The organism is Pseudomonas sp. IT-P253, from assembly GCF_949768125.1.
Lineage (GTDB): Bacteria > Pseudomonadota > Gammaproteobacteria > Pseudomonadales > Pseudomonadaceae > Aquipseudomonas.
Genome location: NZ_CATKPT010000033.1, coordinates 115,343 through 173,013, shown reverse-complemented (window position 1 = coordinate 173,013; position 57,671 = coordinate 115,343). Strand labels below are relative to the sequence as shown.

At 59.6% G+C, this 57,671-nt stretch carries 47 protein-coding genes and 2 tRNA genes; 36 read left to right on the top strand and 13 right to left on the bottom strand.

Annotation, left to right across the window (positions count from 1 at the left end):
• Positions 1 to 50 precede the first annotated feature (50 nt).
• From asd to ACM6IR_RS18035, 3 genes are all read right to left on the bottom strand, one after another.
• Positions 51 to 911, bottom strand: coding sequence for an archaetidylserine decarboxylase (gene asd / locus ACM6IR_RS18045; protein ID WP_414908951.1), 861 nt, complete (start codon positions 909 to 911; stop codon positions 51 to 53).
• Positions 912 to 929: 18 nt separating this feature from the next.
• Positions 930 to 1,745 carry a thiosulfate sulfurtransferase gene (gene rhdA / locus ACM6IR_RS18040; protein ID WP_414908950.1) on the bottom strand — a complete coding sequence of 272 codons (816 nt, stop codon included), beginning with the start codon at positions 1,743 to 1,745 and terminating at the stop codon, positions 930 to 932.
• 96 nt (positions 1,746 to 1,841) lie between these two features.
• A complete protein-coding gene (locus tag ACM6IR_RS18035) occupies positions 1,842 to 3,374 on the bottom strand; it encodes an HDOD domain-containing protein (RefSeq protein ID WP_414908949.1) in 1,533 nt (510 codons plus the stop codon).
• 166 nt (positions 3,375 to 3,540) lie between these two features.
• Here ACM6IR_RS18035 and motA point away from each other — a divergent pair, with 166 nt between their 5' ends.
• From motA to ACM6IR_RS18020, 3 genes are all read left to right on the top strand, one after another.
• Positions 3,541 to 4,392 carry a flagellar motor stator protein MotA gene (gene motA / locus ACM6IR_RS18030; RefSeq protein WP_414908948.1) on the top strand — a complete coding sequence of 284 codons (852 nt, stop codon included), beginning with the start codon at positions 3,541 to 3,543 and terminating at the stop codon, positions 4,390 to 4,392.
• A gap of 3 nt (positions 4,393 to 4,395) precedes the next feature.
• Positions 4,396 to 5,424: a flagellar motor protein MotB gene (gene motB / locus ACM6IR_RS18025; protein WP_414908947.1), complete on the top strand. Its 1,029-nt coding sequence runs from the start codon at positions 4,396 to 4,398 to the stop codon at positions 5,422 to 5,424.
• Positions 5,425 to 5,834: 410 nt separating this feature from the next.
• The gene (locus ACM6IR_RS18020; RefSeq protein WP_414908946.1) at positions 5,835 to 6,104 is read left to right on the top strand and encodes a hypothetical protein; all 270 of its coding nucleotides are present in this window, start codon (positions 5,835 to 5,837) and stop codon (positions 6,102 to 6,104) included.
• A 302-nt stretch (positions 6,105 to 6,406) separates the two neighbouring features.
• Here ACM6IR_RS18020 and ACM6IR_RS18015 read toward each other — a convergent pair whose 3' ends face one another.
• Together ACM6IR_RS18015 and rsgA are read right to left on the bottom strand one after the other, a co-directional pair.
• The gene (locus ACM6IR_RS18015) at positions 6,407 to 6,610 is read right to left on the bottom strand and encodes a hypothetical protein (RefSeq protein WP_414909124.1); all 204 of its coding nucleotides are present in this window, start codon (positions 6,608 to 6,610) and stop codon (positions 6,407 to 6,409) included.
• 32 nt (positions 6,611 to 6,642) lie between these two features.
• Positions 6,643 to 7,674, bottom strand: a complete 1,032-nt coding sequence (gene rsgA, locus ACM6IR_RS18010) for a small ribosomal subunit biogenesis GTPase RsgA (protein WP_414908945.1) — start codon at positions 7,672 to 7,674, stop codon at positions 6,643 to 6,645.
• A 108-nt stretch (positions 7,675 to 7,782) separates the two neighbouring features.
• Between rsgA and orn the strand changes: the two genes are divergently transcribed.
• Complete coding sequence (orn, locus tag ACM6IR_RS18005) at positions 7,783 to 8,325, top strand: oligoribonuclease (protein WP_414908944.1); 543 nt, start codon at positions 7,783 to 7,785, stop codon at positions 8,323 to 8,325.
• 194 nt (positions 8,326 to 8,519) lie between these two features.
• Positions 8,520 to 9,131, top strand: a complete 612-nt coding sequence (locus tag ACM6IR_RS18000) for a trimeric intracellular cation channel family protein (RefSeq protein WP_414908943.1) — start codon at positions 8,520 to 8,522, stop codon at positions 9,129 to 9,131.
• A 106-nt stretch (positions 9,132 to 9,237) separates the two neighbouring features.
• Here the strand turns inward: ACM6IR_RS18000 and queG are convergent, their stop codons facing one another.
• Positions 9,238 to 10,299 (bottom strand): tRNA epoxyqueuosine(34) reductase QueG, encoded by a 1,062-nt coding sequence (queG, locus tag ACM6IR_RS17995; protein ID WP_414908942.1) that lies wholly within the window; start codon positions 10,297 to 10,299, stop codon positions 9,238 to 9,240.
• 63 nt (positions 10,300 to 10,362) lie between these two features.
• Between queG and ACM6IR_RS17990 the strand changes: the two genes are divergently transcribed.
• The 12 genes from ACM6IR_RS17990 (at position 10,363) to ACM6IR_RS17935 (ending at position 25,373) form a co-directional block, all read left to right on the top strand.
• Positions 10,363 to 11,862: an NAD(P)H-hydrate dehydratase gene (locus ACM6IR_RS17990; protein ID WP_414908941.1), complete on the top strand. Its 1,500-nt coding sequence runs from the start codon at positions 10,363 to 10,365 to the stop codon at positions 11,860 to 11,862.
• Positions 11,850 to 12,320, top strand: coding sequence for a tRNA (adenosine(37)-N6)-threonylcarbamoyltransferase complex ATPase subunit type 1 TsaE (tsaE, locus tag ACM6IR_RS17985; RefSeq protein WP_414908940.1), 471 nt, complete (start codon positions 11,850 to 11,852; stop codon positions 12,318 to 12,320). Before ACM6IR_RS17990 ends, tsaE begins: the two co-directional genes overlap by 13 nt.
• On the top strand, positions 12,321 to 13,748 hold the full coding sequence (locus ACM6IR_RS17980) for an N-acetylmuramoyl-L-alanine amidase (protein ID WP_414908939.1): 1,428 nt from the start codon (positions 12,321 to 12,323) through the stop codon (positions 13,746 to 13,748).
• Positions 13,745 to 15,655 carry a DNA mismatch repair endonuclease MutL gene (gene mutL / locus ACM6IR_RS17975; RefSeq protein ID WP_414908938.1) on the top strand — a complete coding sequence of 637 codons (1,911 nt, stop codon included), beginning with the start codon at positions 13,745 to 13,747 and terminating at the stop codon, positions 15,653 to 15,655. The genes ACM6IR_RS17980 and mutL overlap by 4 nt, the downstream gene beginning before the upstream one ends.
• Positions 15,655 to 16,626: a tRNA (adenosine(37)-N6)-dimethylallyltransferase MiaA gene (gene miaA / locus ACM6IR_RS17970; protein WP_414908937.1), complete on the top strand. Its 972-nt coding sequence runs from the start codon at positions 15,655 to 15,657 to the stop codon at positions 16,624 to 16,626. The genes mutL and miaA overlap by 1 nt, the downstream gene beginning before the upstream one ends.
• 96 nt (positions 16,627 to 16,722) lie before the next feature.
• Positions 16,723 to 16,983 (top strand): RNA chaperone Hfq, encoded by a 261-nt coding sequence (hfq, locus tag ACM6IR_RS17965; protein WP_007902656.1) that lies wholly within the window; start codon positions 16,723 to 16,725, stop codon positions 16,981 to 16,983.
• A 12-nt stretch (positions 16,984 to 16,995) separates the two neighbouring features.
• Positions 16,996 to 18,297, top strand: coding sequence for a ribosome rescue GTPase HflX (gene hflX, locus ACM6IR_RS17960; RefSeq protein WP_414908936.1), 1,302 nt, complete (start codon positions 16,996 to 16,998; stop codon positions 18,295 to 18,297).
• A gap of 96 nt (positions 18,298 to 18,393) precedes the next feature.
• A complete protein-coding gene (gene hflK / locus ACM6IR_RS17955) occupies positions 18,394 to 19,566 on the top strand; it encodes an FtsH protease activity modulator HflK (RefSeq protein ID WP_414908935.1) in 1,173 nt (390 codons plus the stop codon).
• Positions 19,566 to 20,435, top strand: coding sequence for a protease modulator HflC (gene hflC / locus ACM6IR_RS17950; RefSeq protein WP_414908934.1), 870 nt, complete (start codon positions 19,566 to 19,568; stop codon positions 20,433 to 20,435). Before hflK ends, hflC begins: the two co-directional genes overlap by 1 nt.
• 318 nt (positions 20,436 to 20,753) lie before the next feature.
• Positions 20,754 to 21,941, top strand: coding sequence for an ATP phosphoribosyltransferase regulatory subunit (locus ACM6IR_RS17945; RefSeq protein WP_414908933.1), 1,188 nt, complete (start codon positions 20,754 to 20,756; stop codon positions 21,939 to 21,941).
• A 54-nt stretch (positions 21,942 to 21,995) separates the two neighbouring features.
• A complete protein-coding gene (locus ACM6IR_RS17940) occupies positions 21,996 to 23,288 on the top strand; it encodes an adenylosuccinate synthase (RefSeq protein WP_010464193.1) in 1,293 nt (430 codons plus the stop codon).
• Positions 23,289 to 23,438: 150 nt separating this feature from the next.
• Positions 23,439 to 25,373, top strand: coding sequence for a methyl-accepting chemotaxis protein (locus tag ACM6IR_RS17935; RefSeq protein WP_414908932.1), 1,935 nt, complete (start codon positions 23,439 to 23,441; stop codon positions 25,371 to 25,373).
• 244 nt (positions 25,374 to 25,617) lie between these two features.
• On the opposite strand, the gene ACM6IR_RS17930 is transcribed toward ACM6IR_RS17935, so the two are convergent.
• Positions 25,618 to 25,704, bottom strand: a tRNA-Leu gene (locus ACM6IR_RS17930).
• Positions 25,705 to 25,870: 166 nt separating this feature from the next.
• Positions 25,871 to 25,957 (bottom strand) — tRNA-Leu (locus ACM6IR_RS17925).
• Positions 25,958 to 26,182: 225 nt separating this feature from the next.
• Here ACM6IR_RS17925 and rnr point away from each other — a divergent pair.
• The 11 genes from rnr (at position 26,183) to ACM6IR_RS17870 (ending at position 43,074) form a co-directional block, all read left to right on the top strand.
• Positions 26,183 to 28,819 (top strand): ribonuclease R, encoded by a 2,637-nt coding sequence (gene rnr, locus ACM6IR_RS17920; protein WP_414908931.1) that lies wholly within the window; start codon positions 26,183 to 26,185, stop codon positions 28,817 to 28,819.
• A complete protein-coding gene (gene rlmB, locus ACM6IR_RS17915) occupies positions 28,816 to 29,583 on the top strand; it encodes a 23S rRNA (guanosine(2251)-2'-O)-methyltransferase RlmB (protein WP_414908930.1) in 768 nt (255 codons plus the stop codon). Before rnr ends, rlmB begins: the two co-directional genes overlap by 4 nt.
• Positions 29,584 to 29,888: 305 nt before the next feature.
• A complete protein-coding gene (gene rpsF / locus ACM6IR_RS17910; RefSeq protein ID WP_003217491.1) occupies positions 29,889 to 30,311 on the top strand; it encodes a 30S ribosomal protein S6 in 423 nt (140 codons plus the stop codon).
• Positions 30,312 to 30,339: 28 nt separating this feature from the next.
• Positions 30,340 to 30,570, top strand: coding sequence for a 30S ribosomal protein S18 (gene rpsR, locus ACM6IR_RS17905; RefSeq protein WP_002551829.1), 231 nt, complete (start codon positions 30,340 to 30,342; stop codon positions 30,568 to 30,570).
• A 36-nt stretch (positions 30,571 to 30,606) separates the two neighbouring features.
• The gene (locus ACM6IR_RS17900) at positions 30,607 to 31,500 is read left to right on the top strand and encodes a hypothetical protein (RefSeq protein WP_414908929.1); all 894 of its coding nucleotides are present in this window, start codon (positions 30,607 to 30,609) and stop codon (positions 31,498 to 31,500) included.
• Between the two features lie 19 nt (positions 31,501 to 31,519).
• Entirely contained in the window at positions 31,520 to 31,966 is a 447-nt protein-coding gene (gene rplI / locus ACM6IR_RS17895; RefSeq protein ID WP_033055552.1) for a 50S ribosomal protein L9, read from the top strand.
• Between the two features lie 122 nt (positions 31,967 to 32,088).
• On the top strand, positions 32,089 to 33,483 hold the full coding sequence (dnaB, locus tag ACM6IR_RS17890; RefSeq protein ID WP_201115130.1) for a replicative DNA helicase: 1,395 nt from the start codon (positions 32,089 to 32,091) through the stop codon (positions 33,481 to 33,483).
• Positions 33,484 to 33,673: 190 nt separating this feature from the next.
• The gene (locus ACM6IR_RS17885; protein WP_201115129.1) at positions 33,674 to 35,977 is read left to right on the top strand and encodes a YgiQ family radical SAM protein; all 2,304 of its coding nucleotides are present in this window, start codon (positions 33,674 to 33,676) and stop codon (positions 35,975 to 35,977) included.
• A gap of 356 nt (positions 35,978 to 36,333) precedes the next feature.
• A complete protein-coding gene (locus ACM6IR_RS17880; protein ID WP_414908928.1) occupies positions 36,334 to 39,609 on the top strand; it encodes a DUF2126 domain-containing protein in 3,276 nt (1,091 codons plus the stop codon).
• Positions 39,610 to 39,697: 88 nt separating this feature from the next.
• The gene (locus ACM6IR_RS17875; RefSeq protein ID WP_414908927.1) at positions 39,698 to 42,184 is read left to right on the top strand and encodes a circularly permuted type 2 ATP-grasp protein; all 2,487 of its coding nucleotides are present in this window, start codon (positions 39,698 to 39,700) and stop codon (positions 42,182 to 42,184) included.
• A complete protein-coding gene (locus tag ACM6IR_RS17870) occupies positions 42,184 to 43,074 on the top strand; it encodes a transglutaminase family protein (protein WP_414908926.1) in 891 nt (296 codons plus the stop codon). Before ACM6IR_RS17875 ends, ACM6IR_RS17870 begins: the two co-directional genes overlap by 1 nt.
• 209 nt (positions 43,075 to 43,283) lie before the next feature.
• On the opposite strand, the gene ACM6IR_RS17865 is transcribed toward ACM6IR_RS17870, so the two are convergent.
• Positions 43,284 to 43,475, bottom strand: coding sequence for a hypothetical protein (locus ACM6IR_RS17865; protein WP_201115125.1), 192 nt, complete (start codon positions 43,473 to 43,475; stop codon positions 43,284 to 43,286).
• Between the two features lie 68 nt (positions 43,476 to 43,543).
• The gene (locus ACM6IR_RS17860; RefSeq protein ID WP_414908925.1) at positions 43,544 to 44,131 is read right to left on the bottom strand and encodes a TIGR00730 family Rossman fold protein; all 588 of its coding nucleotides are present in this window, start codon (positions 44,129 to 44,131) and stop codon (positions 43,544 to 43,546) included.
• Between the two features lie 342 nt (positions 44,132 to 44,473).
• Here ACM6IR_RS17860 and azu point away from each other — a divergent pair, with 342 nt between their 5' ends.
• Complete coding sequence (gene azu, locus ACM6IR_RS17855) at positions 44,474 to 44,920, top strand: azurin (RefSeq protein ID WP_414908924.1); 447 nt, start codon at positions 44,474 to 44,476, stop codon at positions 44,918 to 44,920.
• Between the two features lie 114 nt (positions 44,921 to 45,034).
• On the opposite strand, the gene nadE is transcribed toward azu, so the two are convergent.
• From nadE to ACM6IR_RS17840, 3 genes are all read right to left on the bottom strand, one after another.
• Entirely contained in the window at positions 45,035 to 45,862 is an 828-nt protein-coding gene (gene nadE / locus ACM6IR_RS17850; RefSeq protein ID WP_414908923.1) for an ammonia-dependent NAD(+) synthetase, read from the bottom strand.
• Between the two features lie 4 nt (positions 45,863 to 45,866).
• Positions 45,867 to 47,093, bottom strand: coding sequence for a nicotinate phosphoribosyltransferase (pncB, locus tag ACM6IR_RS17845; RefSeq protein ID WP_414908922.1), 1,227 nt, complete (start codon positions 47,091 to 47,093; stop codon positions 45,867 to 45,869).
• A gap of 236 nt (positions 47,094 to 47,329) precedes the next feature.
• Positions 47,330 to 48,235, bottom strand: a complete 906-nt coding sequence (locus ACM6IR_RS17840; RefSeq protein WP_414908921.1) for a LysR family transcriptional regulator — start codon at positions 48,233 to 48,235, stop codon at positions 47,330 to 47,332.
• A gap of 174 nt (positions 48,236 to 48,409) precedes the next feature.
• On the opposite strand from ACM6IR_RS17840, the gene ACM6IR_RS17835 reads away from it, so the two are divergent.
• The 7 genes from ACM6IR_RS17835 to ACM6IR_RS17805 all read left to right on the top strand — a co-directional run bounded on the left by ACM6IR_RS17835 (position 48,410) and on the right by ACM6IR_RS17805 (position 56,850).
• Positions 48,410 to 49,900, top strand: coding sequence for an aldehyde dehydrogenase family protein (locus ACM6IR_RS17835; protein ID WP_414908920.1), 1,491 nt, complete (start codon positions 48,410 to 48,412; stop codon positions 49,898 to 49,900).
• Positions 49,901 to 50,058: 158 nt separating this feature from the next.
• Positions 50,059 to 51,342, top strand: a complete 1,284-nt coding sequence (locus ACM6IR_RS17830; protein ID WP_414908919.1) for an NAD(P)/FAD-dependent oxidoreductase — start codon at positions 50,059 to 50,061, stop codon at positions 51,340 to 51,342.
• Positions 51,343 to 51,724: 382 nt separating this feature from the next.
• Complete coding sequence (locus ACM6IR_RS17825; RefSeq protein WP_414908918.1) at positions 51,725 to 52,858, top strand: branched-chain amino acid ABC transporter substrate-binding protein; 1,134 nt, start codon at positions 51,725 to 51,727, stop codon at positions 52,856 to 52,858.
• A gap of 191 nt (positions 52,859 to 53,049) precedes the next feature.
• Positions 53,050 to 53,964, top strand: a complete 915-nt coding sequence (locus ACM6IR_RS17820; RefSeq protein WP_201116463.1) for an ABC transporter permease subunit — start codon at positions 53,050 to 53,052, stop codon at positions 53,962 to 53,964.
• A gap of 2 nt (positions 53,965 to 53,966) precedes the next feature.
• Positions 53,967 to 55,265 (top strand): high-affinity branched-chain amino acid ABC transporter permease LivM, encoded by a 1,299-nt coding sequence (gene livM, locus ACM6IR_RS17815; protein ID WP_414908917.1) that lies wholly within the window; start codon positions 53,967 to 53,969, stop codon positions 55,263 to 55,265.
• Complete coding sequence (locus tag ACM6IR_RS17810) at positions 55,262 to 56,137, top strand: ABC transporter ATP-binding protein (protein WP_414908916.1); 876 nt, start codon at positions 55,262 to 55,264, stop codon at positions 56,135 to 56,137. Before livM ends, ACM6IR_RS17810 begins: the two co-directional genes overlap by 4 nt.
• On the top strand, positions 56,134 to 56,850 hold the full coding sequence (locus ACM6IR_RS17805; RefSeq protein ID WP_414908915.1) for an ABC transporter ATP-binding protein: 717 nt from the start codon (positions 56,134 to 56,136) through the stop codon (positions 56,848 to 56,850). The genes ACM6IR_RS17810 and ACM6IR_RS17805 overlap by 4 nt, the downstream gene beginning before the upstream one ends.
• Positions 56,851 to 57,671 lie beyond the last annotated feature (821 nt).

Here is a 57,671-nt window from a genome sequence, read left to right as displayed (position 1 = left end):
CCGCGCTATCGTTGACGACCATCGCGGGCGAGCTCGCTCCTACAGGGGTATCAGGCTTTCGGGAGGCCCATGCCCTGGCCCATCTGCACCGGCGAACCCGCCGCCAGTTCTTCAGCCCACTTCACTTGATCCGGCCCGAACAGCACGACAGCGGTCGAACCCAGCTTGAAGCGACCCAGTTCCGCACCTTTTTCCAGATGAATCGGCGCGCGGGCAGTTTCGTCGTAACGGAAGGTTTTCAGCTCGCGTTTAGGTGGCGTGACCAGCCCGGCCCAGACGGTTTCGATCGACGCCACGATCATCGCGCCCACCAGCACAACGGCCATCGGTCCGCGCTCGGTGTCGAAAATGCACGCCACACGCTCGTTGCGGGCGAACAGCTCCGGGACGTTTTCAGCCGTGGTCTGGTTGACCGAGAAAATCCGGCCCGGGATGTAGACCATCTCACGCAGGGTACCGGCCAGTGGCATGTGCACGCGGTGGTAGTCCTTGGGCGACAGGTAAATAGTCGCGAAGTCACCGCCCATGAACGGTGCAGCGTTGGCTGCGTCGCCGCCCAGCAATTCCAGCACGCTGAAGCTGTGGCCTTTGGCCTGGAACACGCGACCGTGCTCGATCGGGCCGAGTTGACTGACGGCGCCGTCGGCCGGGCTGAGGATCGCGCCCGGGGTTTGGTCCAGCGGACGTGCGCCGTCTTTCAACGCGCGAGTGAAGAACGCATTGAAGTGCTCGTAGGCGGTCAGGTCTTCGACCAGCGCCTGGGACATGTCCACCTGATACCGCTTGGCGAACCAGGCAGTGAAGGCGTTCTTGAACCAACGCACGCGGCATTCGGCGATGCAGCCGGCCAGTCGCGAGAGCAAGTGATGGGGCAGCAGGTATTGGCTGAGGATGAACAAACGCTTATTCATTAACTGTCCTTAAAAACCTTAAATCTCTACGGGGGTGTCGGGATGATTGCCCCATTCGCCCCAGGAGCCGGCGTAACCTTTGACCCGCGGATAACCGAGGGACTTGGCCACCAGGTAGGTGAAGCCAGAGCGATGGTGAGTCTGGCAGTGGGTAATCACTTCTTTGTCTTTGCTGATCCCGAGTTGTTCGAGGATCTGCGGCATGTCCGTGCGGATGCGCAGATTGCGTGCTTTATCCATGCCGGCCGTCCATTCGAAATTGACTGCGCCAGGAATGTGCCCGGCCTTGGCCGCCAGGACTTTCTCGCCAGCGTATTCCAGCGGCCCGCGCGCGTCCCAGATCGCCAGGTCGGGGGCGCCGAGACGGCTTTGCAGGTACTCGCGGGTGGCGGTGGGTTCGTCGTGCAGGGTCAGGGCGACCGGGCCGCCGACCGCTGCCGGGACCTGGATCGACATGGGCAAGCCTTCTGCCAGCCAGGCCGTCAGGCCACCGTCAACGTAGTGGTACTGGGTGTGGCCGATGACATCCAGCAACCAGATGAATCGCCCGGCCCAACCGCCGCCCTCGTCGTCATAGACCACGTAGACCGCATCGGGGTTGTGTCCCAGTTCGCCGAACAATGCTTCAAGCGCGGCGTGGGTCGGCAGCAGGCCTGGCGCAGGCGCCTGACCCAGCTGTGTGCGTTTGGGATCGACAAAACGTGCGCCGGGAATATGCCCTTCGGTATAGCGGGCGGCGCTGGTCAGGTCCACCAGAATCAGTTCGCGGGCGTCGAGACGGGCGAGCAGATCGCTCGGTTCGATCACCAGCGCCAAGCCAGAGAAGTCAGACATGTGAGGTCTCCAAGCACAAAAGGGAGGATTGTAGCGCAGCGTCATGGGGGCCTGTTATCCGTTATTTCAGGTGCCGGAAATAACGGATAACAGGCCCTAGCGCTGGCTGAAGTTGTGCAGTGCCTTTTCGATGCACTGTGCGGTTTTGCCGAAGGCTTGTACGGTGATTTCCGAGAACGGCCCGCCACCCTGATCCGCCACAACGATCATGATCACCCGGCCATTATTGACCAGTGAGCGCAGCAGCAAGTGTTCGCCGCTGAACCGGGAGCGCAGGCTGGCCGGCAGCAGCGCTGAAAACTGCGCATTATTGGCCGGTGTCAGGCGCACTTGGGCCTGCTGCGAGAGCAGGCGTTGCAGCACGGCGCTTTGGCTCACCAGGAAGTTTTGCCCGGCCGCTTCTTTTGGCAGTCCGGCGGTTTGATGCACGCGCAGATTAGCGTGAGTGCGGTCGGCCATCAGGATCATCACGCGACGCATGCCGCATGCGACCAGCGCGTCCCGGGCCGAAATGGTCAAGTGCATGGCGTTGGTGAAGCGGCTCGGCTCGACCAGCAACTCGGCACATTGTTTGCGCCACTTCGCCAGGTCTTCGGTGGTGGGGGCGGGGGCCGGCAGCAAAGCGGCGTGTTTACGGTTCATGCCCCACGGCCAGATCAACGATTCGGCCGGGTGCCAGAGGTCCGGCATGCCGTGATGGCGGGCGCTGTTCGTCGCCTGTTGGTGCAACTGCTGCTGCACTTCGTTCATCGGCATTTGCAGGTAAAGGCTGGTCAGGTACTGCCAGCGTTCACTGTGTGGGCTGTCCCAGGCGTGCTGGGCCGACAACGCCAAACCGTTAGCCAGCAGCACTGTATTAGCGGGTTGATTGAGCCAACGGCGCAGGGTCGGGTCGTCGTCGAGGCGGTTCTGCTGACGCAGCGGATGATCGCTGTCGCGAGCGATGCGCAGGACTTTCACCAGTTCGCGCTGCTCAGTGAGCAACAGCCGATAGCCCTGCTGCACCCAGATCGGCAGTCGCCAGATGTCCGCCAGCGCCTGACCGATTTCCAACAGGCGAACGCCGAACAGTTGCTTCTCGACTTTGCGCGCCGACTCGCCCTTGTGAATCACCCGCAACTCCCATTCCTCAAGCAGTTGCGGGTGGGCCAGAGCCAAGGGCCAGAACGGCGAAAGAAACAGCAGGCTGCCCCAATGGATGTCCTGCCACAGTCGCGCCAGGCGATTGGCGAAAAAGCCGTTGGCTTGTTGGGTGGCGTGCTGGCTGATCAGCTGAAGCTGACGCAGGGCGACGGGGATTTGCGAAGAAGGTTCGACTGACAGCCGGGCGAGCAGCTCTTCGGTGCGTTTCAACCCCAGGCGATTGATCGCTATTTCAAGGTTTTCCGCAGGTTCGGTCATGCTGCCATGGGTGTAGCGGTTAGCTTCGCGAATCACGCTCAGGGCCAGGGCCGGGCTGTCCTGCATCAGTTCGGCGATGTCGCGCAGGGAGCTGCGGTTATCGGCAATGGCCCTGCAGACTCGGTCGTGGCTGTCTTGCGGAACCGGTAGGTGCACACCATCCAGAAGCTTGACCCAGCCTTCAAGTGTGGTCGGTTTTTGAGTTGCAGTGCTTGTTTCATTAGCCATGGCTGGACGGGATCATCAAAGGCTGTAAACACGCCCGGCGCGGGCTAGATTGGCTTTTCGCCTGAACTGGCTATAGTCTGGCGCAGTTTTGCCGATAAGTAGAAGAAGAGATTTTTTAACTTCCGAATATGACCTTGAACCCGACTCAGTAAGTGCTCCCCTACCTATGGCTAAAATTATCGGCATCATCGTCGTATTCGCGAGCGTGCTTGGCGGATACGTGCTCTCCCACGGCAAGATTGCCGCCTTGATCCAGCCCTTCGAGGTGATGATCATCGGTGGTGCGGCCCTTGGTGCATTCCTCCAGGCCAACCCTGGTTACATGACGATGCACGTGCTCAAGAAATCCCTGGGCATGTTCAGTTCGCGCTTCACCCACACCTTCTATCTTGAAGTGCTGGGCCTGATCTACGAGATCCTTAACAAGAGCCGCCGCGAAGGCATGATGGCCATCGAGGGCGACATCGAAGATGCCGCTGCGAGCCCGATTTTCGCCAAATACCCTGCGGTGCTCAAAGACGAACGCATGACCGCGTTCGTCTGCGACTACCTGCGCATCATGTCCTCTGGCAACATGGCTCCCCATGAGCTGGAAGGCCTGTTCGACATGGAGCTATTCAGCCTCAAGGAAGACCTTGAGCACCCGTCCCACGCGGTGAACGGCATCGCCGACGCCATGCCCGGTTTCGGTATCGTCGCCGCGGTACTGGGTATCGTGGTGACCATGGCGTCCCTGGGTGAGGGCGATCAAAAATCCATCGGCCTGCACGTCGGCGCGGCACTGGTCGGTACGTTCTTCGGTATTCTCGCCGCGTACGGCTTCTTCGGCCCGCTGGCCCATTCCCTGGCCCACGATGCCAAAGAAGAGCTGAACGTTTACGAAGCCATCAAGGCCTCGCTGGTGGCTTCGGCTTCCGGCATGCCGCCGTCGCTGGCCGTGGAATTCGGGCGCAAGGTTCTTTACCCGGCGCACCGTCCGAGCTTCGCCGAGCTGGAACAAGCGGTTCGCGGTCGCTAAGCCATGGAAAATAATCAGCCGATAATCATCAAGCGCGTCAAGCGCATCGCCGGCGGGCATCACGGGGGCGCCTGGAAAATCGCCTTTGCTGACTTCGCCACGGCGATGATGGCGTTCTTCCTGGTGCTATGGCTGTTGTCTACGGCGACGCCGGAACAGAAGATCGCCATCGCCGGTTACTTCAAAGATCCGGTCGGCTTCTCCGAAAGCGGCACGCCGTTCATCATCGACCTGGGCGGCACGCCCACCCTGGCGCCCGAGAAAACCCTCAACCCTGAGGTGAAATCCCAGCCACAGCCCGACAAGGTGACTGTCGACACCGATCAAGTCGAAGGCATGGCTGAACAGGTCGAGAAGGAACGTCTGGAACTGTTGCTGCAAGAACTGCAGAACAAGGTTGAGCAAAGCCCACAGTTGCAAAAGTTTAAAGACCAGATTCTGTTCGATATCACCCCGGATGGCTTGCGCATCCAGATCATGGACGCCGAAAACCGCCCGATGTTCGACTCCGGCAGCTCCCGTCTGAAACCGTATTTCGAAGACATCCTGCTGGCCATGGCCGACACCATCAAAGCGGTGCCGAACAAGATCAGCATCAGCGGCCACACCGATGCCAAGCCGTACGCTGGTACCGGCGATTTCGGTAACTGGGAACTGTCGGCCAACCGTGCCAACGCGGCCCGCCGTGCGCTGATTGCCGGCAGCTACCCGGAATCGCAAGTGGCGCGAGTCGTCGGTTATGCCTCGTCGGCATTGTTCGATCGCGAAAACCCGCTCAATCCGATTAATCGCCGTATCGATATCGTGGTGCTGACCAGGAAAGCCCAGCGCGCCATCGAAGGTTCGCAAGGTGCCGAGCCTGCGCCAGAGCCGGGGCAAGGGCAGGGTGGTCCGGGCGAAGTGCCCGCCAAACCAGTCGACCCGAATGCACTTCCGGCGGATAAGGAGCCATTGCCTGCGCATGAACTTCGGCAGCGTCTGAATCTTTTCGATAGCCCAGCTGTGAAGCCGGCGGAGCCACCGAAGCAGTGACCCACGAAAAAGCCGACAGCGATGTCGGCTTTTTTGTGCGTGTAAGATTGAATTTAGATCTGTCGGACTGCAGTAAAAGTCAAGGAATTAGGCTTGGTCCGAGAATCGCGTAGGACGGTTCTGAGGCGCATAAACCGGGTTTTACTTCGCCGGAACCTCGCCTATAGTTCGCCCGTCACCGACGAATCGGTGATCGACTTTAGCCGGTCGTATCAGATGATGCACAAGCGCCCGTATAATCGCGGCGCTTTTCGCTACCTAGCATTTGCATGTCTATGGTGGCTGTGCGTGGGACACCTCAGGGTGTGCCGGGTTCATCTGTCCGGTCGGCTAACCCGCGTACAGCTACCACCCCAATTCGTTTAGCCGCGAAAGGGTGGGAGCTTCACCTATCAGATGAGATTCAAACCATGTCCAAATACCACCCGCTCCAAGGCAACTTCAGCGTCGGCCCGACGCTGTACATAGACACAGAAGCCCGCGCTTCCGATCTTCTTGAGACCGCCGTTCACCGAATCAAGGCCGCGCGCAATCTGCTCAATAGCGTCACCTGCCTGTGCATTAAAGACGCCGAAGGTCATGACCTGGAGCATTTCGCCAATGTTGCACACCTGTTGATTCAGGACGGCTGTGACGCCTTGGATGCGCTGGGCTGGAAGCTGGAAAAGACCGCACCCTGAAGACCAGAAAGTCGAGATCGTCGCGCCAAGCAGTTTACTTAATCGCAGCGTTCTGACACCCGGCAGCGTAACGGGCTCAAAATCTGGTCACGGTAGGGGAAGGCAGGTAACTGCCATCCCTACCGTGAATGTCAATCTGGCGCCCGCTTGATCAAGACCATTCAAGAAGCCTTCAGTCTCAATTAATTCATTTTTTTTGCACGGAATCACTAGTGCTGATAGCGTGCGTAAATTCTGATATGTCGCCGTTATGAGTGCTCTGCACGCAGGTTTTAAAACATAAGGGTGTGTTGGCTGGGCGATTACTGCTCGAGAGCAACGCCTTCCTGTGCGTCAAAGACGCCGAAGGTCACGACTTGGAGCATTTCGCCAATGCTGCACATATGTTGTTCAGGATGGCTGTGTCGCCTTGGATGCATTGGGCTGGAAGCTGGAAAAAGCAGCACCCTGAAACCAGAAAGCCGCGAGATGATCGCGGCTTTTTTCTCTGCTTGTCTGTTGATCATTTTCGCGGCATCACGAAAATGATCCAGGCTACTTAATAGCTGGTTTCCGGCAGGCTGGCGATGATCGAGCGGTAGCTGTTCATCCGTTGCTGCTGCACGCGGCCTTCTTCGAGGGCCTTGAGCAGTGCGCAACCGGGCTCGCGGTCGTGCTTGCAGTCGCGGAAGCGGCAGGTGCCGATCAAGTCGTTGAACTCGATGAAACCGGCTTCGACGTCGGCACGGCTGACGTGGCCCAGGCCGAATTCACGGATCCCTGGGGAGTCGATCAACTCACCGCCACCCGGGAAGTGGAACAACCGCGCGGTGGTGGTGGTGTGAGTGCCCTGGCCGGACAGCTCGGACAACGGGCCGACACGGGCTTCGACTTCCGGCAGCAGGCTGTTGACCAGCGACGACTTGCCGACGCCGGACTGGCCGACGAACACACTGATGCGTCCGTCCAGCTGCGCCTGCAGTTGTTCCATGCCATTACCGTGGTGCGCCGACACTTCCAGCACCGGATAACCCAACGTGCGATAGACCGCGAGCAAGGCATTCAGCGCCGGGGCGTTTTGCTCGTCGATCAGGTCGAACTTGTTGAGCAGCAGCAACGGACGAATCCCTGCGTGCTCGGCGGCGACCAGATAGCGGTCAATCAGGTTGGCATGCGGCTCGGGCAGCGGCGCGAAGACGATAACGATCATGTCGACGTTGGCCGCCACCGGCTTGAGCTGGCCACGGCTGTCCGGTCGGCAGAGTTCGGTTTTACGCGGCAGTTGCGCCACGATCACGCCAATACCCTGGTTACCGGCACGCCAGACCACTTGATCGCCAGTTACCAGCGCAGGCAGGTTGGCGCGCAAATGGCAGCGGAACACCTGGCCGGCCAATTCGCCATCGAGGGCTTCGACCTCGACCTGCACACCGAAGTGCGCGATCACCAGCCCCGTCTGTTCCGGACCCAGATCGCCGCCTTCGAGTGCCTCGACAGCCGAGGACTCGCGTTTGGCGGCGCGGGCAGCGCGTTCGCCCTGAATCTTTTCGATGCGCCAGTTTTGACGACGATTGAGTTGGCGTTTGGCCATGGGTGTTCCGTATCAAGAATGCAGCGATTAGGTAAAACGGCCGCGAGTTTAGCACGCCCGGCCACCTCTCTAAGCTAAACTGCGCAGCATTGCCTAGGAGCCGACACAATGCAAAATCCACAGAATCTGATCTGGATCGACCTGGAAATGACCGGTCTGAACCCTGATACCGACGTCATCATCGAGATGGCGACCATTGTCACCGACAGTGATCTGAACACCTTGGCCGAAGGTCCGGTCATCGCCATTCATCACAGCGACGAAATCCTCGCTGGCATGGACGAGTGGAATACCCGTCAACACGGCGGCTCGGGCCTGACCCAGCGGGTTCGTGACAGTCACATCAGCATGGCCGAAGCCGAGGCTCAAACCATCGCTTTCCTGGAGCAATGGGTGCCGAAGGGCAAGTCGCCGATCTGCGGCAACAGCATCTGCCAGGACCGTCGCTTCCTTTATACCCACATGAAATCCCTGGAAAGCTACTTCCACTACCGCAACCTCGACGTCTCGACCCTTAAAGAGTTGGCCGCACGTTGGGCGCCGGATGTGCGTGACAGCTTCAAGAAGGGCAGCACCCACCTGGCCCTGGACGACATCCGCGAATCCATCGCAGAGCTGCAGCACTACCGCAAGCATTTCATCAAGTTCTGATTCGGGGTGTCCGCTCCGCCCTCATCGCGAGCAAGCTCGCTCCCACATGGGACTGAGTTGTCCTTGTGGGAGCGAGCTTGCTCGCGATGGGGGCCGCCCAGTCACCTTTGAAGGCTGGGTCGATTCGCTGGCGCCCTCTTTTGGTGCCGCGACTAAATGGCTAGACTGCGCGCCCTTCTGCAAGGACCGCCACCATGTTGCTGATGCTTTACCTGATCGCCATTACTGCCGAAGCCATGACGGGGGCCTTGTCTGCCGGTCGCCGCGGCATGGATTGGTTTGGGGTGGTGCTGATCGCATGCGTCACGGCCCTGGGTGGCGGTTCGGTGCGTGACGTGCTGTTGGGTCACTACCCGCTGACGTGGGTCAAGCACCCGGAATACCTGGTACTGACCTCGATTGCGGCGATGTTCACGGTCTTCACTGCTCGTTGGATGCGTCACCTGCGTTCGCTGTTTCTGGTGCTCGACGCCCTGGGCCTGGTGGCGTTCACGCTGATTGGCTGCATGACTGCCCTGGAAATGGGTCAAGGCATGCTGGTGGCGTCGGTCAGCGGCGTGATCACCGGGGTTTTCGGCGGCATTCTGCGCGACATCTTCTGCAACGACATCCCGCTGATCTTCCGTCGCGAGCTCTACGCCAGCGTCTCGTTCGCTGCCGCGTGGTGCTATATGTTCTGCATCTACCTGCAATTACCCGGCGAACAGGCGATTCTGATCACCCTGTTTGGCGGCTTCCTCCTGCGTTTGCTGGCGATTCGTTTCCACTGGGAAATGCCCAAGTTCGTCTACAACGACGAAGCCTGAGTTGCACGCGGACCTGTAGCAGCTGCCGCAGGCTGCGTCCGGCTGCGGAGCAGTCGTGATCCTGCAAAGCGAGTCCTTCGGCCTCGAACGCAGCCTGCGGCAGCTGCTACAGTCCGTGTTGTTTCAGGGCCCATTCCACGTGTTCGCGAACAAGCTCTGACGGATAGTCGCGCCGTGCCTTGAGCGCTTCCAGCACCGGAATGCTCGACGGTGCGTTACCCAGGCCTACCGCGAGATTGCGCAGCCAGCGCTCGTAGCCGGCGCGGCGTAATGGCGAGCCTTCGGTGCTGCTGAGAAACCGCTCTTCGTCCCACATGAACAGCTCGGCCAGTTCGGCGTTGTCCAGGTTGTGCCGGGGCGTGAAGTCGCCTTCCCCGGACGGACGGGCGAAGCGGTTCCACGGGCAGACAATCTGACAGTCGTCGCAGCCGAACACCCGATTGCCGATCAATGGCCGCAAATCCTCCGGGATCGCGCTTTTCAGTTCGATGGTCAGGTAAGAGATGCAGCGTCGGGCATCCAGAACATAGGGGCCGACGAACGCGTTGGTCGGGCAGATGTCCAGGCACGCCGTGCAGCGGCCGCAGTGTTCGGTGGCGTGGGGCGGGTCGATCGGCAGCGGCAAATCGACGAACAGTTCGCTGAGAAAGAAGTAACTGCCGGCTTTACGATTCAAGACCAGGGTGTTTTTGCCGATCCAGCCTAAACCGGCCTTTTCAGCGATGGCCTTTTCCAGCACCGGCGCGCTGTCGACGAAGGCGCGGTAGCCGAACGGGCCGATGACGGCCTGAATTTTCTCTGCCAGTTGTTGCACGCGTTTACGAATCAGCTTGTGGTAGTCGCGGCCCAAGGCATAACGCGAGACGTAGGCTTTTGAAGGTTGCCCCAGGCGTTTGGCCATTTCGGTATCGCCCGGCAGGTAGTCCATGCGCAGGGAAACCACCCGGAGGGTGCCCGGCACCAGTTCTTCGGGGTGCGAGCGTTTACTGCCGTGGGCGCCCATGTATTCCATTTCGCCGTGGTAACCGGCCGCGAGCCAGCGCTCCAGGTGCTGCTCATGCTCGGCGAGGTCGAGGCCGCTGATGCCGACTTGCTGAAAGCCCAGCTCGCGGCCCCAGTCCTTGATGGATTGGGCGAGGGCGGGCAGGTCTGTAGTAATAGCGGGCATGAGACGAGAGAAACCGGAGCTGAGGTGCGTATAATTCTGCCAGACATCGGAGCTCGAAGACGCATGCCGCACACTAAAGATGATTTACCCGACGCGCTGTACAGTGCTGCGCAAGTCCGAGGACTCGATGCGAGCCTGATCGCGGCTGGCACGCCGGGCTTCGAATTGATGCAGCGTGCAGCACGAGCGACCTGGCGTGCGTTGGTCCGTCAGTGGCCGACGGCGCACGAATTGAGTGTGCTGGCCGGCCACGGCAACAATGCCGGTGACGGTTATCTGGTAGCGGTGCTGGCCCAACGGGCCGGCTGGACGGTGCGGGTGCTGGCGGTTGGGGAGCCCCAGCGTTTGCAGGGCGACGCGGCGTTGGCGCATGCCGAGGCCGTGGCCGAAAAAGTGCCCGTCGAGGCCTGGACTGCTGAATCCGAGTTGCGTGGCGTTGTACTGGATGCCTTGCTCGGCACGGGTTTGACGGGAGCGGTGCGAGCACCCTACGCCAGCGCCATTGCCGGGATTAACGGCTGTGGGCTGCCGGTTGTGGCGGTGGATATCCCGTCCGGGCTGTGTGCCGATACCGGTCGTATCCTCGGCGTTGCGGTGCGCGCGGACCTGAGTGTCACCTTCATTGGTTTGAAGCTGGGGCTGTTCACCGGTGATGCGGCAGACGTGGTCGGTGAACTGGTTTTCAACGATCTGCACGCTGATCCTCAGGTGCTTGAAGGCGCGCCCATCAGCGCTCGCCGTTTGACGCTTGGCAATCTGGCGCGACTGGCCCCTCGGGCGCCCTCGTCACACAAAGGCAAGTTTGGTCATGTGCTGCTGATCGGCGGTGATCGCGGTTTCGGCGGCGCGATCTTGCTGAGTGCGCAAAGTGCACTGCGCAGCGGTGCGGGCATGGTGTCCGTGGCCACTCGCAGCGAGCATGTTCCTGCCGCGCTGGCCAGAATTCCCGAGGCCATGGTGTTGGGAACGTCGTCGGCCAATCAACTGATGGGACTGCTTCAAAAGGTTTCCGTGCTGGTAGTCGGTCCAGGCTTGGGTCAGGCCCCCTGGGGGCGCAGTCTGTTGTCGGCGGCGGCCAATGCGCCGCTGCCGCAAGTCTGGGACGCCGATGCGCTGAATCTGCTGGCCGAACAACAGGTGGGCTTGCCCAAGAATTGCGTGATGACCCCGCATCCGGGCGAAGCGGCGCGGCTGCTGGGTATCAGCACCGCCGAGGTTCAGGCTGATCGTCCTGCGGCAGCGCATGCATTGAGCAAAAAATATACAGCTGTAGTGATATTGAAGGGGGCCGGCAGCCTGATCGCCAGCCCGGATGGGCGCCTGGCGCTGTGTCATCAGGGGCATCCGGCCATGGCCGCCGCAGGATTAGGCGATGTGCTGGCCGGTCTGGTCGGCGCGTTGCTGGCCCAGGGCATGGATGCGTTCGACGCGGCGTGCCTGGCGGTCTGGCTGCATGCCAATGCGGGCGCGCAAGAAGGTAAATCGGGCCGTGGGCTGGCGGCCAGTGATCTGATCCCAGCCATTCGTCAGTTGTTGGAGGAGCAAGCACCGTGTCTGAAGTAACCCTGTACCTGGCTGATGAAGAGGCGATGACCGCGTTTGGCGCCCGCATCGCACAAACAACCGAGGGGCACGGGCTGATTTTTCTCGTAGGGGACCTGGGGGCGGGGAAAACCACGCTTTCCAGGGGCATCATCCGCGGCCTGGGGCATGTGGGCGCGGTTAAAAGCCCGACCTTCACGCTGGTCGAGCCTTACGAGATCGGCAACATCCGGGCCTTCCATTTCGACCTTTATCGGTTGGTCGATCCTGAAGAACTGGAGTACCTCGGTATCCGCGACTACTTCGACGACGACGCGCTGTGCCTGATCGAATGGCCTCGCAAGGGTGCAGGCTTTTTGCCAAAGCCCGACCTGACCATTACCATTACCCCGCATGACAGCGGGCGTTCGCTGAAAATTTTGCCCCAAGGCTCGCGTGGCGAGTCGTGGTGTGCCGCTTTGGCATTGGAATCCAAATAAATGATGGGGTTAGGTATGCGCTTTCGCGCGTTGGTGGCTGCCGTAGGGGTGTTGTTTCTGGCGGTGACCGTCGACGCTGTGGCCGAGACGAAGGTCAACAGTGTTCGCCTGTGGCGGGCGCCGGACAACACACGGTTGGTGTTTGACCTGACCGGGCCTGTCCAGCACAGCGTCTTCACCCTGTCCGCCCCGGATCGGTTGGTTATCGACATCAATGGCGCGACCCTGGGTGCGCCGTTGAACGTCAACACCTCGAATACCCCGATCACGGCGATGCGCTCGGCTCAGCGCACGCCGACCGACCTGCGAGTGGTCATCGACCTGAAAAAAGCCGTCACACCGAAGAGTTTTACCTTGGCGCCGAACGCCCAGTACGGCAATCGCTTGGTGGTCGATCTGTTCGACAGCGCCGAGGCCGCCGCGCCTGCCCCGCCGCCGACCAACGTCGCGACGGTGGCCCCGGTACCCGTCACCCCGGTAGAACCGGCAGTCAAGCTGCCACCTGCGCCAGCCGGCAAGCGCGACATCATTGTGGTGATCGATGCCGGTCATGGCGGCGAAGATCCGGGCGCCTCGGGCTCTAGCGGCCAGCATGAGAAAGACGTGGTTTTGGCCATCGCCCGTGAGTTGCAGCGCCAGGTCAGCGGCATGAAAGGCTACCGCGCCGAACTGACCCGCACCGGCGACTACTTTATTCCGCTGCGTGGCCGTACTGAAATCGCCCGCAAGAAAGGCGCCGACCTGTTCGTCTCGATCCATGCCGACGCCGCGCCGTCTGCCGCAGCCTTCGGTGCCTCGGTGTTCGCCTTGTCCGATCGCGGCGCCACCTCGGAAACCGCCCGTTGGCTGGCCGACAGCGAAAACCGTTCCGACTTGATCGGTGGTGCTGGCAGCGTCAGCCTCGACGACAAGGACCGCATGCTGGCCGGCGTGCTGCTCGACCTGTCGATGACCGCTTCCCTGACGTCGAGCCTGGACGTTGGCCAGAAGGTCTTGAGCAACATCAGCCGGGTCACGCCGTTGCACAAACAACGGGTGGAGCAGGCCGGGTTCATGGTGCTGAAATCGCCGGACATTCCGTCGATCCTGGTGGAAACCGGCTTCATCTCCAACTCCAACGAAGCCTCGAAACTGTCGGCGGCGAGCCATCAGCAAGCGCTGGCGCGTTCGATCAGTGCCGGTGTTCGCCAGTTCTTCCAGCAGAATCCGCCACCGGGCACTTACATTGCCTGGCTGCGTGATTCCGGCAAGATCGCCCAGGGCCCGCGTGACCATCGCGTGAGCCCGGGCGAGACCCTGGCGATGATTGCCGTGCGTTACCAGGTGTCCCCGGCGACCCTGCGCAGCGCCAACAACCTGAAAAGCGATGAGCTGAAAATCGGTCAGACCTTGACCATTCCCGGCGCTGAGCTGGCGGCCAAAGAATGAACCAGGTGCTGACCAACACGTCTCGTATCGAGCTGCTCAGCCCGCGACTGGCGAACCAGATTGCCGCCGGCGAAGTGGTTGAGCGCCCGGCTTCGGTGATCAAGGAACTGTTGGAAAACAGCCTGGACTCCGGCGCCAGGCGCATCGATGTCGACGTGGAGCAGGGCGGTGTCAAGCTGCTGCGGGTGCGCGACGACGGCAGTGGCATTTCCGCCGATGACCTGCCGCTGGCCCTGGCGCGTCACGCCACCAGCAAGATTCGCAACCTGGAAGACCTCGAACAGGTCATGAGCCTGGGGTTTCGCGGTGAAGCACTGGCGTCGATCAGTTCGGTTGCTCGCCTGACCCTGACGTCCCGGACCCGGGATGCCGATCAGGCCTGGCAGGTCGAGACCGAAGGCCGGGACATGGCGCCACGCGTGCAGCCGGCGGCCCATCCGGTGGGCACTTCGGTGGAAGTGCGTGACCTGTTCTTCAACACCCCGGCGCGGCGCAAATTCCTCAAGACCGAAAAAACCGAATTCGATCACCTGCAAGAAGTGATCAAGCGCCTGGCGCTGGCCCGTTTCGACGTGGCATTCCATCTGCGCCACAACGGCAAAACCATCCTCAGCCTGCACGAGGCTCACGATGATGCCGCCCGTGCCCGGCGAGTGGCAGCAATTTGCGGTTCGGGGTTCCTTGAGCAGGCGCTGCCGATCGAAATTGAGCGCAATGGCCTGCATCTGTGGGGTTGGGTTGGCTTGCCGACGTTTAACCGCAGCCAGGCGGACTTGCAGTATTTCTTTGTGAATGGTCGAGCGGTACGCGACAAACTGGTGGCCCATGCGGTGCGCCAGGCTTATCGCGACGTGCTGTTCAATGGTCGGCATCCGACGTTCGTGTTGTTCTTCGAAGTCGACCCGGCCGGGGTCGACGTCAACGTGCACCCCACCAAGCACGAAGTTCGCTTCCGTGACGGTCGCATGGTTCACGATTTTCTCTACGGCACCTTGCACCGCGCCTTGGGCGATGTACGGCCGGAAGACCACTTGGCGGCACCCGTCGCGACGGCCATTGTTCGGCCGAGCGGCATCGATGCCGGGGAGTTCGGTCCTCAGGGCGAAATGCGTCTGGCGGCCAATGCGTTGCTGGAGCAGCCGCAGGCACAACCGTCGCTCAATACGATTGCGGGTTCGGGTGCTGGCGCCGGTTATCAGTACCAATACACGCCGCGACCTCAGTCAGGCGTGCCGGTGGCTGAAGCCCAGGCGGCCTATCGTGAATTTTTTGCGCCGTTGCCCGAAGCCAACGCCGTTGCACTGCCGGCCGGACAGGACGACATTCCGCCGCTGGGTTATGCGCTGGCACAACTGAAGGGTATCTACATTCTTTCGGAAAACGCCCAGGGTCTGGTGTTGGTGGACATGCACGCTGCTCACGAGCGGATCATGTACGAACGCCTGAAGGTCGCCATGGCCAGTGAAGGGCTGAGCGGTCAGCCGTTGCTGGTTCCGGAGTCCTTGGCGGTCAGTCAGCGTGAAGCCGATTGCGCCGAGGAGCACGTTGCCTGGTTCCAGCGTCTGGGCTTTGAATTGCAGCGCCTGGGCCCGGAAACCCTGGCCATCCGGCAAATTCCGGCATTGCTCAAGCAGGCTGAAGCCAATCGCCTGGTCGGCGACGTACTCTCGGACCTGATGGAATACGGCACCAGCGACCGGATTCAGGCCCACCTGAACGAACTGCTCGGTACGATGGCCTGTCACGGTGCGATTCGGGCGAATCGACGTCTGGCGCTACCGGAAATGAACGGCCTGTTGCGCGACATGGAAAACACCGAGCGCAGCGGACAATGCAACCATGGCCGGCCGACCTGGACCCAACTGGGCCTGGACGATCTGGACAAACTGTTCCTGCGCGGTCGTTGATGAGCCAGCTCCCACCTGCGATTTTCCTGATGGGCCCGACCGCAGCGGGCAAGACCGACTTAGCCATCGAGCTCACCAAAGTCCTGCCTTGCGAGTTGATCAGCGTCGATTCGGCGCTGGTTTACCGTGGCATGGACATCGGGACCGCCAAACCTTCGAAAGACATTCTGGCCGAGTTTCCGCACCGTCTGATCGATATCCTCGACCCGGCAGAGAGCTATTCGGCCGCGGATTTCCGCCGTGACGCGCTCCAGGCCATGGCGGAGATCACCGTGCGGGGGAAAATTCCGCTGCTGGTGGGCGGCACAATGCTCTATTACAAGGCTTTGGTCGAAGGTCTGGCGGACATGCCGGCCGCCGATCCAGAGGTGCGTGCGCAGATTGAAGAAGAGGCTGCACGCCTTGGCTGGCAAGCCCTGCATGAGCAATTGGCGGTAATCGATCCGGTATCGGCGGCACGCATTCATCCGAACGATCCCCAGCGACTTAGTCGTGCACTGGAAGTTTATCGCGTCAGCGGTCAGAGCATGACCGCACTACGCTTGCAACAATCTGCGCAAAGTACTGAAGCAGCCGCTTCGGGACTGCAACAATTGCCCTATACTGTCGCGAACTTGGCCATTGCTCCGGCAAATCGTCAGGTATTGCATGACCGAATTAAACAAAGATTCACATTAATGTTGGAACAGGGATTCATCGACGAGGTCGTAGCCCTGCGTAAGCGAAGTGACCTGCATTCCGGGTTGCCGTCGATACGTGCGGTAGGCTACCGACAAGTCTGGGATTACCTGGATGGCAAGCTGACGTCAGCCGAGATGCAGGAGCGTGGAATCATTGCCACGCGCCAATTGGCAAAGCGCCAGTTCACCTGGCTGCGCAGTTGGGCTGATTTACACTGGCTGGACAGCCTGGATTGCGACAATCTGCCACGCGCCTTGAAATACCTGGGGGCCATCTCCATATTGAGGTGAGTCCTTGCAATTGCCGTCTATCCTTGGGGGTGTGACGGCCACAGAGCCATCTGTTTACCTATTTTTTTATATTGAATCCTTAAAGGAGTGCGGCACATGTCAAAAGGGCATTCGCTACAAGACCCTTACTTGAATACTTTACGTAAAGAGAAAGTTGGGGTGTCCATCTACCTGGTCAACGGGATCAAACTGCAAGGTACGATCGAATCTTTCGACCAGTTCGTTATCCTGTTGAAGAACACCGTCAGCCAGATGGTTTACAAACACGCTATCTCTACAGTGGTGCCGGTTCGTCCAATTCGTCTGCCTAGCGCAACCGAATCCGAAGCTGGTGACGCTGAGCCAGGTAACGCCTGATAGGAGTCTCCTTTGTTCTTTGAGCGCCACGGTGGTGGTGAGCGAGTAATCCTCGTTCACTTGGATGGACAGGACCCTGAGGCGCGCGAAGATCCGCAGGAGTTTCAGGAGTTGGCTAATTCGGCCGGCGCCGAGACCGTTGCGTTTTTTAACGTGCCGCGTCATCGGCCAACCGCCAAATTCCTGATTGGCAGCGGCAAGGTCGAGGAGCTGCGCGACCTGGTCAAAGCCGAACAGGCCGATCTGGTGATTTTCAATCACATCCTCACGCCCAGTCAGGAACGTAACCTCGAACGTGTTTTCGAGTGTCGCGTGATCGATCGCACCGGTCTGATTCTCGATATTTTCGCCCAACGCGCCCGTACCCATGAAGGCAAGCTCCAGGTAGAACTGGCCCAGCTTGACCACATGAGCACCCGGCTGGTTCGTGGCTGGACCCACCTTGAACGCCAAGGTGGCGGTATCGGCATGCGTGGCCCCGGTGAAACCCAACTGGAAACCGACCGCCGTTTGCTGCGGGTTCGCCTGCGACAGATCAAGGGCCGGCTGGAGAAAGTGCGCAGCCAGCGCGAACAGTCGCGACGTGGCCGTATGCGTGCGGATATCCCTACCGTGTCGCTGGTGGGGTATACCAACGCCGGTAAATCCACGCTCTTCAATAACGTGACGAAATCCGACGTCTACGCGGCTGACCAATTGTTTGCCACGCTGGACCCGACCCTGCGCCGTCTGGATTTAGACGATCTGGGGCCAATTGTCCTGGCGGACACTGTAGGTTTCATTCGCCACTTGCCCCACAAGCTGGTCGAGGCATTTCGGTCTACCCTCGAAGAGTCGAGCAACTCCGACCTGTTGTTGCACGTGATCGATGCGGCCGAACCAGATCGCATGTTGCAGATCGAGCAGGTGATGGTGGTGCTGGGCGAGATTGGTGCCCAGGACTTGCCGATCCTCGAGGTCTATAACAAACTCGATTTGCTTGAAGGCGTTGAGCCACAAATCCAGCGCGACGAAAACGGCAAACCCCAGCGGGTCTGGCTGTCGGCGCGTGATGGCACTGGTCTGGAATTGCTTGAGCAAGCCATTGCCGAGTTACTCGGCAGTGATTTGTTTATCGGCACCTTGCGCTTGCCGCAACGTTTTGCTCGACTGCGTGCGCAGTTTTTCGAACTCGGTGCGGTGCAGAAAGAAGAACACGACGAAGAAGGCATCTGTTTGCTGGCCGTTCGCTTGCCTCGGGTCGAACTGAATCGACTGGTGAGCCGCGAAGGTCTGCAGCCGATGGACTTCATCGAGCAACACACTTTGCAATAAAAGCCTGAGAAAGCGGTTGTGCCGTGGTGACAGGCATTCTGTAGCATTGGTCGGCGCGCCGTGGGTGCGTCTTTGCTTTATCAGATGGAGAGCGCTATGGCTTGGAATGAGCCGGGTGGCAACTCGAACAATCAGGATCCTTGGGGTGGCAAGCGCCGCAATAACGGCGACCGCAAGGGACCACCGGATCTCGACGAGGCCTTCCGAAAGCTGCAGGAAAGCCTGAACGGGTTGTTCGGTGGTGGTAAGAAACGCGGTGACGACGGCGGTGGTCCGGGCAGGAGTGGCGGCTTTGGCGGCTTGCTCGGCATCGGCCTGGTCGTGTTGGCAGCCGTGTGGCTGTACAGCGCGGTCTATGTCGTCGACGAGCAGGAGCAAGCCGTGGTGCTGCGCTTCGGCAAGTACTACGAAACCGTGGGCCCGGGCCTGAACATCTATTTCCCGCCGATCGACCGCAAGTACCTGGAAAACGTCACGCGTGAGCGTGCCTACACCAAGCAGGGTCAAATGCTGACTGAAGACGAGAACATCGTCGAAGTGCCGTTGACCGTGCAGTACAAGATCAGCAACCTGCAGGACTTCGTGCTGAGCGTTGATCAGCCGGAAATCAGCCTGCAGCACGCGACCGAAAGCGCCCTGCGCCATGTAGTGGGTTCCACCGCGATGGATCAGGTGCTGACCGAAGGTCGTGAATTGATGGCCAGTGAAATCAAGGAGCGTCTGCAACGCTTCATGGATACCTATCGCACGGGTATCACCGTCACTCAGGTCAACGTACAGAGCGCAGCCGCACCGCGTGAAGTACAGGAAGCCTTCGATGACGTGATCCGTGCCCGTGAAGACGAGCAGCGTTCGCGCAACCAGGCTGAAACCTACGCTAACGGCGTCGTGCCGGAAGCCCGTGGTCAGGCCCAGCGCATCCTCGAAGATGCCAATGGTTACCGTGACGAAACCGTCTCGCGCGCCAAGGGTGAGGCTGATCGCTTCACCAAGCTGGTTTCCGAGTACCGCAAGGCGCCTGAAGTTACCCGTCAGCGTCTGTACCTGGACACCATGCAGGAAGTCTTCAGCAATACCAGCAAGGTTCTCGTGACCGGCAACAAGAATGGCCAGAGCAATCTGCTCTATTTGCCGCTGGACAAGATGGTCGAGAGTGGTCGTAGCTCCAGCACTCCGGTGACCGGCGCGGCAGCCACCGGCAATGAAGCGAATGCACGTGCGGCAGCTGACCTGCAGCAACAGCAAGCACGTACCAGGGAGAGTCGCTGATGAGCAATAAATCGCTGATCGCCCTTATTGTCGGCGTCGTCGTGGCGATCGCTGCCTGGAACTGCTTCTACATCGTGGCTCAGACCGAGCGTGCGGTGTTGCTGCAGTTCGGTCGCGTGGTCCAGGCTGATGTTCAGCCGGGTCTGCATGTGAAAGTGCCTTACGTGAACCAGGTGCGCAAATTCGATGCACGCCTGATGACGCTGGATGCACCGACACAACGCTTCCTGACGCTGGAAAAGAAAGCCGTCATGGTTGATGCCTATGCCAAGTGGCGCGTCAAGGATGCCGAGCGCTTCTACACCGCGACGTCCGGCCTCAAGCAGATTGCTGACGAGCGTCTTTCCCGTCGTCTGGAATCGGGCTTGCGTGACCAGTTCGGTAAACGCACGCTGCACGAAGTGGTTTCCGGTGAGCGTGATGCGCTGATGACCGATATCACTGCGTCGCTGAACAAGATGGCGGAAAAAGAGCTGGGCATCGAAGTAGTCGATGTTCGGGTCAAGGCTATCGATCTGCCGAAAGAAGTGAACCGCAGCGTGTTCGAACGCATGAGTTCGGAGCGTGAGCGTGAAGCTCGCGAGCATCGCGCCAAGGGTAACGAGCTGGCAGAAGGCATCCGTGCCGACGCCGATCGTCAACGCCGCGTGCTGCTGGCTGAAGCCTATCGTGAATCCGAAGAGGTTCGCGGTGACGGTGATGCCCAGGCCACTGCGATCTACTCCAAGGCCTACGGCCAGGATCAGGAGTTCTACGGTTTCTACCGTAGCCTGCGCGCCTACCGTGAAAGCTTCGCGAACAAATCCGATGTCATGGTCCTGGACCCAAGCAGCGACTTCTTCCGTTACCTGGAAAAAGCCAAGCCTTGATACGACGTTGACCTGAATCATCCCCCGCCTGGCGGCTAAAGCCTCGGGCGGGGTGATCCTTTGGGAAAACGTGTGTATGATGCGGCAGCCGGGAAATTCCCGGCTTTTTTGCGTCTGCACGTTTGATTGCTGTTTTTGTTGCAAGACATCGAGTTGAATAGCTCGACAGGTTTTTCGAGGAAAGTGGATGGCGAAGCCGATTTCAGGCTTTTCGCCCCGTTGTTCATGCGCGTGGTTTATGCACATGGGCCGATCATTTTCTGCTTCACTCAAGGCTCGCCCACAGGCTTGCCGCCCGGATCATAGGGGAATGGCGTAATGGCAACGGTAGACCGCTGGCTGCTGCCAGATGGCATCGAAGAAGTACTGCCACCAGAAGCGGCGCGCATCGAAGTAGCGCGTCGTCAGGTGTTGGATCTGTTCCAGAGCTGGGGTTACGAGTTTGTCGTGACTCCCCATATCGAGTACCTGGAATCCCTGCTGACCGGCGCAGGCTCGGACCTCGATCTGCGTACCTTCAAGGTTATTGACCCGCAATCGGGCCGGCAGATGGGTTTCCGTGCCGACATCACGCCGCAAGTGGCGCGCATTGATGCGCACACCTTGCGTCGCGAAGGCCCAAGCCGTCTGTGCTATGCCGGCAGCGTGCTGCATGCCCAGCCGCGTGCCTTGTCGTCCTCGCGCAGTCCGATTCAACTGGGTGCCGAGTTATACGGTGATGCCAGCCCGAGCAGCGACGTGGAAGTCATCAGCCTGATGCTGGCCATGTTGCAGCTGGCCGATGTGCCGGACGTGCACATGGACCTCGGTCATGTTGGTATCTACCGTGGCCTGGCCCGCGCTGCCGGGTTGTCCGGTGAAGTCGAACAACAATTGTTCGATGCGTTGCAACGCAAGGCCATCGACGAGGTCATTACCCTGACCGAGGGCTTGCCTGCCGATCTGTCGGGCATGCTGCGCGCGTTGGTCGATTTGTGTGGCGGCCGTGAAGTATTGAGCGCTGCCCGCGAGCGACTGGCGAATGCGCCGGGGCCGGTTCTGGCAGCGCTGGACGACTTGCTGGCGATTGCCGAACGTCTGTCCGTGCGTTTCCCGGAGTTACCGCTTTACTTCGATCTGGGCGAGTTGCGCGGCTACCACTACCACACCGGTGTGGTGTTCGCGGTGTTCGTGCCGGGTGTTGGTCAGTCGATTGCTCAGGGTGGTCGTTACGACGACATTGGTGCGGACTTCGGTCGCGCGCGTCCGGCAACCGGTTTCTCTACCGATTTGAAATCCCTGGTGACCCTGGGGCGTGCTGAGATCGAGCTACCGTCTGGCGGTATCTGGATGCCTGACAGTACGGATGCGGCACTCTGGCAGCAGGTTTGCCAGTTGCGCAGTGAGGGTCAGCGTGTCGTTCAGGCGTTGCCTGGACAACCATTGGCCGCCGCCCGTGAAGCGGACTGCGACCGGCAATTGATTCAGCAGAACGGGCTTTGGCAAGTATTGCCGCTGGCTTCTTGAGTTTTCCCGCCGGCGGCTGCCGGCACCAAGTTTGCGCGAATGAGGACAAGTGTTATGGGTAAGAATGTCGTAGTCCTGGGCACCCAATGGGGTGATGAGGGCAAAGGCAAGATCGTTGATCTGCTGACCGAACATGCTGCCGCCGTAGTGCGCTACCAGGGTGGCCACAACGCGGGTCACACCCTGGTGATCGACGGCGAAAAAACCGTCTTGCACCTGATCCCGTCGGGCGTGCTGCGCGAAGGCGTGCAGTGCCTGATCGGTAACGGCGTGGTGGTTGCACCCGACGCTCTGCTGCGGGAAATCATCAAGCTGGAAGAGAAAGGCGTACCGGTGCGTGAGCGTCTGCGCATCAGCCCTTCCTGCCCGCTGATCCTGTCCTACCACGTAGCGCTGGACCAGGCTCGTGAAAAGGCCCGTGGCGAGCTTAAGATCGGTACTACCGGTCGTGGCATCGGCCCGGCGTACGAAGACAAGGTTGCGCGTCGCGGTCTGCGCATCGGTGACCTGTTCCATCGTGAGCGTTTCGCCGCCAAGCTGGGCGAGCTGCTGGATTACCACAACTTCGTACTGGTCAATTACTACAAAGAACCAGCGATCGACTTCCAGAAGACGCTTGACGAGTGCATGGAATACGCCGAGCTGCTGAAGCCGATGATGCTCGACGTCACCGCTGAACTGCACGAGCTGCGTCGCGCTGGCAAAGACATCATGTTCGAGGGCGCCCAAGGCTCCCTGCTGGACATCGACCACGGTACCTACCCGTACGTCACCAGCTCCAACACCACCGCGGGCGGCATCGCCACCGGTTCGGGTTTTGGTCCGATGTACCTGGATTACATCCTCGGCATCACCAAGGCCTATACCACTCGCGTTGGCTCGGGTCCGTTCCCGACTGAGCTGTTCGACGATGTGGGCGCGTTCCTGGCCAAGCGTGGCCACGAATTCGGTGCTACTACCGGTCGCGCCCGTCGTTGCGGCTGGTTCGATGCCGTCATCCTGCGTCGCGCTATCGACGTCAACAGCATCTCGGGCCTGTGCCTGACCAAGCTGGACGTATTGGACGGCCTGGAAACCATCAACATCTGCGTTGGCTACAAGAACCAGGACGGTGCCGTGATCGACGCACCGACTGACGCCGACAGCTACATCGGCCTGGAGCCGGTGTACGAAGAGATGCCAGGCTGGACCGAATCCACCGTCGGTGCCAAGACGCTGGAAGAGCTGCCGCAAGCGGCTCGCAACTACATCAAGCGCGTCGAAGAGTTGGTCGGTGCGCCGATTGACATTATTTCGACGGGCCCGGACCGCAACGAAACCATCGTTTTGCGTCACCCGTTCGCTTAATAAGCTATTGATGTAAAACACAAAGGGCCCTTAATTGGGCCCTTTGTCGTTTATGCCTGTCGGGCGGCACGACCTTTGCTGTGATCTATAAAAAAGCATCGCTTCCCAGCGTGCCATCAATTTAATGGCGCCAAAGCAGAGGGATTTTAAGTGTCGGCCGTTCTCTCCCTGTTACAAAGCCGTCTGTTGCGGCCAGTATTCGTTACCCTTGGTATCGCTCTTTTGGTGCAGGTGCTGGTGGCTGTTGCTCTGACCCGGAGCACGGTGACTGCACTGGAAGCCGATCTCGGTACGCGCCTGGGTGCGGACAGTCAAAAACTCTCTGGCGAGCTTGAGCAGGCGGGGCGCGAAGTCACGTCGAGCCTCGATAGCCTCTCCAGCAGCACTCGGCAGCGGCTCACGGTCGGTTTGTCCTCGCGGTTAAAGGACGAGCAGGCGCAGTTGCGTGCGACGCTGGAAAAAGACCTGAAAGACTCCGCCAATGATATGGCGCAACTTCTGGCCTCGGTCGCACCCCGCGCCATGTGGGACAGCGACATTCCAACCCTTTCCGAATTCGCCCGCCGGGCTCAGCGCAATCCCAGTGTGTTGTTCGTGGTCTATGACGACGCCACGGGCCAGCACCTGACGCGCTATCTCAATCGGGAAAATCCGATCAACCAGGCGCTTCTGGAAAAAGGGCAAGGCGATCGAGCGCTGGACAAAGTGCTGGATGCGGCGAAGAACGATCCATCGGTCTTCTACATCGAAGCTTCGATCAGCCCCAATGGCGTGGAGATTGGCAAGGTCTTGATGGGCGTATCGACCGCCTCGGTGGAAACCGATCTTGCGGCCCTCGACAAGCGTTTCTCGGCGTTGATCGCCAGCAGTGATCAACTGGTCGGCGACAGCCTCAAAGGCGCGGCGGCTGACAGCGCCACAGCAATGCGTGCGCGTCTGCAGTCGGCACAGACCACGGCCGCTGACATGCAAGCCAACACGACCAGTACCGTACAGGAAGCGGCAGCCACGTTGCGCTGGCGCATCGGTATGGGCCTGGCGTTGGTCGGTTGCGGCGTGTTGCTGTTGTTGGCCGTGGTGCTGGGTCGTCGTGTTGTTAATCGCCTGAAAATGCTCATTGCCGCGATGGATGACCTGGCGGCAGGCGAGGGCGATCTGACCAAGCGTGTGCAGATCAACAGCAAAGATGAAATCGGCGACATGGCCTCGGCGGTCAATCGCTTTGTGGATAAGTTGCAACCAATCGTGCGAGAGGCTGGCGATGTGGCCCAGCGTACCGGTGTGGAAATTGGCGCCATGACCCTGCGCAACGCCGGGGCCGATGCGGCGGCGGGCATGCAGCGCGATGAAGTGGCCGAGAGCCTGCGCGCGTTGTCGCAGATGGCTGATGATGCGCAGTCAGAAAGCCACGCCATGCAGGCGGCGTTGCAGCAAGTGGTGGACATTCGTTCGGCTACCGATGAAAACACCCGGACGTCGGCGAAAGTCGGCAGCCTGATCGAAGCGCTGGCCGGGCAGGTTGATACCGGGGCGAAAGTCATCGAGCGACTGGCGCAGCAAAGTGAACAGATTGAAGTGGTGCTGACGGTGATTCACGGGATCGCCGAACAAACCAACTTGCTGGCGCTGAATGCGGCCATCGAAGCGGCGCGTGCCGGTGAGACCGGTCGCGGGTTTGCGGTGGTGGCTGACGAAGTGCGGGCGTTGGCGAGCAAGACGCAAAGCTCCACGGGCGATATTCAGGCGCACATCGTTGCCTTGCAGCAAGGCGCGCGTGAGGCAGTGGCAGCGATTGGTCAGGCCGGGCGTCAGGCCAGCGAAGGCTTGCTGGTGCTGCGTGACAGTGCGCGGCTGCAGCAGTCGGTGCAGACATCGGTTGAGCAAGTGCACGCGGCGATTGGCCTGGCGACTCAGGCAGCGGCGCATCAGGCGCAAGGTGCGCAAGCGGTGCGGGGTCGGGTCGAGACGATTCATGCACAGGCTGAGAAAGCGGCTCAGGCGGTGGTGGAAACCACCGCCAGCGGCAAGGTGCTGGATGGCTTGGCCGCGCAGTTGAAGGCGAGCCTGGGGCAGTTCAGGGCTTAGGATTTTACTGGTTGTGCTGGCCCCTTCGCGAGCAGGCTCGCTCCCGCATTGGAATGCGCACTCCATGTAGGAGCGAGCTTGCTCGCGATGGGCGTGAACGATGACGCGTATTGCTTGGAAAAATGCGCCGCCTGGAGCAAGCTCGCGCCTACAGAGGGCATGTTGTTTTTTTAAACGTCAGAAACGCAAAAACCCGCTTTCGCGGGTTTCTGTGAAATTCAAGATCGTGACCTTGAATTTGAATTGGTGCCCAGAAGAAGACTCGAACTTCCACGACCTTGCGGTCACCAGCACCTGAAGCTGGCGTGTCTACCAATTTCACCATCTGGGCATAATCTTCAGCGTTGCCGCTGTTGATGTGGCGCACTATACGGAGAGCTTTTTGATCTGTAAACCCCTGATTTAGTTTTAATAAATCAGAACCCTAGAATGCAAAAAACCCGCTTTCGCGGGTTTTTGTGTGAGCCTTGAAATTGTTCTAATCTCAAGCTCGAAATTGGTGCCCAGAAGAAGACTCGAACTTCCACGACCTTGCGGTCACCAGCACCTGAAGCTGGCGTGTCTACCAATTTCACCATCTGGGCAGTATCGACATGCGTCTGCGTCGTCGATGGCGCGCACTATACGGAGCGTCTTTTAAACTGTAAACCCCCGGCATCGAAAAAACCTGAAAAATAGTACCAGTGGCATTTAATTCAGCGTTGCGCTGCCGATAAAGGGCTTTAGAAGGGCTGTCATAGCCTGAAATTTCCCGTTTCATTACGCCTATGCCAAACTAACCCGCATATAGACAAGGTGAAAACTCTCTAATGGCCGATTGGCAGTCCCTCGATCCCGAGGCCGCTCGTGAAGCGGAAAAATATGAAAACCCTATTCCTAGCCGCGAATTGATCCTTCAGCACCTTGCTGATCGAGGTTCGCCTGCTAACCGCGAGCAGCTGGTTGAAGAGTTTGGTCTGACCACAGAAGACCAGATCGAAGCCCTGCGTCGCCGCCTGCGCGCCATGGAGCGCGATGCTCAACTCATCTATACCCGTCGCGGCACGTATGCGCCGGTGGACAAGCTCGACCTGATCCTGGGTCGCATCAGCGGTCACCGTGACGGCTTCGGCTTCCTGGTGCCGGACGATGGCAGTGACGACCTGTTCATGAGCCCGGCGCAAATGCGCCTGGTGTTCGATGGCGATCGCGCCCTGGCCCGTGTTTCCGGCCTGGACCGTCGTGGTCGCCGCGAAGGCATGATCGTCGAAGTGGTGTCCCGTGCCCACGAAACCATCGTCGGTCGCTACTTCGAAGAGGGCGGTATCGGCTTCGTGGTTGCCGATAATCCGAAGATCCAGCAAGAAGTGCTGGTCACTCCGGGCCGCAACGCCAACGCCCAGATTGGTCAATTCGTCGAAGTGAAGATCACTCACTGGCCGACGCCACGCTTCCAGCCGCAAGGCGATGTGGTCGAAGTCGTGGGTAACTACATGGCGCCGGGCATGGAAATCGATGTCGCCCTGCGCACTTACGATATTCCTCACGTCTGGCCTGAGGCCGTGCTGAAAGAAGCCGCCAAGCTCAAGCCGGAAGTCGAAGAAAAAGACAAAGAGAAGCGCATCGACCTGCGCCATCTGCCGTTCGTGACCATCGACGGCGAAGACGCTCGCGACTTCGACGACGCGGTTTATTGCGAATCCAGGCCGGGCAAGTTGCGCCTGTTCTCGGGTGGCTGGAAGTTGTACGTGGCGATTGCCGACGTTTCCAGCTACGTGAAAATCGGTTCGGCACTGGATAACGAATCCCAGGTTCGCGGCAACTCGGTGTACTTCCCTGAGCGCGTGGTGCCGATGCTGCCTGAGCAGCTGTCCAATGGCCTGTGCTCGCTGAATCCGCATGTTGATCGCCTGGCCATGGTTTGCGAGATGACCATCTCCAAAACCGGCGAGATGACCGACTACTGCTTCTACGAAGCGGTCATTCACTCCCACGCTCGCCTGACCTACAACAAGGTCAGCGCCATGCTGGAAACGCCGAAACTCACCGAGGCGCGTCAGCTCCGTGGCGAGTACAACGACGTTCTGCCGCACCTCAAGCAGCTTTACGCGCTGTACAAGGTGCTGCTGGCCGCCCGTCACGTGCGTGGCGCGATCGATTTCGAAACGCAGGAAACCCGGATCATCTTCGGGACCGAGCGCAAGATTGCCGAAATCCGTCCGACCGTGCGCAACGATGCGCACAAGCTGATCGAGGAATGCATGCTGGCGGCCAACGTGGCCACCGCTGAATTCCTGAAAAAACACGAAATCCCTGCGTTGTATCGCGTTCACGATGGCCCGCCGCCGGAGCGTCTGGAAAAACTGCGCGCCTTCCTTGGCGAGCTCGGCCTGTCCCTGCACAAAGGCAAGGACGGCCCGTCGCCGAAGGATTACCAGGCACTGCTGGCGAGCATCAAGGACCGTCCGGATTTCCACCTGATCCAGACCGTCATGCTGCGTTCGTTGAGTCAGGCGGTATACAGCGCCGATAACCAGGGCCACTTCGGCCTGAATTACGAAGCCTATACCCACTTCACCTCGCCGATCCGCCGCTACCCGGACTTGCTCACGCACCGGGCGATCCGCAGCGTCATCCACTCCAAGCAGGACACGCCGCACGTTCGTCGTGCCGGCGCGATGACCATTCCGAAAGCGCGGATCTACCCGTACGACGAAGCGGCCCTGGAGCAACTCGGCGAGCAATGCTCAATGAGCGAGCGCCGTGCCGACGAAGCGACCCGCGACGTGGTGAACTGGCTCAAGTGCGAGTTCATGAAAGATCGCGTGGGCGAATCGTTCCCGGGTGTGATTACCGCCGTGACCGGTTTTGGCCTGTTCGTCGAGCTGACAGACATTTATGTCGAAGGCTTGGTGCACGTCACCGCGCTGCCGGGCGATTACTACCACTTCGATCCTGTGCACCACCGCCTGGCCGGTGAGCGCACCGGTCGCAGCTTCCGCCTTGGCGACACCGTTGAAGTGCGCGTGATGCGCGTCGACCTCGACGAGCGCAAGATCGACTTCGAGATGGCTGAAAAAACCATCAGCGCGCCGATTGGCCGCAAGAAGCGCGGGACTGAAGCCGCTGCCCCTGCTGCTAAAGCCGCTGCTGCAGCAGAGCCGGCCCCGGCTAAAACCGGTCGTCGTCCGGCCAAGGAAAAAGCTGTCGAGGCCTATCGCCCGAGCGATGCGGCGGCGAAAAATGCCGAGCTGCGCAAAAGCCGTGAAATGAAGCAGGCGTTGTTGTCTGAAGCGAAAAGCGGCGGTAAAGCGGCGTCTGGGGGAAAGACCGGACGGTCGGCGCCTGACAAGGCCCCCGGCGGCAAGCCAGCCAAACCGAGCAAACACCGTAAAGGCCCGCCAAAAGCGGGTTCTGCTCCGGCCGCCAAAAGCGGCGGAGTGCGTAAACCTAAGGCCAAGTCATGAGTCAGTTGGAAAAGATCTACGGCGTGCATGCGGTAGAAGCATTGCTGCGTCACCATCCGAAGCGCGTCAAGCAGATCTGGCTGGCTGAAGGCCGCAGTGATCCGCGGGTTCAGACGCTGATCGAGCTTGCAGCTGAAAATCGCGTGGCCGTCGGCCAGGCCGAGCGCCGTGAGCTGGATGCCTGGGTTGAGGGCGTGCACCAGGGCGTGGTGGCGGACGTGAGTCCGAGCCAGGTCTGGGGGGAGGCAATGCTCGACGAATTGCTCGATCGCACTGAAGGCGCACCGCTTCTGCTGGTGCTCGACGGCGTGACCGATCCGCATAACCTCGGTGCTTGCCTGCGTTCTGCCGATGCGGCAGGCGCGTTGGCGGTGATTGTTCCGAAGGACAAGTCAGCCACCTTGACCCCGACGGTACGTAAAGTTGCCTGCGGCGCGGCGGAAGTGATTCCGTTGGTCGCGGTGACCAACCTGGCGCGCACCCTCGAAAAGCTCAAGCAGCGTGGTTTGTGGGTCGTCGGTACGGCGGGCGAGGCTGAGCAGAGTCTGTATCAGCACGACATGACCGGCCCGACCATCCTGATCATGGGCGCGGAAGGCAGCGGCATGCGTCGCCTGACTCGCGATCTTTGCGATTATCTGGTGCATCTGCCGATGGCGGGCAGCGTCAGCAGTCTCAACGTGTCCGTGGCGACTGGCGTTTGCCTGTTCGAGGCCTTGCGCCAGCGCGGCGTCAAAGCCGCCGGAACCGCCAAAAAGTCCTGATCCGGTTGTAATCCCTGTGGGAGCGAGCCTGCTCGCGAAAGCGGAGTAACATTCAGCATCAATGTTGAATGTCGTACCCCCTTCGCGAGCGGGCTCGCTCCCACAGTGTTTTGTGTCTGGGGGAAGATCAGTGATTGTTCAAATAATCACCAATTGCCTTGCACCTCTATCGTCCCTTCTCTACAATTGCGCCCCTTGCTGTGACGGCAGGCACGCATGTGTCTCTCGCAAGCAAGTCCATAAGTGTCATTCACTCCTTGTCTGACCGCTTTTGAGCGGCAGGCTACAACCCGTAAGGAGCATTCATGCGTCATTACGAAATCATCTTTTTGGTCCACCCGGATCAAAGCGAGCAAGTCGGCGGCATGGTAGAGCGTTACACCAAGCTGATCGAAGAAGACGGCGGCAAAATCCACCGTCTGGAAGATTGGGGCCGTCGTCAACTGGCCTACGCAATCAACAATGTTCACAAGGCTCACTACGTGATGCTGAACGTTGAGTGCACTGGCAAGGCCCTGGCCGAGCTGGAAGACAACTTCCGCTACAACGATGCAGTGATCCGTAACCTGGTCATCCGTCGCGAAGAAGCCGTTACCGGCCAATCCGAGATGCTCAAGGCTGAAGAAAACCGCAGTGAGCGCCGTGAGCGTCGCGACCGTCCTGAGCACGAAGGCGCTGAAAGCGCTGACAGTGATGACAGCGACAACAGCGATAACGCTGACGAGTAATCCACGGACCTTTTGAGGAGCCTATTACATGGCACGTTTCTTCCGTCGTCGTAAATTCTGCCGCTTCACCGCTGAAGACGTGAAAGAGATCGATTACAAAGATCTCAACACTCTGAAAGCCTACGTATCCGAGACCGGCAAAATCGTTCCAAGCCGCATCACCGGTACCAAAGCTCGTTATCAGCGTCAGCTGGCCACCGCTATCAAGCGCGCCCGCTTCCTGGCCCTGCTGGCCTACACCGACAGCCACGGCCGCTGAGACCGGGCAGTCGACACGTAGCAAAGGATTGAATGCATGCGCGCCATAGCTGAGTTCATCATGCGAGGCCGTATGCAGGCCACTCTCGTAGTGGCTGGATGTGTAACGTTGCCGTTGTTGTATTGGTTGGGTGCTGCCGCTGGATGCCTTGTGCTCCTGCGGCGCGGATTGAAGGACGCCCTCGGTGTTCTTGCTCTGGGACTGCTGCCGGCATTGATCTGGTGGCTTTACGCCGATGACCCACGCGCACTTCTGGTGTTGCTGGGGTCTTGGAGCCTTGCGTTGGTTTTGCGCGCAAGCGAGTCCTGGAACCGCGTGCTGCTGGTCAGCATAGCGATGGGAGTGGTGTTTTCAGTGGTGCTGGGGACGGCTTTTGGTCCCCAAATCGAGATGCTGGCGCAGGCTTTGATAAAAGTCATGCCGTCGCTTCTCGGTGATGTCTACGAGAAGTTATCGGTAGATGAGCAAGCGCATTTTGCGTCCCTGATTGCACCGGTCCTGACCGGCCTGATTGCGGCCTTGTTACAAATCGTCAGTGTGCTGAGCCTGATTGTCGGGCGCTACTGGCAGGCGTTGTTGTACAACCCGGGTGGTTTTGGTCGCGAGTTTCGCGCCATCCGATTCCCGCTGGGGCTGGCGATGTTGCTGCTGGCGTTCATGCTTCTGGGGCCGAACATCGGTCCACAGATGGCCATGTTGACGCCGTTGTGCAGTGTACCGCTGGTGTTCGCCGGGCTGGCCCTGATTCACGGGCTGGTGGCGCAAAAGCGACTGGCCAGGTTCTGGCTGGTGGGGTTGTACGTCACGCTGTTGCTGTTTATGCAGCTGATCTATCCGTTGCTGGTGGTCTTGGCCATCGTCGACAGCCTGATTGATTTTCGCGGTCGTTCGGCGCCGAAAGACGCCGATAACGCGAACGGTGAAGGTTAAAAGTTAAGAGGATTTTCACATGCAACTGATCCTTCTGGAAAAAGTCACCAACCTGGGCAACCTGGGTGACAAAGTGAACGTTAAGGCTGGTTACGGTCGTAACTACCTGCTGCCTTACGGCAAAGCTACCGCTGCGACCGCTGCCAACCTGGCTGCGTTCGAAGAGCGTCGCGCTGAGCTGGAAAAAGCCGCAGCAGACCGTAAAATTTCGGCTGAAAGCCGTGCCGCCCAACTGGCTGAGCTGGAAGTGACTATCACTGCCACCGCCGGTGACGAAGGCAAGCTGTTCGGTTCGATCGGTACTCACGACATCGCTGATGCACTGACCGCCTCTGGCGTTGAAGTTGCAAAAAGCGAAGTTCGTCTGCCGAACGGCACCATCCGCAACGTAGGCGAATTCGACGTAGCCGTGCACCTGCACGCCGAAGTTGAAGCCACCGTACGCGTTGTCGTGGTAGCAGCTTAAGCAGCACTTGTCGGCTGGCACCCTCGGGTGCTTGCCGGTAACATCGGGCACGATCCTGTTTACAGGTCGTGCCCTTTGTCTTTCTGAACCCCCTGCTTTTTATCACCAAGAATCAAGTGGCCATGAACGATATCTCCGCTCCCGAGCAATACGATCTGCAAACCGCTGCCCTGAAGGTTCCGCCGCATTCCATCGAGGCCGAACAGGCTGTACTCGGTGGTTTGATGCTGGACAACAACGCCTGGGAACGCGTGTTGGATCAAGTGTCGGATGGCGATTTCTATCGGCATGACCACCGTTTGATTTTTCGGGCGATCGCCAAACTCGCCGACCAGAACTCCCCCATCGATGTCGTGACCCTTGCCGAGCAATTGGACAAGGAAGGTCAGACCTCTCAAGTCGGCGGCCTCGGTTACCTCGGTGAGCTGGCAAAGAACACGCCGTCCGTCGCCAACATCAAGGCCTATGCCCAGATCGTCCGCGCGCGGGCTACCTTGCGGCAATTGATCGGCATTGCCTCCGAAATTGCCGACAGTGCCTTCAACCCAGAAGGCCGCTCCGCTGAAGAGATTCTTGACGAGGCCGAACGCCAAATCTTCCAGATCGCCGAGGCCCGGCCAAAAACCGGCGGCCCGGTGAGCGTGAATGACCTGTTGACCAAGGCCATCGACCGCATCGACACCTTGTTCAACACCGACAACGCCATTACCGGCCTGTCCACCGGTTACACCGACCTCGACGGAATGACCAGTGGCTTGCAACCATCCGACCTGATCATCGTCGCCGGCCGTCCATCCATGGGTAAAACCACCTTTGCGATGAACCTGGTAGAAAACGCGGTGTTGCGTAGCGACAAGTGCGTACTGGTCTACTCGCTGGAAATGCCAGGCGAATCGCTGATCATGCGTATGTTGTCGTCGCTCGGCCGTATCGACCAGACCAAGGTCCGGGCCGGTCGCCTCGACGACGACGATTGGCCGCGCCTGACTTCGGCGGTCAACCTGCTCAACGATCGCAAGCTGTTCATCGACGATACGGCCGGCATCAGCCCGTCGGAGATGCGCGCGCGGACCCGGCGTCTGGTGCGTGAGCACGGTGATGTGGCCCTGATCATGATCGACTACCTGCAATTGATGCAGATCCCGGGTTCGGGCGGTGACAATCGGACCAACGAAATTTCCGAGATCTCCCGTTCCTTGAAGGCCCTGGCCAAGGAATTCAACTGCCCGGTGGTGGCGTTGTCTCAGCTCAACCGCTCCCTGGAGCAACGACCGAACAAACGTCCGATCAACTCCGACCTCCGGGAATCCGGAGCCATCGAGCAGGATGCCGACGTCATCATGTTCGTGTATCGGGATGAGGTGTATCACCCGGAAACCGAGCACAAAGGCATTGCCGAGATCATCATCGGCAAGCAGCGGAACGGTCCGATCGGTACGTCGCGACTCGCATTCATCGGCAAGTACACCCGCTTCGAAAACCTCGCACCGGGCAGCTACAATTTCGACGACGAGTAAGTTATTCGGCGTCTGGTCGGGCCTCTTCGCGGGCAAGCCTCGCTCCTACAGGGGGATGCGCGAACTTGTAGGAGCGAGGCTTGCCCGCGAATGAGGGCGACACCGATTTCCGACTATAGCCGTCGGAATTGGTTATTTTTTGTGCTATATTCCGCGCCCGCGATTTTTCATCTCAACACCGGTCATCGTCATGCAAACAGCCAAGCCGTTATTTGACTATCCCAAGTACTGGGCCGAATGTTTCGGTCCAGCGCCATTCCTGCCGATGAGCAGGGAGGAGATGGATCAGCTTGGCTGGGATTCTTGCGACATCATCATCGTCACCGGTGATGCCTACGTTGACCATCCGTCGTTCGGCATGGCGATCATCGGCCGGCTGCTGGAGTCCCAGGGCTTCCGCGTCGGGATTATTGCCCAGCCGAACTGGCAATCCAAAGACGACTTCATGAAGCTCGGCGAGCCGAACCTGTTCTTCGGTGTCGCGGCCGGCAACATGGACTCGATGATCAACCGCTACACCGCCGACAAGAAAATCCGTTCCGATGACGCCTACACCCCCGGTGGCCTGGCGGGCAAACGTCCGGACCGTGCGAGCCTGGTTTACAGCCAGCGCTGCAAGGAAGCCTACAATCACGTGCCCATCGTGCTCGGTGGCATCGAAGCGTCCCTGCGCCGCATCGCTCACTACGATTACTGGCAGGACCGGGTGCGTAACTCGATCCTGATCGACGCCTGCGCCGACATCTTGCTGTACGGCAACGCCGAGCGTGCGATCGTCGAAGTCGCCCAACGTCTGTCCTACGGGCACAAGATCGAAGACATCACCGACGTGCGCGGCACCGCGTTCATCCGTCGCGATACGCCGAAAGACTGGTACGAAGTCGACTCGACGCGCATCGACCGTCCGGGCAAGGTCGACAAGATCATCAACCCGTACGTGAACACCCAGGACACCCAGGCTTGCGCCATCGAGCAGGAAAAAGGTCCGGTTGAGGATCCGAGCGAAGCCAAGGTCGTGCAGATCCTGGCCAGCCCGAAGATGACTCGCGACAAGACCGTGATTCGTCTGCCGTCGGTTGAGAAAGTCCGTGGTGACGCGGTTCTTTATGCTCACGCCAACCGCGTGCTTCACCTGGAAACCAACCCGGGCAACGCCCGTGCGCTGGTGCAGAAGCATGGCGAAGTCGACGTCTGGTTCAACCCGCCGCCGATTCCGATGACCACCGAAGAAATGGACTACGTGTTCGGCATGCCCTATGCGCGCATTCCGCACCCGGCGTACGGCAAGGAAAAGATTCCGGCCTACGACATGATCCGCTTCTCGGTAAACATCATGCGTGGCTGCTTCGGCGGCTGCACCTTCTGCTCGATCACCGAGCACGAAGGCCGGATCATCCAGAACCGTTCCGAAGAGTCGATCATTCGCGAAATCGAAGAGATCCGCGACAAAGTGCCAGGCTTTACCGGCGTCATTTCCGACCTCGGCGGCCCGACCGCGAACATGTACCGCATCGCCTGCAAGACCCCGGAAATCGAATCCGCGTGCCGCAAGCCGTCGTGCGTGTTCCCCGGCATCTGCCCGAACTTGAACACCGACCACTCGTCGCTGATCCAGCTGTATCGCAGCGCCCGTGCATTGCCGGGTGTGAAGAAGATCCTGATCGCTTCCGGCCTGCGCTACGACCTCGCGGTCGAGTCGCCGGAATACGTCAAGGAGCTGGTGACTCACCACGTCGGTGGTTACCTGAAGATCGCCCCGGAACACACCGAGGAAGGTCCGCTCAACCAGATGATGAAACCGGGCATTGGCAGCTATGACAAGTTCAAGCGCATGTTCGAGAAGTACTCCAAGGAAGCCGGGAAAGAGCAGTACCTGATTCCGTACTTCATCGCTGCCCACCCGGGCACCACCGACGAAGACATGATGAACCTGGCCCTGTGGCTCAAGGGCAACGGCTTCCGTGCCGACCAGGTGCAGGCGTTCTATCCGTCGCCGATGGCCACCGCCACCGCGATGTACCACTCGGGCAAGAACCCGCTGCGTAAGGTCACTTACAAGAGCGACGCCGTGACCATCGTCAAGAGCGAGGAGCAGCGTCGACTGCACAAGGCGTTCTTGCGTTATCACGACCCGAAAGGCTGGCCGATGTTGCGGGAAGCGCTGACCCGCATGGGCCGCGCCGACCTGATCGGGCCGGGCAAGAACCAGTTGATCCCGCTGCATCAGCCAGCGACCGACAGCTACCAGAGCGCCCGTCGCAAGAACTCGACGCCCGCCGGTAGCCACAAAGTAGCCGGTGAGAAAACCACCAAAATCCTGACCCAACATACTGGCCTGCCACCGCGAGCCAGTGACGGCGGCAACCCGTGGGACAAGCGTGAACAGGCCAAGGCTGCGGCGTTCGCCCGCAACCAGCAGGCGGCCAAGGAGCGCAAGGACGCGGCCAAAGGCAAAGGGCCCAAGCCTGCACGCAAGCCGGTTGTGCCGCGCTAAACCTCGCTTGAGCTAAACAGAACGCCAACCTTCGGGTTGGCGTTTTGCGCTTCAGGGCCGCCATTGCACCGGCTACTGGCCTCTTCGCGAGCAGGCTCGCTCCCACAGGAGATCTGCGGCGAACGGCAATCCACTGTGGGAGCGAGCCTGCTCGCGAAAAGGCCGGTACAGCCGCCGCAAAACCTGGCTGGCGGCTCCCCCTCGCCACATTTTCGTGCAATCGCGCCCAACCAATTTCCCGCATCGCCCGATTTTGGTGCTGTACTGCCCCTAGCAACCGGAGAAAGCGCCAGCGCCGCTGGATGGCATAAGTCTTGCGCGCTTTCGAATACGCCCAGGCTCGCAGGAGGCACGCCGTGTCGATCCATGTCGCATTGCACCATGTCACGCATTACCGTTACGACCGCGCCGTCGAGCTTGGTCCGCAGATCGTTCGCTTGCGCCCGGCCGCCCACAGTCGCACGCGGATACTGTCCTATGCGCTGAAGGTCTCGCCGGAGCAGCATTTCATCAACTGGCAACAGGACCCCCAAGGTAATTACCTGGCGCGGTTGGTGTTTCCTGAGAAAACCGATGAGCTGCGGATTGAAGTCGATCTGCTGGCAGAGATGGCGGTCTTCAACCCGTTCGACTTCTTCCTCGAGCCCTACGCCGAAAAAATCCCTTTCACCTACGCCGCCGATGAGCGCAAGGAGCTGGCGCCGTACCTCGAAACCTTGCCCCTGACGCCGAAGTTCAAGGCCTATCTGGATGGCATCGACCGCACGCCGCTGCCCAGCGTGGACTTTCTCGTCGCGCTCAATCAGCGTTTGAGTGACGACATCGGCTACCTGATCCGCATGGAGCCGGGTGTGCAAACGCCCGAACACACCCTCGAACAAGCCTCCGGCTCCTGCCGCGATTCGGCATGGTTGCTGGTGCAACTGCTGCGCAACCTCGGGCTGGCGGCGCGTTTCGTCTCCGGCTACCTGATCCAGCTGACCGCCGACGTCAAAAGCCTCGACGGTCCGTCGGGCACTGACGTCGACTTCACGGACTTGCATGCCTGGTGCGAGGTCTACTTGCCCGGTGCCGGCTGGATCGGCCTGGATGCGACCTCAGGGCTGTTTGCCGGTGAAGGACACATTCCGTTGGCGTGCAGTCCCGATCCGGGCTCTGCGGCACCGATCAGCGGCTTGGTCGAGCCCTGCGAGTGCGAATTCAGCCATGAGATGTCCGTGGAGCGGATTTGGGAGGCGCCACGCGTCACAAAGCCCTACACAGAAGATCAGTGGCTGGCGATTCAGGCGCTGGGGCGGCAAATCGATGCCGACCTGCTGGAGGGCGACGTGCGCCTGACCATGGGCGGGGAACCGACCTTCGTGTCCATCGACGACCCGGACGGCGCCGAATGGAACACAGCGGCACTCGGGCCAGATAAACGTCGCCTGTCCGCCGAATTGTTCCAGCGCATGCGCAAGCGTTATGCCCCCAAGGGGCTGGTGCATTTTGGTCAAGGCAAGTGGTACCCCGGCGAACAACTGCCACGCTGGTCGCTGAACGGCTACTGGCGCCGCGACGGCGTGCCGATCTGGCACAACAGCGCGCTGATCGCCAACGAGCAGGAAGACTACGGCGCCGATGGCGAACTGGCGGGGCGTTTTCTCGCGAGCGTTGCCGAACGCCTGAAAATTCCGACACGATTTGTGTTTCCGGCTTACGAAGACAACTTCTACTACCTCTGGCGCGAAGGGACGTTGCCGCAGAACGTCAGCGCCGAAGATTCGCGTCTGGAAGAACCGCTTGAGCGTGCGCGTTTACGCAAAGTCTTCAGCCAAGGCCTGGATAAAGTCATCGGCCAGGTTCTGCCGCTGGCGCGTACCGCCAAGGGCGATCAATGGCAAAGTGGTCGCTGGTATCTGCGCGACGAGCATTGCCGATTGGTGCCTGGGGATTCGCCACTGGGTTATCGCTTGCCGCTCGGCTCGCAGCCGTGGGTGAAAGCGGCGGAGTATCCGTTCATTCATCCTGTGGACCCGAATCAGGATCTCCCACCGTTGCCCGACACTGCGCAACTGCAAAGCCAGGGTGAGCCTGCGATTGCGCAAGAGCGTGCGCCGAAGATCGACGAGTCCGCCGACTGGCTGACGCGCACCGCATTCTGCGCGGAAGCGCGGGAAGGGCGGTTGTATTTGTTCATGCCGCCACTGGAGCGGGTCGAGGACTATCTGGAACTGGTCAGCGCAATCGAGGCCACGGCTCAGGAGCTCAATTGCCCGGTGTTGCTGGAAGGCTATGAGCCGCCGAGCGATCCGCGCTTGAGCAATTTTCGCATTACGCCCGACCCGGGTGTGATCGAGGTCAATGTACAACCGTCCGCCACGTGGGATGAGCTGGTCGAGCGCACCGAATTCCTTTACGAAGAGGCGCGCCAGACCCGCCTGACCACCGAGAAATTCATGATCGATGGCCGGCACACCGGCACCGGCGGCGGTAATCATTTCGTCCTGGGTGGTGCGACACCGGCCGATTCACCGTTTTTGCGTCGGCCGGACTTGCTGCGCAGCCTGATCAGCTACTGGCATAACCACCCGTCCTTGTCTTATCTGTTTTCCGGATTGTTCATCGGCCCGACGTCCCAGGCGCCGCGCGTCGATGAAGCGCGCAACGATGCGTTATATGAGCTGGAAATCGCTTTTGCGCAAATGCCTGAACCGGGCGAGGAATGCCCGCCGTGGCGGGTGGATCGGCTCCTGCGTAACCTGCTGATCGACGTCACGGGCAACACCCATCGCGCCGAGTTTTGCATCGACAAGCTCTATTCGCCGGATGGCGCGACGGGGCGCCTTGGATTGCTGGAACTGCGCGCCTTTGAAATGCCGCCCCATGCGCGCATGAGCCTGGCGCAACAGTTGTTACTGCGGGCGCTGGTCGCGCGGTTCTGGCGCGAGCCCTATGCGCCGCCGAAACTGGCGCGCTGGGGCACCGAGCTGCATGACCGGTTTCTGTTGCCGCACTTCATTGAGCAGGACTTCGCGGATGTCATCGTCGACCTCAACGCCGCAGGTTATCCCGTGCGCGCCGAGTGGTTCGCGGCGCATCTGGAATTTCGTTTTCCCAAGGTCGGCGATTACGCCGTCAGCGGCATCGAACTGGAATTGCGCCAGGCGCTGGAGCCTTGGCATGTGCTGGGCGAGGAAGGCGCGGTCGGCGGCACGGTGCGTTACGTCGATTCATCCCTTGAACGTTTGCAGGTGAAACTCAGCGGCCTGCCGCCGCAACGTTATTTGCTGACGTGCAACGGGGTTCCGGTGCCATTGCAGCCCACGGGGCGCGTCGGCGAATTCGTTGCCGGTGTGCGATTCCGTGCCTGGCAACCGGCCAACTGCCTGCAACCAACGATCCCCGTGCATGCGCCACTGGTGTTCGACCTGCTCGACACCTGGATGCAGCGCTCGCTGGGGGGGTGTCAGTACCACGTTGCCCATCCGGGCGGGCGCAATTACGACAGCTTGCCGGTAAACGCCAACGAGGCCGAGAGTCGGCGAATGGCGCGGTTTTTCCGCATTGGACACAGCCCTGGGAAACTTCCTATACCGATGATGGAAATTAACGACGAGCTGCCAATGACTCTCGATTTACGACGTTTCTAAACCGTACACGACGCTCGGATTTTTCGTCTATCCGGGCGTCATGAGCCTGCGCTAGTCTGACTGTTCATTGCTGTCTGCCGAGCATTCCATGCCTGACCTGCTTGACCGCTACCCGCTGACGGCGGGTACTTATCACGAACTGCTCGACAACAGCGGCGCCGTGCGCCCGCATTGGCGGCGCCTGTTCGACCAATTGCAACGCAGCACGCCAGCGCAACGGGTGCAGCGTCAGGTACTGCTGACCCGGCAAATCCAGGAAAACGGCGTGACCTACAATGTCTACGCCGACCCCAAGGGCGCCGACCGGCCGTGGGAGCTGGACTTGCTGCCGCATGTGATTGCCGCGGATGAATGGCCGCAATTGTCCGCAGGCATCGCTCAGAGGGCCCGGCTGCTGAATGCGGTGTTGGCGGACTTGTACGGGCCGCAGCGCTTGATCGCTGAAGGTCTGCTGCCGGCTGAGCTGGTATTTGGTCACAACAACTTCCTCTGGCCCTGTCAGGGCATTACGCCGCCTCACGGGGCCTTTCTTCATCTGTATGCGGTGGACCTGGCGCGTACGCCCGACGGTCGCTGGTGGGTCACGGCAGATCGGACTCAAGCGCCGTCCGGTGCCGGCTATGCGCTGGAAAACCGGACGATTGTGTCCCGCGCCTTTCCCGAGTTGTACCGCGATCTAAAGGTGCAGCACCTGGCCGGGTTCTTCCGCACGCTTCAGGAAACCCTGGCCCGCCAGGCCCCGAGCGACGCCGAAGCGCCACTGATCGTGTTGTTGACGCCGGGACGGTTCAACGAAAGCTATTTCGAACATCTCTATCTGGCGCGCCAGCTCGGTTATCCGTTGGTGGAGGGCGGGGACCTGACCGTCAGGGATGCCACGGTGTACCTGAAAACCCTGAGCGGCTTACGGCGGGTCCACGCGATCATGCGTCGGCTCGACGATGACTTCTGCGATCCGCTGGAGCTGCGCACCGACTCGGCCCTTGGCGTGCCGGGCCTGCTCGAAGCCGTGCGTCAGGGACGGGTGCTGGTGGCCAATGCCTTGGGCAGCGGTGTGCTGGAGTCGCCGGGTTTGCTGGGTTTTCTGCCGAGGATCAATCAGTTCCTGTTCGGTGAAGAACTGATCCTGCCGTCCATCGCCACCTGGTGGTGTGGCGAAGCGCCGGTGCTTGCACAGGCCCTGGAAAAACTGCCGGAATTGTTGATCAAACCCGCATTCCCCTCGCAAAGCTTTGCTCCGGTGTTTGGCCGTGATTTAAGTGAAAAACAGCGACAAGTCCTGGCAGAACGCATGCAAGCCCGGCCATACGCCTATGTTGCGCAAGAACTTGCGCAGTTGTCACAGGCGCCGATCTGGCAGGCCGAGGATGGTCAGCTGCAACCCCGGGCCATTGGCATGCGCATGTATGCAGTGGCCAGTCAGGAAGGTTATCGGGTACTGCCCGGTGGCCTGACCCGAGTGGCCGCCGAGGCGGATGCCGAAGTGGTGTCGATGCAGCGCGGCGGCGCGAGCAAGGACACCTGGGTGCTGGGCGATCGTCCACCAAGCGGTGAGCAGTGGAAAGCCCAGCGCAACATTGGCGTCCACGATCTGGTGCGGCGCGATCCCTATCTGCCCTCGCGGGTGGTGGAAAACCTGTTCTGGTTCGGCCGTTACTGCGAGCGCTGCGATGACAGCGCGCGTCTGCTGCGGATCATGCTGGCGCGGTACGTCGATGGCGATGACCCGCAAGCCCTGGAGGCGGCGGTCGATCTCGGTGAGCGGCTGATGTTGCTGCCCGATGAAGGTGACTTGCCGGAGCGGTTACTGGCGGCACTTCTGGGCGATGACTGGCCGTTCAGCCTGCGTTCCAACCTGCAGCGCTTGCAATGGGCGGCCTCGCAGGTGCGAGGCAAACTTTCCCGGGAAAACTGGCAGGCGCTGGTGGAGTTGCAGCGCGAAGCCATGGAACTGGAAACCGAAGAACCGGATTTCGGCGAGTTGCTGGACTTCCTCAATCGGCTGGTCATGTCCCTGGCGGCGCTGTCCGGTTTTGCCCTGGACGATATGACCCGGGACGAAGGTTGGCGCTTCCTGATGATCGGACGACGGATCGAGCGGTTGCAGTTTCTCAGTGGCAGCCTGGCGGCGTTTTTGCGCGGTGCCGGTGCTTTCGATCAGGCCGGGCTGGAGTGGCTGCTGGAGCTGGGTAACAGCAGCATCACCTACCGTTCGCGGTATTTGGCGGTGGCTCAATTGATTCCGGTGCTCGACCTGTTGCTGCTCGACGAACAAAACCCGCATGCCGTGTTGTTCCAGTTGAAACTGGTGACCCGCACCCTTAAACGGTTGAACGACGACTTTGGCGTGCCGCGCGAAGCTGGCCTGTCACCGCTGGTGGAGCGCTTGGCGCGATTCGACTTGGGCTGTCTGGAAAACCCGCTGTTCGGCGAAGCCAGCGTGCGCGCGGCCATCAATGGCTTGGCCGATCTGCTGCAAGAAATTGCCGATGCCAGTGGCCAAGTGTCGGATCGCCTGGCGTTGCGTCATTTCGCCCATGTCGATGATGTCAGCCAGCGCACGGTGTCCGTCTGATGAGTGCTCATTACCAGATCTTCCACGACACCCATTATCACTACGACAGCCCGGTGTCCCTGGCCCAGCAATTGGCGCATCTGTGGCCACGGCCCTGCGCCTGGCAGCGCTGCACCGCACAGCAACTGCAGATCAGTCCGGACCCGACCTCGCGCCGGGACGAGCTGGACGTGTTTGGCAATCCGCTGACCCGGCTGGCGTTTGAGCGGCCGCACGATGAATTGCTGGTCAATGCCAGCCTCACGGTCGAAGTGCTGGCCAGGCCAACCCTGGATTTCAGTCAATCGCCGGCATGGGAAGAAACCCGCAATGCGCTGACGTACAGCAGTCAGCCGCTTTCACCCGCGATACTTGATGCTTGCCGATATCGGTTCGAGTCGCCTTATGTGCATTTGAAGCGCAACTTCGTCGATTTTTCCGAAAGCTGTTTTCCACCTGCCCGGCCATTGCTGCTAGGGGTTCAGGCGTTGATGGAGAAGATTTTCAGCGAATTCACCTTCGATGCCGAGGCGACCCAAGTGGCCACGCCATTGGTGGAAGTGCTGGAGCGTCGGCGCGGCGTCTGTCAGGACTTTGCTCACCTGATGCTCGCGTGCGTGCGCTCCCGGGGTTTGGCCGCGCGGTACATCAGCGGCTATCTGTTGACTCAGCCGCCGCCGGGCCAGCCCCGATTGATTGGTGCCGATGCGTCGCATGCCTGGGTTTCAGTATTTTGCCCGGTACTGGGCTGGGTCGACTTTGATCCGACGAACAATGTGCAGCCAGCGCTGGAACACATCACCCTGGCCTGGGGCCGGGATTTCTCTGATGTTTCGCCATTGCGGGGGGTGATTCTGGGGGGCGGTAACCACGACCCGGAGGTCCGTGTCACGGTAATGCCACTGGAATAACTGTAGGAGCGAGCTTGCTCGCGACGGTCGTCAACGATAACGCTGCCAGGCCTGATACCCAGGCGCTCTCAGGTTCATCGCGAGCAAGCTCGCTCCTACACGGAGGAATGTGGGGGGACTTCAGATTGGCCTGTGAGGGTCAGCAAAGGTTCTGCTGACCCTGGACACAGATCCGGTGGGCCTGATCAGATCATCGGGCCCTGAGGGTCTCAGGCGTCGGGCGCCTGATCTTTCGGTGCTTCAACATCACTTTCTGCGGCCACTTCACCTTCTGCATCGGGGTTCAGTGCGGCGGCTTCTTCTTCAGCTGTAGCTTTCTTGCGCTGAAGCTTTTCCTCTTTCTTCTGCTCCTTGGCCAAGTCTCTCTGACGTTTGGCGAAGGAATAATTAGGTTTAGCCATGGGCGATCCTCTGGGGTCGAAGGTGAGGTTGAGCGGCGCATATTCTGCCCTGTATCGGTGCCGAGCCGTTAGCTGGGTTTTTGCTCGGCCCATTTTGGCTGGACCGAGGGCTGCCAGGCGTCCAGGGCATCGAGCAGGGTTTGCGGCGATTCGCTCACTTGCAGCATGTCACGGTGTGGTTCGCGAACGAAGCCTTCGCCGACGATATGATCAAGAAAAGCAGTCAACTTGCTGTAAAAGCCGTTCACTTCCAGCAGACCGAGCGGTTTGCCGTGGTAACCGAGCTGGCCCCATGTCCAGACTTCAAACAGCTCTTCCAGCGTGCCCAGGCCGCCGGGCAGTGCGATGAAGGCGTCGCTGAGTTCGGCCATTCGCGCCTTGCGCGCATGCATACCATCGACCACTTCCAGTCGAGTCAGGCCGCTGTGGCCGATTTCCTTGTCTTTGAGGCTTTGCGGGATGATCCCGATCACTTCACCGCCCGCCGCCAGTGCGGCATCGGCTACGATCCCCATCAGCCCGACAGCGCCGCCGCCATAGACCAGGGTCAACTTGCGCTCGGCCAATGCTCGCCCGAGGGCGACAGCCGCTTCACGATAAGCCGGGTTGGTGCCGGTGCTGGCCCCGCAAAATACACAAACAGACGTTAAAGACATGCCTTGCTCCATGGTCAGGATGGCAACAGAGTAAAGGCAGGCACGCAGCGTTCCAAGGTCTAAACTTCGCGTTGGGGTGTTTCGCAGGTGCCGCTGGCGCCACAGGCATAGGCGGCGAGCAAACTGCACAACAGACTGTTAATGGGCATGACAGTCGCTCCAGATGAGTAGTACGACCTGATGATAGGGCCGCTCTAGACATCTGGCTGGTAGATTGTTTCGATAGGGGCCATAGCCCGAAAGTTGTATACAATTTTTGATTCAGGTCATAGGAACTTGCGAAGTTTTCAGGCAGTCTTCTGTCCATTCGCATTTTTGTTAACCCCGTCTTGGAGATTCACCATGTTTGCCAAACTTGTTGCGGTATCCCTGTTGACACTGGCCAGCAGTCAATTGATGGCTGCCGAGTGCAAGACCACCGTCGATTCCACTGACCAAATGTCCTACAACACAAAGGCCATTGAAATCGACAAGAGCTGCAAGACATTCACGGTGGAGCTGACCCACTCGGGCAGCTTGCCGAAAACTGTCATGGGTCATAACTGGGTGTTGAGCAAAGAAGCTGACATGCAGCCGATCGCCACCGACGGCCTGAGCGCCGGCATCGACAAGAACTACTTGAAAGAAGGTGATGCTCGCATCATCGCTCACACCAAAGTCATTGGCGCTGGCGAAAAAGACTCGGTGACCTTCGACGTGTCGAAACTGGCCGCTGGCGAAGCCTACGGCTTCTTCTGCTCGTTCCCTGGCCACATCTCGATGATGAAAGGCACGGTTACCCTGAAGTAATCGGTCCACTGTGCGAGCTTGCTCGCGATGGTCGTTAACGATAACGCGTGTTTACTGGCTAAACGCTGCGTTCTTGAGTCCATCGCGAGCAAGCTCGCTCCTACAGGGGCAGAATCACGGTGCAAACGGCATCACACGCTTGTGGCGGGTCTTTTTGTACGTGTCGCAGATGATCTTGAACGCTTCCTCACGCACTGGCTCTCCGTGCAGGAACGCATCGATTTCGGCATACGTCACACCATGGGATGCTTCGTCCGGTTTGCCGGGCGACAGGTCTTCCAGGTCGGCGGTCGGGATTTTTTCCACCAGCGATTCCGGCGCGCCGAAACGGCGGGCGATGGCCCGAACCTGGTTTTTCACCAGACCGCTAAGCGGTGCCAGGTCGCAGGCGCCATCACCGAATTTGGTGAAGAACCCCATCACCGCTTCCGCTGCATGGTCGGTGCCGATCACCAGGCCATGGGCCGCACCCGCGATGGTGTATTGGGCGACCATGCGCATCCGCGCCTTGGTGTTGCCGAGAACGAAGTCCACCGAGACGGCGTGCTTGCCTTCGAACGCTGCGACTTCATTGGCCAGGGATTTGACAGCCGGGCCGATGTTCACGGTATGACGCTCATCCGGGGCGATGAAATCCACTGAGGCCTGGGCGTCGTGTTCATCGAACTGGGTTTCGTACGGCAGGCGCACGGCGATGAACTTGTAGCTGTCGTCGCCGCTACGGGTGCGCAGCTCACGCATGGCGCGTTGGGCCAGCAGGCCGGCCGTCAGGGAATCGACACCACCGCTGATGCCCAATACCAAAGTCTTGAGCCCGGAATCGACCAGGCAATCCTGGATAAAGGTGATACGCCGAGCAATTTCAGCCTCGAGGGCGGCCTGGTCGGCGAATGGCGGTTGAACCTTGAGCTGCTCAGCAATCTCACGCTGTACGGCTTGCATGAATTCACTCCTTGCTTAATGTGCTGGAAAGGGCGGCAGGAACTTTGAAAACGTGTCGCAAATAGGCGACGAAATTCGGGTCTTTGCATTGAGTCTTGCCTGGCTCGTCGGAGATTTTTGCCACCGGTTGGCCGTTGCAGGCTGCCATTTTAAGCACGATGCTCATCGGTTCGACACCTGGAATATCGCACGTCAGGTTGGTGCCGATACCGAAGCTGACATTGATCCGACCGTGTAACGCCCGGAATATTTCCAGCGACTTGGGCAGCGTCAGGCTGTCCGAGAACACCAACGTCTTGCTCATCGGGTCGATGCCGAGCTTGTGATAGTGGGCGATGGCTTTTTCTGCCCAGATCACGGGATCCCCGGAATCGTGGCGCAGGCCGTCGAAGAGCTTGGCAAAGTACAGATCGAAATCGTTGAGAAATGCGTCGGTGGTGATGCAATCGGTCAGGGCGATCCCCAACAAGCCGCGATATTCACGAACCCAGCAATCGAGGGCGGCAATCTGGCTGTCGATCAGCCGTGGGCCGAGTTGCTGGTGCGCCATGATCCACTCGTGGGCCATGGTGCCCAGTGGTTTCATGTCCAGTTCCCGGGACAAATGCACATTGCTGGTGCCGACGAAACGTCCGGGGAAATCGTGCTTGAGCACGTTCACCACTTCTTCCTGCACCCGGTACGAGAAGCGACGGCGAGTGCCGAAATCGGCTACCTGCAATTCGGACAATTCATCGCTGCTGGCATTGGCGGTCAGCCAGTCGAACTTGCGATAGAGCTGCTCGCGGGCCTGTTCCAGAACGATTTCGCGGTAGCGGTAGCGATTGCGTACTTCGCTGACAATCGACAACAGCGGCACTTCGAACAGGATCACATGCAACCACGGCCCGCGCAGACGAATGAACAGCTCGCCGTTTTCGATTCCAGTGTGGATGTAGCGCAGGTTGAAGCGGAACAATCCGAGAAAACGCAGGAAGTCAGGCTTCATGAAACTGATGCGCTCCATGAAACTCAACTGGTCGGCGGTCAGGCTCAACTCGGCCAGGCGCTCGATCTGGAAACGGATCTCCGCCAGGTACGGGCGCAAATCTTCACTGTTACGGCAACGAAACTCCCATTCAACTTCTACGTTCGGGTAGTTATGCAGCACCGCCTGCATCATCGTCAGTTTGTAGAAGTCGGTGTCGAGCAGGTTCTGCACGATGCGATCGGCAAACACACTCTCGCTCATAATGGGGTTCTCCTGGCTGGCCGCTGCTCGTGGCAGCGACGTTGCAGCTGTTTCAATGAAGAGGGCTAGTGGCGCATATCAGCTGCCCGCTTTGCCAGCGTTTTTTTAGATCGCAGCCGCTCCCTGTGGGAGCGAGCTTGCTCGCGAAAGCGTAGTGCCAGTCAATATTGATGTTGAATGTGCCGGCCCCTTCGCGAGCAAGCTCGCTCCCAGAGGGATTGGGTGTAACCCTGAATTTACGGTATGTCCGGGCTATCAATCTGCTCCAGCATCCACTTCACAAAATCCCTCACCTTGGGCACCTCCGCCGAATGCTCCGGATACGCCAGGTAATAGGCATCGCTGCTGGGCATTGCATGCTTCCAGGGAATGATCAGTTTGCCGTCGGCCAATTCCTCCTCCACCAGAAAACGTGGCAATAGCGCCACGCCACAGCCGACCTGGGCCGCGCGGATACACATATAAAAGGTTTCGAAGCGCGGGCCGTGGTAGCTGTGTTCGGTGTGGTAGCCCTGGCTGTCGAACCAGTCGTGCCAGGCCTGTGGGCGCGAGGCGTTTTGCAGCAGGACCAGGTCGGTGAGTTGGGTAGGATCGGTGAACGGCGTGTCAGGCAGGCTGCCCGGTGCACACACAGGAACCAGCTCTTCGCTGAACAATTTCAGGCATTCGGTGCCGGGACGTGAGCCTTGGCCGAAGTAGAACGCCAGGTCACTACGACCTTGCAGCAAATCGTCAGCTTCCTGCTCACTGCACAGGTCGAGATGGATCGACGGGTGGCGCAGGCGCCAGCCTTTCAAGCGTGGCACCAGCCAGCGCGCACCGAACGTCGGCGGTGTGGAAACGCGCAAGACTTCGGTGTCACCGCCGTAGGAGCGCAGGTAATGGGTCGACATCTCGACTTGGGTGAGGATTTTTCGTACTTCCACCAGGTACAAATCACCGGCCGGCGTCATTTGCAGGCGTCGACGCACCCGGCGGAACAGCAGGTGCTGCAGCAACTCTTCGAGTTGCGCGACCTGTTTGCTGACGGCGCTCTGGGTCAGGTTCAGTTCTTCGGCGGCCCGGGTGAAGCTCAAATGCCGGGTCACGGCCTCGAAACACTGCAGTGCGGTGATCGACGGCAGGTAGCGTTTATTCAGCATGGCTTGTCCTTTTTCTTGTTTCTTTCTTACCAGCAATTCGCAGCATGAATAAACGGAATGATATCTCTCTTAAAGGTCGTTTGTTGGGTAACCTCAGGGGAGCTAAAACTACAGGTCTGATCAGCCGGATCAATCCGGCTGTACGTTTTCTGTTTTTTGCTTGAGGAGTGACCCATGGTTGCCGCATTGCTTGATCGTCTTGGTGTAAACCCGGCCCTGTACCAGAACGGCAAAGTGCCGGTGCATTCGCCGATCGATGGCAGCCGGATTGCTGCCGTGAATTGGGAAGGCGCCGCTGAAGTCGAGCAGCACATCAGTCGCGCAGATCATGCGTTCGAACTGTGGCGCAAGGTTCCGGCACCTCGCCGTGGCGAACTGGTGCGTCAGCTGGGCGACATTCTGCGCGAATACAAGGCTGATCTGGGCGAGCTGGTGTCCTGGGAAGCGGGCAAGATCACTCAGGAAGGCCTGGGTGAAGTGCAGGAAATGATCGACATCTGCGATTTCGCGGTCGGTTTGTCCCGTCAGTTGTACGGTCTGACCATCGCTTCCGAGCGCCCTGGCCACCACATGCGCGAAACCTGGCACCCGCTGGGCATCGTCGGCGTGATCAGCGCCTTCAACTTCCCGGTGGCGGTCTGGGCGTGGAACACCACGCTGGCGCTGGTCTGCGGCAACCCGGTGATCTGGAAACCGTCGGAAAAAACCCCGTTGACCGCCCTGGCGTGCCAGGCGCTGTTTGACCGCGTACTGAAAAACTTCAGCGATGCGCCTGCGCACCTGAGCCAAGTGATCATCGGCGGTCGCGATGCTGGCGAAGCCCTGGTCGATGACCCGCGAGTCGCCTTGATCAGTGCCACTGGCAGCACCCGCATGGGCCGTGAAGTGGCGCCGAAAATCGCCGCACGTTTCGCGCGAAGCATTCTTGAGCTAGGCGGCAACAACGCGATGATCCTCGGCCCAAGCGCCGACCTGGACATGGCTGTTCGCGCCATCCTGTTCAGCGCCGTCGGCACCGCCGGCCAGCGCTGCACCACGCTGCGTCGTCTGATTGCCCATGAGTCGGTGAAGGAAGAGATCGTCACCCGCCTGAAAGCCGCGTATTCCAAAGTACGCATCGGCAATCCACTGGAAGGCAATCTGATCGGTCCGCTGATCGACAAACACAGCTTCGACAACATGCAAGACGCCCTGGAACAAGCCTTGAGCGAAGGTGGCCGGGTGTTCGGCGGCAAGCGTCAGCTGGAAGACAAATACCCCAACGCTTACTACGTATCGCCGGCCATCGTCGAGATGCCGGAGCAGAGCGACGTGGTGTGCCACGAAACGTTCGCGCCGATCCTGTACGTGGTCGGTTACAGTGATTTCGCCGAAGCCCTGCGCCTGAACAACGCCGTGCCTCAAGGCCTGTCGTCGTGCATCTTCACCACCGATGTACGGGAAGCCGAGCAATTCATGTCGGCGGTCGGCAGCGACTGCGGCATCGCCAACGTCAACATCGGCCCGAGCGGTGCGGAAATCGGCGGTGCATTCGGTGGTGAGAAAGAAACCGGTGGTGGTCGTGAGTCGGGCTCCGATGCGTGGCGCGGCTACATGCGCCGTCAGACCAATACCGTGAACTACTCGCTGGAGCTGCCACTGGCTCAAGGGATTACGTTCGACTAAACGCAGCTCTTAAACCCATGAAGAACCTTGTGGGAGCGAGCTTGCTCGCGATGAGGGCCTAACAGCCGACATCAATGTCGACTGACAGATCGCCATCGCGAGCAAGCTCGCTCCCACATTGAATTGTGTGTTGGTTAGGTTTCTGTTGGAGTCTGGCAATGCCGTTACGCGAAGAGTGTCTGTGGGAAAAACTGACGCCGCAAAGGCCTGATAACGCGGCGCTCAAGGGTGAAGTCAAGGTTGACGTCTGCGTCATCGGCGCTGGTTTCACCGGACTGTCGGCGGCGGTGCATCTGCTGGAACAGGGCAAAACGGTGTGTGTGCTGGAAGCGCATCGCGCCGGTCATGGCGGTTCGGGACGCAACGTCGGACTGGTCAACGCCGGGATGTGGATTGCACCGGACGAAATCGAAGCGGGCTTCGGCAAGGCGGTGGGCAGTCAGCTCAATCGCATGCTTGGCGCCGCTCCGTCCCTGGTGTTCAGCCTTGTGGACAAGTACAACATCGATTGCCAGTTGCGCCGCGAAGGCACGCTGCACATGGCGCATAACGCCCGTGGCGAAGCCGATCTGCGCAGTCGTGAAGAACAATGGAAACGTCGCGGCGCGCCGGTAGAGCTGCTGACGGGGAAAGCCTGCGAGCAAGCGACCGGCACCCAAAAAATCGCTGCCGCCTTACTTGATCGACGCGCTGGCACCCTCAATCCGATGGCCTATACGAGTGGTCTGGCCAAAGCTGCCATCGGCCTCGGCGGTCAGCTGTTCGATCATTCCCCGGTGACCCGACTCGAACGTCAAGGCCAGCGCTGGTCGGTTCAGACGGCCCAGGGTTCGGTGCTGGCCGAGCAAGTGGTGATCGCCTCCAACGCCTACACAGAAGGCGACTGGACTGAGCTGCGACGCAATTTCTTTCCCGGTTATTACTATCAAGTGGCTTCGGTGCCGCTGACAGACGAGGCTGCACAGCAAATCCTGCCCGGTGGACAGGGCTCCTGGGATACTCGTCAGGTACTCAGCAGCATTCGCCGGGACAAAGACGGTCGCCTGTTGCTCGGCAGTCTGGGTAATGGCAATCAGAAGCCGGCCTGGTTCCTCAAGGCTTGGGCCGATCGGGTTCAGCAGCACTACTTTCCGTACCTCAAACCCGTGGAGTGGGAGTGCACCTGGACCGGTTGCATCGCCTTTACCCCTGACCATTTGATGCGCCTGTTCGAACCGGCGCCCGGTTTAGTGGCAGTCACCGGTTACAACGGGCGGGGTGTAACGACGGGTACGGTCGTCGGCAAAGCCTTTGCCGATTATTTGTGTAACGGAAATCCTCAGGCGCTACCGATTCCCTTCGCCCCGATGCAGCCACTGGCCGGTGTGGGGTTGCGCAGTTGCTTATACGAAGCCGGGTTTTCGCTGTATCACGCAGGCCAGTGCTTGCGGATCGTTATTTGATTGTTGAATTTTGCAGTTGGGAGCGGCGTTTTTCGGCGCAGCGACTAGCCTGTGATGGTGCGAGTTGTAGCAGTTTCGCACCAGCAGTGTGCACTTCGGTGACGCACGTTGTTACAGGCTGGTTGCACGTCGTTTAGCGCCGCGGTTGCAATGATGGCGCACGAGGGTTGCGCCTTTAAAAATAAATGGTTTCACCTTCCGCGGTTTAGACGGTTGCACGCCCAATAAAAATGGGAACGAAACAGTCGAAATAACAATAAAGCAGCGACTTTTTGAAGAATAAAAAACCGATGGCACGCCACTTGCTCTGCGCTTTGTAGCTGAATCAAAGCTTCCGCTGAAGTTGCTGTGCTAACTAAAAAAACCTCAGGAGCACCATCACATGTCGCAGACGTTCTACAGAAAGGGTTTTCTGGCACTGGCAGTCGCTAGTGCATTGGGTGTTTCTTCGTTTGTTCAGGCTGATGTCAAAATTGGGGTGGCAGGTCCGATGACCGGTGCTAACGCTTCCTTCGGCTTGCAGTACATGAAAGGCGCGCAAGCGGCGGCGGATGCGATCAACGCCAAGGGCGGCATCAACGGCGAAAAAATCGTACTGGTCCAGGGCGATGACGCCTGCGAACCGAAACAGGCTGTGGCTGTTGCGAACAAAATGGTGCAGGACAAGGTTATCGGCGTCGTCGGGCACTTCTGCTCGTCGTCGACCATCCCTGCTTCCGAGGTCTACTCCGACGCAGGCATCATCGCAATCACGCCAGGCTCCACCAACCCGGCGGTCACCGAGCGCGGCCTGCCTGCCATGTTGCGTTTGTGCGGGCGTGACGACCAGCAAGGTATCGTCGCGGGTAACTACATCGTCGACGTCCTGAAAGGCAAGAAAGTTGCCGTCATCAACGACAAAGACACCTACGGTAAAGGTCTGGCGGACGCGACTGCCAAGCAGTTGACCGCGCGTGGCGTGAAGCCGGTGCTTGAAGAAGGCCTGACCCGCGGCGAGAAAGACTTCAGCGCCGTGATCACCAAAGTCCGTGAGAAAGGGGCTGATGTCCTTTACTTCGGCGGCCTGCACCCGGAAGCCGGCCCACTGGTCCACCAACTGCGTGAACAAGGTCTGAAAGACGTCAAGTTCATGTCCGATGACGGCATCGTGACGGACGAAATGGTGACGACTGCCGGTGGTGCTCCGTTCGTCGACGGTGTGTACATGACTTTTGGCGCTGACCCGCGCCTGATTCCAGACAGCAAGGCTGTCGTAGACACCTTCCGCAAGTCCGGTTACGAGCCTGAAGGCTACACCCTGTACGCCTACGCCACGGTGCAAGCCCTGGCGGCCGGCTTCAACGGTGCCAAGTCGAACAAAGGCGAAGACGCTGCTAAATGGCTGAAGTCGCACCCTGTGGAAACCGTGATGGGCAAGAAAGAGTGGGACAGCAAGGGCGACCTGAAAGTCTCCGACTACGTGGTTTACCAGTGGGATGCTGCGGGCAAATACAAGCAGCTGGAAAAACAGAAGTGAGATAAGCGCATCGCCAGGCCTGCGTCTCTCGATAATCGTCGTGGGGCGCAGGCCCGGCTTGGGTCATGGGTTCTGCAATCATGCCGACCCGGTATTTTTCTTCTGAGCCACATGAAGCCGGTAAGGTGCGCCTCACAAGGGCTCATCGACACCGGGTTCGCGGTGGCCTCTCAAGTTAGTGAGAGTGCATGATGGACGGTATTTTCCTGCAACAAGTTATCAACGGTTTGACTCTTGGGTCGGTCTACGGCCTGATCGCCATCGGCTACACAATGGTCTACGGCATCATCGGCATGATCAACTTCGCCCATGGCGAGGTTTATATGATTTCCGCGTACCTCGCGGCGATCAGCCTGGCTTTACTGTCCTACTTCGGTGTCGAATCCTTTCCGCTGTTGATCCTGGGTACCCTGCTGTTCACAGTCTTTGTGACCGGCGTGTATGGCTGGGTCATCGAACGCATCGCTTACAAACCGCTGCGCAACTCCACCCGACTGGCACCGCTGATCAGTGCTATCGGCGTTTCCCTGATCCTGCAGAACTATGCACAAATCGCTCAGGGCTCACGGCAACAGGGGATTCCTACGCTGCTGAGCGGTGGGCTGCGATTCGATATCGGTACGGGTTTCGTGCAGATTACCTACACCAAGATCTTTATTCTGGTCGCCGCGTTTGTCGGGATGGCCCTGCTGACCTACATCATCAAGTACACCAAGTTGGGGCGCATGTGTCGTGCGACCCAACAAGACCGCAAGATGGCCTCGATCCTCGGGATCAATACCGACCGGGTGATCTCCTACGTCTTCATCATCGGTGCCGCCATGGCTGCGCTGGCCGGTGTCTTGATCACGGTGAACTACGGGACCTTCGATTTCTATGCAGGCTTCGTGATCGGCATCAAAGCCTTCACCGCTGCGGTGCTCGGCGGGATTGGTTCGCTGCCCGGCGCCATGCTCGGCGGGATCATTCTCGGGGTTTCCGAGTCGCTGTTTTCCGGCGTGATCAATTCTGACTACAAGGATGTCTTCAGCTTCTCGCTGCTGGTAATGATCCTGATCTTCCGTCCTCAAGGCCTGTTGGGTCGCCCACTCGTGGCGAAGGTATAAGTATGTCCGACGCTAATAACAAACCTATAGATATCAAAAAAAGCCTGATCGACACGGTTCTGGCCGGGTTGATTGCCTTGATTGTCTTCGGCCCGATCGTGGGCGTAGTGCTGGAAGGCTATAGCTACAACCTGCAGCCGACGCGTGTGGCCTGGATGGTCGGGGCGGTGATGATCGGGCGTTTTGTCTTGAGCCTGTTTTTGCAGACCCCCAAGGGCGTGAAGATTCATCAAAGCTTCGAAGTCGTCGGCTCCGGCGTGCACGTGCTGGCGCCTGATTTCAAGTCGCGCCTGCGCTTCATTATCCCGGCATTGATCGTGATCGCTATTGTGTTTCCGATCTTCGCCGACAAGTACCTGCTGACGGTGGTGATCCTGGGGCTGATCTACGTGTTGCTGGGCCTTGGCCTGAACATCGTGGTCGGTCTGGCAGGTCTGCTCGACTTGGGTTACGTGGCCTTCTACGCCATTGGCGCTTATGGTCTTGCGCTGGGTTATCACTACCTTGGCCTGGGCTTCTGGACCATGCTGCCGCTGTCGGCACTCATGGCGGCGATGGCCGGATGCATACTCGGCTTCCCGGTCTTGCGCATGCACGGTGACTACCTGGCAATCGTGACCCTGGGCTTCGGTGAAATCATTCGCCTGATACTGACCAACTGGCTGTCCTTCACGGGCGGGCCTAACGGTATGCCGGTGCCATCACCGTCGGTTTTCGGTATCGAGTTCACGCGTGTGGCGAAGGATGGCGGGATACCCTTCCATGAATTCTTCGGGACTGAATACAACCCGAACGTAAAGTTCATGCTCATCTATGGCGTGCTGTTCCTCGTGGTGATGCTGGTGCTGTACATCAAGCATCGTCTGACCCGCATGCCGGTCGGTCGTGCCTGGGAAGCCTTGCGCGAAGATGAAATCGCCTGCCGTGCCATGGGCCTCAACCACGTACTGGTCAAGCTGTCGGCCTTTACCCTGGGGGCTTCTACCGCCGGTTTGGCGGGTGTGTTTTTCGCCAGCTATCAAGGTTTCGTCAACCCGACCTCGTTCACGTTCTTCGAATCGGCCTTGATCCTCGCCATCGTTGTGCTTGGCGGCATGGGGTCGACCGTCGGCGTGGTGATCGCCGCGTTCGTGCTGACGGTCGCCCCGGAACTGCTGCGCAGCTTCGCGGAATACCGCGTGTTGCTGTTTGGTGTCCTCATGGTACTGATGATGATCTGGAAACCGCGCGGCCTGATTCGGATCAGCCGTACCGGTGTAACCCCACGTAAAGGTGCCTTGACTGAGAGGAGCGCGTCATGAGCGATGAAGTCATTCTCTCGGTAGACAACCTGATGATGCACTTTGGTGGCATCAAAGCCCTGAGCGACGTCAGCCTGAAGGTCAAACGCAACTCGATCTTCGCGTTGATCGGCCCCAACGGCGCAGGCAAGACTACCGTGTTCAACTGCCTGACCGGGTTTTACAAAGCCTCTGGCGGGCATATCGAACTCAACGCCCGCGGCCAGAAAACCAACGTCATCAAAATGCTCGGGGAACCGTTCAAGGCGACCGATTTCGTTTCGCCGAAAAGCTTCATCAGCCGGCTCCGCTACAAGATGTTCGGTGGCACGCACCTGATCAACCGCGCCGGCCTGGCGCGGACCTTCCAGAACATTCGCCTGTTCAGGGAAATGTCGGTGATCGAGAACCTGCTGGTGGCCCAGCACATGTGGGTCAACCGCAACTTGTTGTCCGGCATTCTCAACACCAAAAGCTACCGCAAGGCCGAAAGCGATGCCCTGGACCATGCCTTCTACTGGCTGGAGGTGGTCGATCTGGTGGACTGCGCCAACCGCCTGGCCGGTGAGCTTTCCTACGGCCAGCAGCGCCGCCTGGAAATTGCCCGGGCCATGTGCACCCGGCCCAAGATCATTTGCCTGGACGAACCGGCGGCGGGCCTCAACCCGCAGGAAACCGAGGCGCTCAGCGCGATGATTCGACATCTGCGCGACGACCACGACATTACGGTGGTGCTGATTGAACACGACATGGGCATGGTAATGAGCATTTCCGACCACATTGTGGTGCTGGACCACGGCAACGTGATCGCCGAGGGTGACCCTCAAGCGATCCGCAACGATCCGAAAGTGATTGCCGCCTACCTGGGTGCTGATGAAGAGGAGCTGGTATGAGTCAACCGATCCTCGAACTGAAAGAGATCGACGTGTTCTACGGGCAGATCCAGGCCCTGAAGAAAGTCTCGCTGCACATCAACGAAGGTGAAACCGTCAGCCTCATCGGCTCCAACGGCGCGGGTAAGTCGACGCTGTTGATGTCGATCTTTGGTCAGCCGCGTGCGGCGAACGGCGAGATCGTCTATCAGGGCGTGAACATCACTCACAAGTCGTCCCATTACATCGCGTCCAACGGCATCGCTCAATCGCCGGAAGGGCGGCGGGTGTTCCCTGACATGACCGTCGAGGAAAACCTGCTGATGGGCACCATTCCTATCGGTGACAAATACGCCGCCGAGGACATGCAGCGCATGTTCGAGCTGTTTCCACGGCTCAAGGAACGGCGTACCCAGCGGGCCATGACCATGTCCGGCGGTGAACAGCAAATGCTCGCCATCGCTCGGGCCTTGATGAGCCGGCCGAAACTGCTGTTGCTCGATGAGCCGAGCCTGGGCCTGGCACCGATCGTGGTGAAGCAAATCTTCGCCACCCTGCGGGAACTGGCAAGTACCGGAATGACCATCTTCCTGGTCGAGCAGAACGCCAACCACGCGTTGAAGCTGTCGGATCGGGCGTATGTGATGGTCAACGGCGAGATCCGTCTCACAGGCACCGGCAAGGAGCTGCTGGTCAACGATGAGGTGCGCAACGCTTATCTCGGCGGGCATTGATACCCCGTTGTTATGCAAAAGCCCCGGCGAGTAATCGCCGGTTTTTTTTTATCTCCAGCACAAGGCCAATCCACTGTGGGAGCGAGCCTGCTCGTGAAGTTGTTTTTCAGTCAAATTGCTGCCAATGGCTACCACCGCTTTCGCGAGCAGGCTCGCTCCCACAGGTATCAGTGGTGCACTTCTTGGAAATTGTGGAAAACAATATTCACAAGCTCTTGAAGCGCGACATAAAGCCGCTGCAAATAGTTGTTTTGTCACGGTTTTGACTTGTCCCCGTTTGCTGTGGAGCTGGCTGTGAATAACGTGGGAGTAGCTGGCTGGACGCCTTTGAAACCGTGGCTTTCAGGGTTGTGGTTGTTTTTTGATCAGGCGTTTTTACGCGACCGGGAGGCGGCTTTGTCAACCTTTTTGTTGACGGTAGAAGCGCACTGAAAGAGGGGGTGTAAGCCTGTGGATAAGTCTGTGGTTAAACTCTGGAAAGACTCGGCTGAAGGCCGTAGTTACTGGCCTGCCGCCATCGCAGGTTTGACCGGAAATCCGCGCAGATTTGCTCAGGCAACACAGGCGACGATCGAGGGTCAAGCAAAAAAATTTGTAATCTGCTCGTAAAGCCTTATGCACAGCGGGTTTCAGCTTTTGCACTTGCCCCCGGAATGTGTGGATGGGGCTGTGGATAAGGTGCGTGCACATGGCTGAAAGCCGCGGCGGATAAGGTGTTGCAAGGTTTGATCGTTTTTTGTACAGCGTGTGCGGTGGTTGCTGCTGTGTGCAAGGCCGGGCATGCTGCCCGCTGATTGTCTATTCCAATGGCTGGTCCTCAG

Bases quoted from the DNA above. Each gene is read 5' to 3' on its own strand.
- asd (WP_414908951.1), bottom strand. From the start codon at position 911: ATGAATAAGCGTTTGTTCATCCTCAGCCAATACCTGCTGCCCCATCAC.
- rhdA (WP_414908950.1), bottom strand. From the start codon at position 1,745: ATGTCTGACTTCTCTGGCTTGGCGCTGGTGATCGAACCGAGCGATCTG.
- ACM6IR_RS18035 (WP_414908949.1), bottom strand. From the start codon at position 3,374: ATGGCTAATGAAACAAGCACTGCAACTCAAAAACCGACCACACTTGAA.
- motA (WP_414908948.1), top strand. From the start codon at position 3,541: ATGGCTAAAATTATCGGCATCATCGTCGTATTCGCGAGCGTGCTTGGC.
- motB (WP_414908947.1), top strand. From the start codon at position 4,396: ATGGAAAATAATCAGCCGATAATCATCAAGCGCGTCAAGCGCATCGCC.
- ACM6IR_RS18020 (WP_414908946.1), top strand. From the start codon at position 5,835: ATGTCCAAATACCACCCGCTCCAAGGCAACTTCAGCGTCGGCCCGACG.
- ACM6IR_RS18015 (WP_414909124.1), bottom strand. From the start codon at position 6,610: ATGATCAACAGACAAGCAGAGAAAAAAGCCGCGATCATCTCGCGGCTT.
- rsgA (WP_414908945.1), bottom strand. From the start codon at position 7,674: ATGGCCAAACGCCAACTCAATCGTCGTCAAAACTGGCGCATCGAAAAG.
- orn (WP_414908944.1), top strand. From the start codon at position 7,783: ATGCAAAATCCACAGAATCTGATCTGGATCGACCTGGAAATGACCGGT.
- ACM6IR_RS18000 (WP_414908943.1), top strand. From the start codon at position 8,520: ATGTTGCTGATGCTTTACCTGATCGCCATTACTGCCGAAGCCATGACG.
- queG (WP_414908942.1), bottom strand. From the start codon at position 10,299: ATGCCCGCTATTACTACAGACCTGCCCGCCCTCGCCCAATCCATCAAG.
- ACM6IR_RS17990 (WP_414908941.1), top strand. From the start codon at position 10,363: ATGCCGCACACTAAAGATGATTTACCCGACGCGCTGTACAGTGCTGCG.
- ACM6IR_RS17980 (WP_414908939.1), top strand. From the start codon at position 12,321: ATGATGGGGTTAGGTATGCGCTTTCGCGCGTTGGTGGCTGCCGTAGGG.
- mutL (WP_414908938.1), top strand. From the start codon at position 13,745: ATGAACCAGGTGCTGACCAACACGTCTCGTATCGAGCTGCTCAGCCCG.
- miaA (WP_414908937.1), top strand. From the start codon at position 15,655: ATGAGCCAGCTCCCACCTGCGATTTTCCTGATGGGCCCGACCGCAGCG.
- hfq (WP_007902656.1), top strand. From the start codon at position 16,723: ATGTCAAAAGGGCATTCGCTACAAGACCCTTACTTGAATACTTTACGT.
- hflK (WP_414908935.1), top strand. From the start codon at position 18,394: ATGGCTTGGAATGAGCCGGGTGGCAACTCGAACAATCAGGATCCTTGG.
- hflC (WP_414908934.1), top strand. From the start codon at position 19,566: ATGAGCAATAAATCGCTGATCGCCCTTATTGTCGGCGTCGTCGTGGCG.
- ACM6IR_RS17945 (WP_414908933.1), top strand. From the start codon at position 20,754: ATGGCAACGGTAGACCGCTGGCTGCTGCCAGATGGCATCGAAGAAGTA.
- ACM6IR_RS17940 (WP_010464193.1), top strand. From the start codon at position 21,996: ATGGGTAAGAATGTCGTAGTCCTGGGCACCCAATGGGGTGATGAGGGC.
- rnr (WP_414908931.1), top strand. From the start codon at position 26,183: ATGGCCGATTGGCAGTCCCTCGATCCCGAGGCCGCTCGTGAAGCGGAA.
- rlmB (WP_414908930.1), top strand. From the start codon at position 28,816: ATGAGTCAGTTGGAAAAGATCTACGGCGTGCATGCGGTAGAAGCATTG.
- rpsF (WP_003217491.1), top strand. From the start codon at position 29,889: ATGCGTCATTACGAAATCATCTTTTTGGTCCACCCGGATCAAAGCGAG.
- rpsR (WP_002551829.1), top strand. From the start codon at position 30,340: ATGGCACGTTTCTTCCGTCGTCGTAAATTCTGCCGCTTCACCGCTGAA.
- ACM6IR_RS17900 (WP_414908929.1), top strand. From the start codon at position 30,607: ATGCGCGCCATAGCTGAGTTCATCATGCGAGGCCGTATGCAGGCCACT.
- rplI (WP_033055552.1), top strand. From the start codon at position 31,520: ATGCAACTGATCCTTCTGGAAAAAGTCACCAACCTGGGCAACCTGGGT.
- dnaB (WP_201115130.1), top strand. From the start codon at position 32,089: ATGAACGATATCTCCGCTCCCGAGCAATACGATCTGCAAACCGCTGCC.
- ACM6IR_RS17885 (WP_201115129.1), top strand. From the start codon at position 33,674: ATGCAAACAGCCAAGCCGTTATTTGACTATCCCAAGTACTGGGCCGAA.
- ACM6IR_RS17875 (WP_414908927.1), top strand. From the start codon at position 39,698: ATGCCTGACCTGCTTGACCGCTACCCGCTGACGGCGGGTACTTATCAC.
- ACM6IR_RS17870 (WP_414908926.1), top strand. From the start codon at position 42,184: ATGAGTGCTCATTACCAGATCTTCCACGACACCCATTATCACTACGAC.
- ACM6IR_RS17865 (WP_201115125.1), bottom strand. From the start codon at position 43,475: ATGGCTAAACCTAATTATTCCTTCGCCAAACGTCAGAGAGACTTGGCC.
- ACM6IR_RS17860 (WP_414908925.1), bottom strand. From the start codon at position 44,131: ATGTCTTTAACGTCTGTTTGTGTATTTTGCGGGGCCAGCACCGGCACC.
- azu (WP_414908924.1), top strand. From the start codon at position 44,474: ATGTTTGCCAAACTTGTTGCGGTATCCCTGTTGACACTGGCCAGCAGT.
- nadE (WP_414908923.1), bottom strand. From the start codon at position 45,862: ATGCAAGCCGTACAGCGTGAGATTGCTGAGCAGCTCAAGGTTCAACCG.
- pncB (WP_414908922.1), bottom strand. From the start codon at position 47,093: ATGAGCGAGAGTGTGTTTGCCGATCGCATCGTGCAGAACCTGCTCGAC.
- ACM6IR_RS17840 (WP_414908921.1), bottom strand. From the start codon at position 48,235: ATGCTGAATAAACGCTACCTGCCGTCGATCACCGCACTGCAGTGTTTC.
- ACM6IR_RS17835 (WP_414908920.1), top strand. From the start codon at position 48,410: ATGGTTGCCGCATTGCTTGATCGTCTTGGTGTAAACCCGGCCCTGTAC.
- ACM6IR_RS17830 (WP_414908919.1), top strand. From the start codon at position 50,059: ATGCCGTTACGCGAAGAGTGTCTGTGGGAAAAACTGACGCCGCAAAGG.
- ACM6IR_RS17825 (WP_414908918.1), top strand. From the start codon at position 51,725: ATGTCGCAGACGTTCTACAGAAAGGGTTTTCTGGCACTGGCAGTCGCT.
- ACM6IR_RS17820 (WP_201116463.1), top strand. From the start codon at position 53,050: ATGGACGGTATTTTCCTGCAACAAGTTATCAACGGTTTGACTCTTGGG.
- livM (WP_414908917.1), top strand. From the start codon at position 53,967: ATGTCCGACGCTAATAACAAACCTATAGATATCAAAAAAAGCCTGATC.
- ACM6IR_RS17810 (WP_414908916.1), top strand. From the start codon at position 55,262: ATGAGCGATGAAGTCATTCTCTCGGTAGACAACCTGATGATGCACTTT.
- ACM6IR_RS17805 (WP_414908915.1), top strand. From the start codon at position 56,134: ATGAGTCAACCGATCCTCGAACTGAAAGAGATCGACGTGTTCTACGGG.